This window comes from Martelella sp. NC20 (assembly GCF_013459645.1).
Lineage (GTDB): Bacteria > Pseudomonadota > Alphaproteobacteria > Rhizobiales > Rhizobiaceae > Martelella.
The window spans coordinates 4,409,507-4,467,177 of sequence record NZ_CP054861.1 but is presented as its reverse complement, the minus strand read 5'-3'; the positions used below and the strand labels follow the sequence as shown (position 1 = coordinate 4,467,177).

The window sequence follows — 57,671 nt, the reverse complement described above, 5'->3', positions numbered from 1 at the left end:
CACCATGATTTTCAAGGACAGGAAGCAAAGATGCGAATCCACTTAAATTCCAAGTTGAACAAACCGGCGTCTCGCAGGCGGCTCTAACCATATCGCCCGGCTTGTCGGGCCAATCTATTCAAGGACTTCGTCATATGGAACAGCTTGGGTTGGAAGCTACGCACGCCGATGTCGGCCTTCTGGCGCTTTTCTGGCAGGCCGGATTCGTCGTCAAGCTCGTGATGCTGGGACTGATCGCCGCTTCGGTGTGGACCTGGGCGATCGTGATCGAAAAGATCATCGCCTACAACAAGGAACGCCGCGCCTATAATCAGTTCGAGGATGCGTTCTGGTCGGGCACCTCGCTTGAGAAGCTTTACAGCAATCTTTCGGATCGCAAGACCAGCGGCATGGCCGCCGTGTTCGTCTCGGCGATGCGCGAGTGGAAGAAATCGTTCGAGCGCGGCGCGCGCGCGCCGATGGGCCTGCAGATGCGCGTCGAAAAGGCGATGGATGTCGCCATCCAGCGCGAGGCCGAAAAGCTTGAAGCCCGGCTCGGCTTTCTGGCCAGCGTCGGTTCCGCCGCGCCCTTCATCGGCCTTTTCGGCACTGTGATCGGTATCATGACCTCGTTCCAGGCGATCGCCGGATCGAAATCGACCAACCTCGCCGTGGTTGCCCCCGGTATCGCCGAAGCTTTGCTTGCCACCGCCATCGGCCTGGTCGCGGCCATTCCGGCCGTCATTGCCTACAACAAGTTCTCCGCCGATTCCGGAAAGCTTGAAGGCCGCATGGAAGGCTTTGCCGACGAGTTCTCATCCATCCTGTCGCGTCAGATCGACGAGAAGCTGCAGTCGCGTCCGGCTGCCGAATAGCGAGGGGAGAACCTACGATATGGCTATGTCCATAGGATCAGGCGGCAAGGCCGGCGGCCGTGGCCGCAGGCGCAACAAACGCCGTCCCGTCAGCGAAATCAACGTCACGCCTCTGGTCGACGTCATGCTGGTGCTTTTGATCATCTTCATGGTCGCGGCGCCGATGATGACGGTCGGCGTGCCGATCGACCTGCCGGAAACCCAGGCCCAGGCGATGAATTCGGATACCCAGCCGATCACCATCTCGGTCAATCCCGACGGCCAGATTTTCCTTCAGGAAACCGAGATCGGCCTCGATGAGGTCGTGCCCAAGCTGGAGGCGATCGCCACCACCGGCTACAACGAGCGCATCTATGTGCGCGGCGACGCCAATGCCGATTACGGCACGGTCATGAAGGTGATGGCCCGGATATCTTCCGCCGGGTTCAAGAATATCGGACTTGTAACGCTGCAGGAACAGGATGGTTGATCTCAACCCATGAAGCGCAGCCTTGCCATTTCATTTCTGTTGCACTGTCTGGTCATCGGCTGGGCAGTGCTTGTGCTTGGCGCGCCTTCATCGCTTGAAGTGGCCGATGTCGATGCGCTTCCGGTGACGCTGATCCCGGTCGAGGACATTACCCAGGTGCAGGAAGGCGACGAGACGGCGGAAATCGCCGATATTGCCGCCCCGGTTCCGACGCGGCGGCCGCAGGAGGTTGCCGAGGCGCAGAATGTCGGCGACAACAAGATCGACCTCGATACCGATACCAACGCGACGCCGGACGATATCGCGCAGGAGCAGGCAGCCCTGCCGACGCCCGCCGCCGAACCGACTCCGGAACCCGCGCCGGTGGAAGAGCCTGCGTCCGAACCGCCGCCGCCCGCGCCCGAACCCGCCCCTGTTCCCGAGCCCACGCCAGCGCCGGAACCCACGCCGGAACCAGCACCGGCTCCTGAACCGGCACCGGCGCCAACGCCCGAGCCGACGCCTGCCTCTGAGCCGACGCCCGCGCCGGAGGCGAGCCAGCCCGCCGCCGAGACGCCGCCTGAACCGGAGCTTGCCTTTCCCGAGCAGGCGCCGCTGCCGACCAGGCGCCCGCCGGAGCCTGTGCTGCGCGAGACCCGCACCGCCGAGGCGCCGAAGACCGACAACCAGACAACGGCCTCGACCACGGCGGAGGACGACGATTTCGACGTCGATCAGATCGCAGCCCTTCTCAACCGCACGGAGGCCACCGGCGGCGGCGCAAGGCGTTCCGAGACCCCGGCTGCTGCCGGCGCGCAGCGCACCACCGGCGGTTCGACGCTCAGCCAGAGCGAGCTCGATGCGCTGCGCGGGCAGATCCAGCGCAACTGGTCGATCCTCGCGGGCCTTGACGGCGCCGACGATGTACGCATACGCATCCAGATGAAACTCGATCCATCCGGGGCGATCGTGGGAACGCCGGAAGTCACGGCCACCGGCGGCAGCGAGAGCGCGCGGCGGATCCTCGCCGGCGGCGCGCGGCGCGCGGTGCTGAAGGCGTCGCCGTTCAGCGGGCTCCCGCGGGAAAAATATGACGCCTGGGGAGAGGTCATCGTGAATTTCGACCCGAGCCAGATGCTTTAACTCTTCTTTCGGTGCCGCCTGAGGGCGATCCCCCGGCGAACCGGAGCAATCAACGCTGAAAGGCCAGTCCTGTCATGCTTAAAAATTGTCTCGTCTTCCTTTCCGTCGCCTGGACCGGCATCGCGGTTCTGTTCGTGACGCCCGCCAACGCCCTGGTCGAAATCGACATCTCCAGCGGCAATGTGCAGCCGCTGCCGATCGCGATCACCAACTTCATCTCCGATGATGGCCTCGGCGCGGACATTTCCGGCGTCATCGCTGCCGATCTGAAGCGCTCGGGACTGTTCAAGCCGATCGACAGCTCCGCCTTCATCGAGCAGATCAGCAGTCCCGACCAGACGCCGCGTTTCGAGGACTGGCAGTTGATCAGCGCCGAGGCGCTGGTGGTCGGCCGCGTCACCCGCGAGCCGGATGGCAGGCTGCGTTCGGAATTCCGGCTTTGGGATACCTATGCCGGCCAGCAGATCGTCGGCCAGCAGTTCTTTACCCAGCCCGACAACTGGCGTCGCGTTGCCCATATCATCGCCGATTCGATCTATCAGGCGCTCACCGGCGAGCAGGGCTATTTCGACAGCCGCATCGTTTTCGTCTCCGAAAGCGGCCCGAAGACCGACCGCAAGCGCCGGCTGGCGATCATGGACCAGGACGGCTTCAACGTCCGCATGCTGACGGACGGGCAATATATGGTTCTGACCCCCCGGTTCTCGCCGAACCGGCAGGAAGTGACCTACATGTCCTACGAGAACGATCAGCCGCGCGTCTATCTCCTCCAGCTCGAGACCGGCCAGCGCGAGGTCGTCGGCAACTTCCCCGGCATGACATTCGCGCCGCGCTTCTCCCCGGACGGCCAGCGCATCATCATGAGCCTCCAGCAGGACGGCAACGCCAATATCTATACGATGGACCTGCGCACCCGCTCGACCACGCGGCTGACGAGCACCGGCGCGATCGACACCTCGCCCTCCTATTCCCCGGATGCCAGCCGGATCGTGTTCGAAAGCGACCGGGGCGGGCGTCAGCAGCTCTATGTGATGAATGCCGACGGCTCCAACCAGCAGCGGATTTCCTTCGGTGACGGCGCCTATTCGACGCCGGTCTGGTCGCCGCGCGGGGATCTGATCGCGTTTACGAAGCAGTCCGGCGGCAAGTTCTCGATCGGGGTGATGAAGCCCGACGGGAGCGGCGAACGAATCCTGACCACCGGCTTTCACAATGAGGGGCCGACCTGGGCGCCGAACGGCCGCGTATTGATGTTCTTCCGCCAGAATGCCGGCGAGGGCGGTCCGCACCTTTATTCGATCGACCTGACGGGTTACAATGAACAGCGTGTCCAGACGCCGGATTTCGCATCGGACCCGGCATGGTCACCGCTGCTGGAATAAGGCGGAAAATGGCTTTGGCGGGGAGCGCGCGGCCTGGCCTTTGACGTTTGCTTAACCATTTTCGTTGAGGGGGCGTTAACAGCGATTTGCTAGCAGTCTGCAGCAAGGTCGGCGGTATGCGCACCGCCCATAGAATTGAGTTGTTTTTCCGCGTTATCGACCGGACATCCGGTCGATGTTTTGAACGCTTCTTAAGGAGAGCGGTAATGAGCCGAGCCACATTTGGGGTTGAAGGCAATTCGAGCAAATTCAGGGTCAGCCCTGCCATTGTCGCGCTTTGCACGGTGCTGGCGCTGGCCGGCTGCGCCAAGGACAACAAGAACAATCTGCCGGGCAGCGGCATGGGGGGTTCGGCCGGCGCGAGCTCGGGCATTGCTTCCCCGGGCAGCGTCCAGGACTTCGACCTCAATGTCGGCGACACCGTCTATTTCGAAACCGATTCGGCATCGATCACGCCGATCGCGGCCCAGACGCTCGACAAACAGGCCCAGTGGCTGCAGCGCTACCAGAATTACGCGATCCGTATCGACGGCCACGCCGACGAGCGCGGCACCCGCGAGTACAACCTCGCGCTCGGCGCCCGCCGCGCCACGGCCACCAAGAACTACCTCGTTTCGCGCGGCATCCCGGCCAACCGCCTGTCAACGATTTCCTACGGCAAGGAACGCCCGGTTGCCGTGTGCGACAACATTTCCTGCTGGTCGCAAAACCGCCGCACCGTCACGGTGCTGACGGGCGCGGGAAGCTGATCGACCCGCGGAAAGACACTGAAACCGGCTTTCGAGCCGGTTTTTTTATGTCCGCAGTGCAACAAATCGCGTTTTGATCTAAATATGGCCAGAAACACAGTGTGCGAAGGTTTTGGCACTTAGAGCGCCGTGCGTCCTTTTGGACGCACAAAGGACGCTCTAACTTACTGAATCTGCGCATCGTGCTGTCCGAAAATCGATTCCGATTTTCGAGCTGATGCGCTAGGCTAAACGGTTGGGACATGAGATGATGAAAAAAGCGATGATTTGCCTTCTGGCCGGCTCCGCGATGCTGGGGGCAGGGACGGGCGCAAATGCGGCCGGCTTTCCGGCGTTCGGCCAAGGGCCCGCCTGGAACACACAGGTGGTTCAGGTTCAGGCCAGCGATCCGTCCGTCAGGATCATGCAGCTCGAGGAGCAGGTTCGCAACCTGACCGGTCAGGTCGAGGACCTCGGCTTCCAGATGCTGCAGATGGAGGAGAAGATCCGCAAGATGCAGGAGGACCTGGAGTTCCGTCTGCAGGATCTCGAAAGCGGCATGGCGACCCCGCCTTCCGGTGGTTCTGGAAACGCCGACAGCGTCGGCAATGATGCGACGGCCTCGATGAATGGGCCGCCGCCAAATCCGGAACCCTCGGCGACCGCCGATGTGCCGGCCGACCTGCCCGAGGCGGCCGAAGGGGGCGGCGCCGACGCCGACTTCTACAAGCTCGCTTACGATCTGGTTCTTTCCGGCGATTACCAGCAGGCGGAAGAAGCTTTCGGAGAGTTCGTGCTGAGCTATCCCGACAGTCCGCTTGTGCCCGATGCCAGCTTCTGGCTCGGCGAATCGATGCTGGCGCAGCAGAAATACAACGAAGCCGCCAAGACCTTTCTGAGTGCCTACAAGGCGTATGGCGATTCCGCCAAGGCGCCCGAAATGCTCCTGAAGCTCGGCCAATCGCTCGCCGGTATGGACAACAAGGACGCCGCCTGCGCGACCTTCGCCGAAGTGCCGACGCGCTATCCGAATGCTGCTCAGGCCGTGCTTGCCAAGGCCCAGGCCGAAACCAGGGCCAATGGATGCTGACGCCGCCGTCAGCCAGAACACAGACAATTTCCGGGTACGAGACCGTTCTCGATGCCGCATCCGCCTTCGTGAAGCGGCTTAAAGCGGGCTGTCATGTAATGGCGGCGGTCTCCGGCGGCAGCGATTCGCTTGGTCTGCTGGCGGCGCTCGCCGAGGCCGCCGAGCAATGCGCCCGCCGCGATATTATGATTTCGGCCGCCACGGTCGACCACGGCTTGCGCGTAGAATCGGCCGATGAGGCGGCCACGGTCGCGCGCTTCTGCGTCGATCGCGGGATTGCGCATCAAACGCTTGCCTGGCGCGGCGAAAAGCCGGCGACGGGGCTGATGGCGGCAGCGCGGGACGCCCGCTACCGTTTGCTCGCCGACCACGCCGCCCGGATCGGCGCGGATGTGATCGCCGTTGCCCACACGCTGGACGATCAGGCCGAGACGCTTGAAATGCGCAAGGCCCGCAACCCCGATCCGCCTGTTTCCGGCATGGCGGCGGAAACGCTGGTGATGGGCCGCGTCTGGGTGGCGCGGCCGTTTCTGTCCGTTTCCCGCCAGTCGATTCGTGATCTTCTTGTTGCGCGCGGCATCGTCTGGTTCGACGATCCCTCCAATGCAAACCCGCGTTACGAACGGGTCCGCGTGCGCCGGTCCCTTGGCGGCGCGGTCTCGGCGCTTGGCGCGGAGGCGGTGATGGCGGGTCATATGCGGGCGCGCCTGTCCGAAGCCGCTGCCGCCATTCTGGCTTCCTCGGTGCGCATCCATGGCGCGGCGGTGGCGGAAATCGATCTGGAGCCGCTTGCTCGAAACCCGGACGCCGCCCGCTATCTGCTGAATGTGCTGGCGGCTGTCATCGGCGGCGAGACCCACGGGCCGGGAAAAGCGGCGCTTGCCGATATCCTCAATCTGGCCGAGGCCCGGCATGGCGCGCGAATGACGGCGGGGCGGTGCCTGTTCGAGCGCCAGCGCGAGCGTCTGTTGATACTGCGCGAGCAGCGCGGTCTCCGCCACCTCGAAATTTCCGCGCAAACGGCGGCTGTCTGGGACGGGCGGTGGCGGATCGAAAACCGCTCCGACGCGATGCTGGTCATCGGCCCGGCCGGAACTGATGCCGGGCCCGTGCAGACCTTTGCCGCGCTTCCTCCCCGCCTGTCGAAGCTCGCGCGCGCAACTGCGCCTTGCGTGAGGCAGGGAGCGTTGCCGGAAAGTGTCGGGATCAGCCGTATCCTGTCGCCTTATCAGCGCTATCTGCCCGGCTTCGATCTGGCGCTGGCCAACCGGCTGGCGGCCGCTTTCGGCATTTCGCCATTTCCCGCGCCTGCATATTTCAGCGGTTAATATTAAACTTGGGATGCGCTTGTCTTGGCAAGACGTGACGCCGACCCTATGTTAGGCGTAACTCAGCGGCACCACCGTGCCGATTATACGATTTCGGGGATTTTGATGAACCCAAACTTACGCAATATTGCGCTGTGGGCCATAATCGCGTTGCTGCTGGTCGCGCTGTTCAGCATGTTCCAGTCGACGCCGTCGCATAATGGCGCGACCCAGGTGGCCTATTCGCAATTCGTCAGCGATGTCGATTCCGGCAAGGTCAAGGATGTGACCATTACCGGCAACACCATTACCGGCACCTATTCCGGCGGCGCTGGATCGGCATTCCATACCTATGCTCCGGTCATCGACGAATCCCTGCTGACCAAGCTGGAAAACGCCAATGTGAAAGTGGATGCCAAGCCCGTGAGCGATGGCTCCGGCGGTATCCTGAGCTATGTCGGCACGCTGTTGCCGATGCTGCTGATCCTTGGCGTGTGGCTGTTCTTCATGCGCCAGATGCAGGGCGGCTCGCGCGGGGCGATGGGTTTCGGCAAGTCCAAGGCCAAGCTTCTGACCGAGGCCAATGGCCGCGTCACCTTTGATGACGTTGCCGGCGTCGACGAGGCCAAGCAGGACCTCGAGGAAATCGTCGAATTCCTGCGCGATCCGCAGAAGTTCCAGCGCCTCGGCGGCCGTATTCCGCGCGGCGTGCTGCTGGTCGGCCCTCCGGGCACCGGTAAAACGCTGCTGGCGCGCTCCGTTGCCGGCGAGGCCAATGTGCCGTTCTTCACGATTTCGGGCTCCGACTTCGTGGAAATGTTCGTCGGCGTCGGCGCATCCCGTGTGCGCGACATGTTCGAACAGGCCAAGAAGAACGCCCCATGCATCATCTTCATCGATGAAATCGATGCGGTCGGCCGCCATCGCGGCGCCGGTCTCGGCGGCGGCAATGACGAGCGCGAGCAGACGCTGAACCAGTTGCTGGTCGAGATGGACGGCTTCGAGGCAAACGAGGGCGTTATCCTGATCGCGGCCACCAACCGCCCCGACGTTCTCGATCCCGCGCTTCTGCGTCCCGGCCGTTTCGACCGTCAGGTCGTGGTGCCGAATCCGGATATCGTCGGCCGCGAGCGCATCCTGAAGGTGCATGCACGCAACACGCCGCTTGCCCCGAATGTCGATCTCAAGATCGTCGCCCGCGGCACGCCCGGCTTTTCGGGCGCGGACCTGATGAACCTCGTCAACGAGGCGGCGCTGATGGCGGCAAGGCGCAACAAGCGTCTGGTCACCATGGCCGAATTCGAGGACGCCAAGGACAAGATTATGATGGGCGCCGAGCGGCGCTCCACCGCGATGACCGAGGCGGAGAAGAAGCTGACGGCCTATCACGAGGCCGGCCATGCGATCGTCGCCATGAAGGTGCCCGTCGCCGACCCGGTCCACAAGGCCACGATCATCCCGCGCGGCCGTGCGCTCGGCATGGTCATGCAGCTTCCCGAGGGCGACCGCTACTCGATGAGCTACAAGTGGATGATCTCGCGCCTCGCCATCATGATGGGCGGCCGCGTCGCCGAGGAACTGACCTTCGGCAAGGAGAACATCACCTCCGGCGCCTCCTCCGATATCGAGCAGGCCACCAAGCTTGCCCGGGCGATGGTGACGCAATGGGGCTTTTCCGATGAACTCGGACATGTCTCCTATGGCGAAAACCAGCAGGAAGTCTTCCTCGGTCATTCGGTATCCCAGAGCAAGAACGTCTCCGAGGCGACCGCCCAGAAGATCGACAGCGAAGTCCGCCGTCTGATCGACGAGGCCTATGTCGAGGCGACGCGGATACTGACCGAGAACCGGGAGGGTTTCATTCAGCTTGCCGAAGGCCTGCTTGAATACGAGACGCTGTCCGGCGACGAGATCAAGGCGATCCTGAGGGGCGAAAAGCCCGCGCGCGATCTCGGCGACGACACGCCCCCCTCGCGCGGTTCCGCGGTGCCCTCCATGGGCCCGAAGAAAGACGCGCCCGCGCCGGCCGACGGCAAGGGCGACGGGTTCGAACCGCAGACCAACTGATCAGAAAACCGCCGGCTTCGACCGGCGGTTTTTTTGTGGGCTAACGGCGGTGGCGGCCAGGTGCCCGGTTGTTTGAAAACCTTGGCGCCTCCTTGTGAACGCAGCCACGGTAACGCCATGTTAGCGGTGTTGACGTTATTTTAAGTGCCCTGAGGGCGATAATCTGCGAAGAAACCCTCGACTGGATTTTTTAACTTTGGGCGACGCGGCGCGCGCGGCGCTGAAGAGGATTGCCATGACACGTAAATATTTCGGTACCGATGGTATTCGCGGTCAGTCGAATGTTTTTCCGATGACGCCGGATCTGGCGATGCGCGTGGGGATCGCGGTCGGCACGATCTTTCGGCGCGGCGACCACACCCACCGGGTGGTGATCGGCAAGGATACCCGGCTTTCCGGCTATATGCTGGAAAATGCGCTGGTGGCGGGCTTTACGGCCGCCGGCCTCAACGTCTATCTGCTCGGCCCGATCCCGACGCCTGCCGTCGCCATGCTGACGCGGTCGCTGCGCGCCGATGTCGGCGTGATGATCTCGGCCTCGCACAATCCCTTCGCCGATAACGGCATCAAGCTTTTCGGCCCCGACGGCTACAAGATGTCCGACGAGATCGAGGCGCGGATCGAAGCGCTGCTCGATCGCGACAATTTTCACGCCCAGCTTGCCCGCTCCAACGAGATCGGCCGCGCGAGCCGCGTCGACGGCGACATTTATCGCTATATCGAATTCGTCAAGCGCACCCTGCCGCGCGATGTCACGCTTCACGGCCTGAGGGTCGTGGTCGATTGCGCCAATGGCGCCGCCTACAAGGCCGCGCCGACGGCGCTGTGGGAACTCGGCGCCGATGTGGTCGCGATCGGCACGGAGCCGGACGGCCTCAACATCAACAAGGAATGCGGTTCCACCTATCCCAGGACCCTGCAGGAAAAGGTGCATGAGGTGCGCGCCGATATCGGCATCGCGCTCGATGGCGATGCCGACCGCGTCATCATCGTCGATGAGCAGGGCAGCGTCATCGATGGCGACCAGCTCATGGCCGTGATCGCCGGCAATTTGGTCGAGGACAAGGAATTGAAGGGCGGCGGCGTTGTCGCGACGGTGATGTCCAATCTCGGCCTCGAGCGACACCTGAACGGGATGAACCTGGATCTGGTGCGCACCAAGGTCGGCGACCGCTACGTCGTCGAGCATATGCGCAAGAACGGCTATAATGTCGGTGGCGAGCAGTCCGGCCATATCGTTTTGTCCGATTTCGGCACGACCGGCGACGGGCTGGTGGCCGCGTTGCAGGTGCTGGCCGCCGTCAAACGCGCGGGCAAGCCCGTCAGCGAAGTCTGCCGCAAGTTCGAGCCTGTGCCGCAGCTTCTGCGCAACGTCCGCATTTCAGCCGGCGCGGCACCCCTGGAAGACGGCAATGTCAAGAAGGCGGTCGCCGATGCCGAGGCCGAACTGAAGGGCCGGGGCCGCCTGGTGATCCGCCCCTCGGGCACCGAACCGCTGATCCGCGTGATGGCCGAAGGCGACGATCCGGCCCAGGTCGAACGCGTGGTCTCCGGTCTCATCGATGTCATCGCGAGTGTGCGCACTGCGGCCTGAGGCGGCTGCGCGGCAGTTTTGGTTGAACGTCGAAGCCCATAATCTCTCCCCTTGAGGGAGAGATGCCCCGACAGGGGCAGAGAGGGGTGAACCCTTTCCCTGAGCACGGCGTTTGCGGCTTGTGCCCATACCCCTCTCTGTCGCTTTCGCGACATCTCCCCCTCAAGGGGGGAGATTGACGACTGAGATGCCGTGGATGTCATCCCGGCACTAGGTCGTCTGGAAGTCGGCAAGGTCTGCCGAAAACCCCATTTTCTTGCATCCGTGCAGTCATAATTATTTCGCTTGCCAAGCGACCCCACCTCAAATATATCCGACGGCGGGACACCTCTCCCCAACGAGAGGCCACTATCTGAAAGGGTAGACGATGACTGACATGACCAAGCCGGACCTCCGTCCGGTCAATCCCCGCTTTTCTTCCGGCCCCTGTGCGAAGCGTCCTGGCTGGACGCCCGAAGCGCTCAATGATGCGCCGCTTGGCCGTTCCCACCGCGCTAAAATCGGCAAGGCGAAGCTCAAGGAAGCGATCGACCTTACCCGCGAGATCCTCGGCGTTCCCGGCGATTACCGCATCGCCATCGTGCCGGCGTCCGATACCGGCGCCGTCGAGATGGCGCTGTGGTCGCTGCTTGGCGAACGCGGCGTCGACATGCTCGCCTGGGAAAGCTTCGGTTCGGGCTGGGTGACCGATGTCATCAAGCAGCTCAAGCTGAAGGATGCGCGCAAGATCGAAGCGCCCTACGGCCGGCTCCCCGACCTTTCCACGGTGAATTTCGACAATGACGTAGTGTTCACCTGGAACGGCACCACCTCCGGTGTCAGGGTTCCGAATGCCGATTTCATTCCCTATGACCGCAAGGGCTTGACGATCTGCGACGCGACCTCTGCCGTGTTTGCGCAGGACCTCGATTTCAACAAGCTCGATGTCGTCACCTACTCATGGCAAAAGGTGCTGGGCGGAGAGGGCGGCCATGGCGTCCTGATCCTCAGCCCGCGCGCGGTCGAGCGGCTGGAAAGCTACACGCCGGCATGGCCGTTGCCGAAGATTTTCCGCATGACCAAGGGCGGCAAGCTGATCGAGGGCATTTTCGTCGGCGAAACCATCAACACGCCGTCCATGCTCTGCGTCGAGGACTATCTCGATGCGCTGAAATGGGCAAAGCAGGTCGGCGGGCTTGAGGGCCTGATGACGCGGGCCGATGCCAATGCCAGGGTGATCTTCGATTTCGTCGAGAACAATGACTGGATCGAGAACCTCGCCGAGGTGGCCGAGACGCGCTCCAACACCTCCGTCTGCCTCAAGATCGTCGATCCGGCCGTTCTGGCGCTTGATGACGCCGGGCAGGCTGCCTTTGCCAAGGCGATCGTGTCCGCGCTCGACAAGGAAGACGTCGCCTATGACATCGGCGCCTATCGCGATGCGCCGTCGGGCCTTCGCATCTGGGCGGGGTCCACGGTCGAGACCGCCGATATGGAAGCGCTGATGGTCTGGCTCGACTGGGCCTTCCAGGCGGAAAGAGCCAAGCTCGCGGCCTAGGCGAGGCGAGGGCTCGCGCCACCCTTTGGGTGAAGGCGCGGGCCGATCATTCCCGACTTAAATTCTTTTTGAAGGAGGCCATCATGGCACCTCGCGTACTCGTATCCGACGCGCTGTCGGAAGCTGCCGTGCAGATTTTCAAGGATCGCGGCATTGACGTCGATTTCCAGCCGAAGCTCGGCAAGGACAAGGAAAAGCTGCTCGAGATCATCGGCCAGTATGATGGCCTCGCGATCCGCTCGGCCACCAAGGCGACCGAAAAGCTGATCGAGGCGGCGACCAATCTGAAGGTCATCGGCCGCGCCGGCATCGGCGTCGACAATGTCGATATCCCGGCCGCCTCGCGCCGCGGCATCATCGTCATGAACACGCCTTTCGGCAACTCGATCACCACCGCCGAACATGCAATTTCCCTGATGCTGGCGGTTGCCCGCCAGATCCCCGCCGCCGACGCCTCGACCCAGGCCGGCAAATGGGAGAAGTCGAAATTCATGGGCGTCGAGATCACCGGCAAGACGCTCGGCGTCATCGGCGCCGGCAATATCGGCTCGATCGTCTGCAACCGCGCGCTCGGCCTGAAGATGAACGTCATCGCCTACGACCCCTTCCTGTCGCAGGACAAGGCCGAGAAGATGGGCGTCACCAAGGTCGAACTCGACGAGCTTCTGGCCAAGGCCGACTTCATCACCCTGCACGTTCCGATGACCGACAAGACCCGCGGCATCCTGAACGCCGAGGCGCTGGCCAAGACCAAAAAGGGCGTACGCATCATCAACTGCGCCCGTGGCGGTCTTGTCGATGAGGCGGCGCTCGCAGAAGCGATCAAGTCCGGTCATGTCGCCGGTGCAGGATTCGACGTGTTCGAGACCGAGCCCGCGACCGACAGCCCGCTGTTCGGCCTCGACAATGTCGTCTGCACCCCGCATCTCGGCGCTTCGACGTCGGAAGCGCAGGAAAATGTGGCGCTTCAGGTTGCCGACCAGATGTCGGACTACCTGCTGAAGGGCGCTGTCACCAACGCCATCAACATGCCCTCGATCTCGGCCGACGAAGCGCCGCGCCTGAAGCCTGTGATCAAGCTTGCCGAAGTGCTCGGCGGTTTTGCCGGCCAGGTGACCGAGAGCCCGATCAAGGAAGTCGAAGTGCTTTATGACGGCGTCTTCGCCGACATGAACACCACGGCGCTGACCAGCGCGCTGCTGGCCGGCCTGCTGCGCCCGGTCGTGGCCGACGTCAACATGGTATCGGCGCCGATCATGGTGAAGGACAAGGGCATCATCCTGCAGGAAGCCCGGCGCGACAAGTCGGGCGTTTACGATGGGTATATCAAGCTGACGATCACCACCGAGAAGCAGACCCGTTCTGTCGCCGGCACGGTGTTTTCCGATGGCAAGCCGCGCTTCATCCAGATCAAGGGCATCAACATGGATGCCGATGTCGGCCGCCACATGATCTACATCGCCAATACCGACGTGCCCGGCATGATCGGTTTCATGGGCTCGACGCTCGGCGATGCCGGCGTCAATATCGCCAACTTCCAGCTCGGTCGCGACAATCAGGGCGGCGATGCGATCGCGCTGCTTTACGTTGACGAGGAGCCGAAGCAGGAGGTTCTCGACAAGCTGCTGGCCCATCCGGCGATCAAGCAGGCAAAGCCGCTGGAATTCGCCGTCGAATAAGGCGGTTTCCGCGACAAGACAGCCCGGCCTCCCGAAACGGGCGCCGGGCTCGGTTTGTTGACAAACCGCGTAATATCAACGGTCATTGAAAATGACCGTTGATATTCCGTTTGCGAATTCCCAAGTCACCAGGACAATTGGGAAATTCGCAATTCCTTCAAGGCGGGGATGCGTCAGCATCTTCGCGCCTTGGTATAGGCGGTCACGGAGCCGCATCCCTTTCCGTCGTCACCCCGGACTTGATCCGGGGTCCAGCAAGTGCCGGGTCCTTGCGCGCAAAGCTCTTGTCTGAAATCACCACAAGCGGCCCTGGATGCCGGCTCACGGCCGGCATGACGGAGTGGCTTGGGAGGGACTTTTCTGCCTGCTGACCGCTCCGACCCCTCCGGCGGTTGCGTCCGGAGCGAAAGCGCGCCAAATTCGGTGGAGGATAATGCCGGGAGGATGAAGAATTGACCGATCAAGCAGCACTTGGCGCGGCCTTGGAAAAACTCGCCGATGCCGGCTTCACCAAGGGGCCCGCATGGGAGGCGGTCCATGACCTGTGCCAGCACCACGAGGGCGAAAGCCTGTTCGATGCCGCCCATGCGCTCTGCCACCGGATCGAGGGCGATGACGGCAACGCCGGTTACTGGTACCGGCGGTCTGGCAGGCCGGTTGCGACGGGGCGCTTTGCGGAGGAGTGCGCGGCGCTGCGGGCGGAGATTTCCCGGGCCTGACCGGCCCGGTCACACCTTGAACAGGCGCCGGCCGGCACCAGCGCCGGCTGTGCCGCAAACAGACGCGGGACGGCGCCTTTTAACAAGGCGCCGTCCTGTTTCTGTTGCTATCAGTTGTGGGCGCGTTCGACCGGCGGCGGGCTCCAGGTGCCGCTGAGGACGGAGAGTTCCGGCCAGTAGATCCGCATCGTCAGGCTGAAATGGCCGCTCTCCGGCGCGGGCAGCCAGTTGGCTTGCCTGTCCTTGCCGGGCGATTCCCGCTGGATGTAGATGTCGATCGATCCGTCAGCGTTCTCCTTGAGCGCGCTGTTGCTGCCGAGCGAGTAGCGGTCGATCGGGTTCTTGGCGAAGAACTGGTCCTGATTGTAGAGCGTCACCGACCAGAACGCGCGGGCCGGCGGGGCCGCGCCCTTGTCGAAATGCAGAACATAGTCCTTGGAGCTGTCGAATGGATTGCCGTCGGCATCCACGAATGCGCTCGGATAGACGGCGTCGACCGGCTTGTTGGCGGCAAGCCCGCCAAAGGCGACGCCGGCGCGATGCATGTAGTCGGAACCGTAGCTTCCGATCCCCGTCAGGTTGATCCTCCAGCCGTTGACGAGTTCGCCGGACCGCACCCAGGTCTTCTGGATGAACGGCAGCACCTTCGCGGGAGCCTCGGCAATGGCGTCCTGCACCGCCTTGGGCTGTGCCGTCGGGTCGTAGCTGTTTCCGGGCACCAGCCCGATCCGGCCCATCAGGTCGACGGCGGAATCGTCGTTGGAATGGGGCGGATTTTTCTTCATCAGTTCGGCGAAGCGCTGGAAGAATGCCGGGCCATCGAGTTTTTCGATCTGGCCGACAGGCGAACTCATGTCGCGCGCCGCATCGACAGCGCCCTTCGGCGGAACGTAGTCCGTGCCCCAGGCGCTGAGGGGAACGGCCTTCAGTCCGGCCTGAAAGGCATGGACCGCGTCGTAATCGGCCGATCCCCGGGTTTCGACGCGCCCGACCACCCATCCCTCGGCCGTCGGGCTTTCGTAGCCCCTGACGCCGTCCGGCAGCTTGCCCTGCCAGCCGGGGCCGACGATGGCGAAGGTGTAGGCGTCATCGCCGGTGGTGCGGCTCCCCGGCGAGGCATAGACGTCGCTCCATTCGTCCATCATCTGGAACAGGTAGAAGCGTCCGTTTGAGGCCGGAACCGAGACGATCAGCGGCTCCTTCGAGACATCATAGGTGAGCGAGGAATAGAGCGTGTCGGCGTTGGGACGGACGACGGTGTCGAACGAGGCATCGGGAAAGGCCGCCAGATTGGCGAACTGGTTGACCGGGGCGGCAACCCCCGCCGGCTCGGCGACATTGGTCGAGACTGCAGCGCTGATGTCCATCAGTACCATCGGATAGGCCATGACATAGATGGAATAGACGATGGCCTTTGCCTGCTCGTCGTTCAGCGTCGCCTCGACCTGGGTTTTTGCGAAAACCGGGCTGTTGAGCACCGGCGAAAAGGCCACCGCGAGGCTGAGCGCGGCAACCGCAACAGGTTTCATTCTCATGTAAAATCCCTCGCTTGTGATAGTGATAGATTTAAACCTTAGATTGAAGGTCTTTTTGTGACAAGTCATCGTTTGGGAGGCGCGGCAGGTTGACGCAGGTCCTGTAGGATCGTGCCGGGGTTCCCGAATAGCCTTCGGGGCGCGGCAACTTCATTGCGAAGCGCCGCGCCCCGTTGCTACCGGTTGTCCGCCTGACTGCGAACCAGTTCCAGGCCCCTTGCGGTGATCTGGTAGGGGCGGCCGCCCCGAGAACGGATCGCCCGCTTGGCCTTCAGCTTGCGGAACAATGTCAGGTCGAGGCCGGAATAGCGCCAGCCGTCGCGGGTGTAGCAGTCTACCCGCTCGATCTTCCGGTTTTCGGTTTTGATGAGTTCGATCCTGCCGCCCTGGGCGAGCAGGTGAAGAATGCGCTGTTCATCGCGCGAGATGTCCATGGTCGTCAATTCCGGATGGGCGCCATCAATACCTGGGTATAGGGCGCGTGAAAACGGTTCCCGCCGGCATTCGCCTCGCGGGGCTCATCGTTTTCGGCCGCTGCGCGCATCTTGCCCGAAGGGGCAGGACGGGCAGGGCCCTTACCGGGATTCCTGACGGTTGGACATACACACTCCGTGTTGACCGGAGCGACATAGTTCCGATGCCGTCCCGGGTCAAGGTTTTGAAGGGCGTCCGGACACCCAATCGCTTGCGTCTTCTGCCCATTTGCTCTACCTCACCAACGATATCCCGTGAATGAACGATGAGCTGACCATGACCATTGTCGATACCCGCACGCCCGATCCCAAACGCCTTATCCCCGGCGCCACCGGCGATTGGGAAGTCATCATCGGCCTTGAGGTGCATGCGCAGGTCACCAGCAATGCGAAACTGTTCTCCGGTTCGTCCACCACCTTCGGCAAGGCGCCCAACGCCAACGTCTCGCTGGTCGATGCCGCCATGCCCGGCATGCTGCCGGTGATCAACGAGGAATGCGTCAAGCAGGCCGTGCGCACCGGTCTCGGCCTGAAGGCGAAGATCAACAAGCGCTCGATCTTCGACCGCAAGAATTATTTCTATCCCGATCTGCCGCAGGGCTACCAGATCTCGCAGTTCAAGGACCCGATCGTCGGCGAGGGCACGATCACGATCTCGCTCGGTCCCGACCGCGAAGGCAATTTCGAGGATATCGAGATCGGAATCGAGCGGCTGCATCTGGAGCAGGACGCCGGCAAGCTGATGCATGACCAGCATCCCTCGTTTTCCTTCGTCGACCTCAACCGTTCCGGCGTTGCGCTGATGGAGATCGTCTCCAAGCCCGACATGCGCTCGGCCGACGAGGCCAAGGCCTATGTTACCAAGCTCAGGACCATCGTTCGCTATCTCGGCACCTGCGACGGCAACATGGACGAGGGCTCGATGCGCGCCGACGTCAATGTCTCTGTGAGGAAGCCCGGCGGCGAGTTCGGCACGCGCTGCGAGATCAAGAACGTCAACTCGATCCGTTTCGTCGGCCAGGCGATCGACAGCGAGGCCCGCCGCCAGATCGACATTCTGGAGGACGGCGGCAAGATCGATCAGGAGACCCGCCTGTTCGATCCGGTCAAGGGCGAGACCCGCTCGATGCGCTCGAAGGAAGACGCGCATGACTACCGCTATTTCCCCGATCCGGACCTCTTGCCGCTCGAATTCGACGACGCCTTCATCGCGGAGCTGGCCAAGGACCTGCCGGAACTGCCGGACGACAAGAAGGCCCGTTTTGTCGAAAAGCTCGGCCTGTCGGTCTACGACGCCTCGGTTCTGGTCTCCGACAAGGCGGTTTCCGACTATTATGAAAAGCTGGCCGAAGGCCGCGACGCCAAGGCGGCGGCCAATTGGGTGATCAACGACCTGCTCGGCGCGCTCAACAAGGCGAGCAAGGGCATTGACGAGACCCCGGTCTCGCCCGACCAGCTCGGCGCCATTCTCGACCTGCTGAAGGACGGCGTGATCTCCGGCAAGATTGCCAAGGACCTGTTCGAGATCGTCTGGAACGAGGGCGGCGACCCGAAGGCGATCGTCGAGGAGCGCGGCATGAAGCAGGTGACGGATACCGGCGCGATCGAGAAGATCGTCGACGAGATCATCGCCGCCAATCCGGAGCAGGTCGAAAAGGTCAAGGCCAAGCCCTCGCTTGCCGGCTGGTTCGTCGGTCAGGTGATGAAGGCTTCGGGCGGAAAGGCCAACCCGCAGGCCGTCCAGGCGCTGGTCAAGGAAAAGCTGGGCGTCACGGAGTAGCGGCATGTTCTTTGTCCGCACGGCGATGGAAGCGGATATTCCGGCGGTTTCCGAATTGCTGGATGTGACCTGGCATGCCGCCTACGACGCCATTCTGGGCGCGGAAAAGGTGAGCGCGATGGTGGCAAGCTGGCATTCGCCCGCCGCCATCAAGGCGCGACTTGCAAGGCCGGGCGGCGAGTTTCTGGTGGCCGATGACGGCCATCGCATCGGCGGAATGGCCTATGGCATCCTGTCGAAGACACACGTGGACACCATCAACCTCCACCAGCTCTACGTCCATCCGGATTGTCGGCGCCAGGGGATCGGTCGCGACCTGTTCGCGGAAATCGAGACCTGTTTCCCGAACGCAAAACGGTTGGTGCTGGAGGTCGTGGTCGGCAATGCCGAGGCAATCGCCTTCTACCGCGCCCACGGGCTGGTTGAAGCCGGTGAGACACAGAATTGCGGTACGTCCGGTTCCGGCATTCCGGCTGTGATCATGGAGAAGGAACTCCTCCATGTCTGATCCGGAAGACCTCCTCATCCGCGAGGCGCGGCTCGATGACCTTCCGGTGCTGATCTCGATCTTCGCCGCGGACACGCTTGGCGGCCATGGCGATACCAATGACGCCGATGCCTATGACGACTACCGCGATGCGTTCGAGGCCATCAAGGCGTCGGCCAGCAACACGCTCTACGTCGCGGAGCTCGATGACATGATCGTCGGCACCTTCCAGACGACCTATATCCGCACGCTGACGGGCAGGGGCGGGGCCACGCTGACGATCGAGGCGGTGCAGACCCATCCCGAATGGCGCGGTCGGGGCATCGGCCGGAAGATGATCGAGACGGCGATCGATGAGGCCAGGATCGAGGGTTGCCGGCTGGTGCAGCTGATGTCGAACGCGTCGCGCAAAGACGCTCATCGCTTCTACGAGCGGCTCGGCTTCCGCCAGTCGCATCTCGGCTTCAAAATGAAGCTTCACGGCGTCTGAGACGTCTCGTCGCTCTGGACAAGAGCGGCATGACGCGCCATACACGAGGGTAATGCAAAAGGCCGCTTGCGGCCGGGACGAAGGAAAGAAAATGGCTGGCTTTCTGACCAAGATGTTCACCTGGTGGAACGGATCGACCATCGGAACGGATCTGTTCACGCGCCGCTTCGGCAAGAAGGTGGGCGAGGATCAGTTCGGCAACATCTATTATGAAGGCGGAGTGTCCACCTATGGCCTGCCGCGCCGTTGGGTGATCTACAAGGGCTATGCCGATGCCTCCTCCATTCCGCCCGGCTGGCATGGCTGGATGCATCACCGCACCGACACGCCGCCGCCCCGGCAGGCCTACAAGGCGCATGAGTGGGAAAAGCCGCATAATCCCAACCTCACGGGTACCGCGCTCGCCTATCGCCCCCGTGGCTCGCTCGCCGTCGAAGGCAAGCGTAACGAGGTGACCGGCGACTACGATGCCTGGACGCCGGGCGGCTGATTGCGTTTCTGCCGCATTTGAACGGTATCGAGTCGTTCGCGGCGACGAATGGGAGATCCGAGGGTCTAGTGACCGGGCTTCCCCATTCTCCGCGTCACCCTCGGGCTTGACCCGAGGGTCCAGGCGGCGTTCTCCGTGTGGCCTGGATACTCGGGTCAAGCCCGAGTATGACACGAGAGGAGAGGCGGGAGGTTCTGACCCCGTTTTCTGCATGAGAGGGATCAATGATGCGTCAATCGGGTTTTGGAAAAACGGCCGCGACACTCGGCTTCGTCGCGGCGGCACTGGCTTCCGCCACACCCGCTCTTGCCGCCCGTGTGGAAAATCCCGTGGCCGTTTTCGGCGGCATCGACAAGATCACCGGCCGCACCTACACATTCGATGCCTATGTCGGCGAGACCGTTCAGTTCGGCCGCCTGCAGGTCACGCCGCGGGTCTGCTATTCGCGCGATGATACCGAGGAGCAGCGCATCGATGCCTTTGTGCAGGTCGACAAGGTTTCGCTGCAGAACGACGTCAGCCGTATCTTCTCGGGCTGGATGTTCGCCGATTCGCCGGCGCTGAACGCCGTGGAAGATCCGATCTATGACGTCTGGCTGACCGATTGCGTGGCGAGCGCGGAAGTGCCTTCTCCCTGAGAAGATTACGGAAACGGCTGATCCGGCCACACCAGCGCGGCGTTCAGCAGCGTCATATACCTGTCCTTCGGAATATCGATCGCGCCCATCGTCTTCAGATGATCGGTGGTGAACTGCGTGTCGAGAAGCTGGAACCGGTTGGCCCGCAACCGCTCGACCAGATGCACCAGGCAGATCTTCGAGGCGCTGGGCCGGCGCGAAAACATGCTCTCGCCGAAAAACGCCGCCTTCAGCGATACGCCGTAAAGCCCGCCGACAAGCTCGCCATCCTCGTAGGCCTCCACCGAATGGGCATGGCCCATGCGGTGCAGCGCGTTGTAGAGCGAGCGGATTTCGGCGTTGATCCAGGTCTGCGGGCGATCCGGCGCGGGCGTGGCACAGGCGTCCATGACGCCGGCGAAATCATGGTTGAAGCGGATTTCGTAGGGAGACCTGCGCAATAGCTTGCGCAGGCTGTGGGACACGTGCAGGCCATCCAGCGGGATAATGCCGCGGATTTCCGGCTCGACCCAGAACAGCTCCGTATCCTCGGCCGATTCGGACATGGGGAAGAGGCCGATGCTGTATGCATTCAAAAGCAGTTCCGGTGTTATGCCGCTGCCTTTTGCGCTGCCTCTTTCCATGACCTACTTCGGTTTGTTTTCCAGATAGTTTTCCAGCCAGTGGATATCGTAATCGCCATTGGCGATATCCTGGTTGGCGATCAGATCCTGAAAAAGCGGCAGCGTCGTATCGATCCCGTCAACGACGAATTCGTCGAGCGCCCGCTTCAGCCGCATCATGCATTCCACCCGGGTGCGTCCATGCACGATCAGCTTGCCGATCAGGCTGTCGTAATAGGGCGGGATCTTGTAGCCCTGATAGACGCCCGAATCGATGCGCACGCCAAGCCCGCCCGGAGCGTGAAAATGCGTGATCGTGCCCGGCGAGGGCCGGAAGGTCGCGGAATTTTCGGCATTGATGCGGCATTCGATCGCGTGACCGGAAAAGGTGATGTCCTTCTGCGACACGGAGAGGCCGGCGCCGGCGGCGACGCGGATCTGCTCGTGAACGAGGTCGATGCCGGTGATTGCCTCGGTGATCGGATGCTCGACCTGCAGGCGGGTATTCATCTCGATGAAGTAGAACTCGCCGTTTTCGTAGAGGAATTCGACCGTGCCGGCGCCGCGATACTTCATCGTGCGCATGGCGTCGGCGCAGATTTCGCCGATCTTCATGCGCTGTTCGACGTTGAGCGCGGGCGAATTCGCCTCTTCCCAGACCTTCTGGTGGCGGCGCTGCAGCGAGCAGTCGCGTTCGCCGAGATGGACGGCATCGCCCTCGCCATCGCCGAAAACCTGCACCTCGATATGGCGCGGCTTGTCGAGATATTTTTCCATGTAGACGGAATCATTGCCGAAGGCGGCCGCAGCCTCGCCGCGCGCGGTGCGGTAGGCCTCGATCAGGTCGTCCTTGGAACGCGCCAGCTTCATGCCGCGTCCGCCGCCGCCGGCGGTTGCCTTGATCAGCACCGGATAGCCGATCTCTTCGGCCGTGCGGAAAGCCTCGTCATCGGTGTCGACCGATCCGGCGGAGCCCGGAACGACCGGAATGCCGAGATTTTCCGCCGTGGTCTTCGCGGTGATCTTGTCGCCCATCATGCGGATATGTTCGCTGGTGGGGCCGATGAAGGTGATGCCGTGAGCCTCGAGGATCTCGGCGAACTTGGCGTTCTCCGAAAGGAAGCCATAGCCCGGATGCACGGCGTCCGCGCCGGTGATCTCGCAGGCGGCGACGATCTGGTGGATGTTGAGATAGCTTTCGCGCGAGGACGGCGGGCCGATGCAGACGCTTTCGTCTGCAAGGCGCACATGCATGGCGTCGGCGTCGGCGGTGGAATGCACGGCGACGGTCGCGATGCCGAGTTCCTTGCAGGCACGTTGCACACGAAGCGCGATTTCGCCTCTATTGGCGATAAGGATCTTGGAAAACATGAGCTCTGCCATCCGTTATTCGATGACGACGAGGGCTTCGTCGTACTCGACCGGTTGGGCGTCATCGACGAGGATTTCCACGATCTTGCCGCTCTTGGGCGCGGGGATCTGGTTCATCGTCTTCATTGCCTCGATGATCAGCAGCGTCTGGCCTTCCTTGACGTTGGCGCCGACTTCGATGAAGGGGCGGGCGCCGGGTGCGGGCGCGAGATAGACCGTGCCGACCATCGGCGCCTTGATCGCATTGTCATGCTTTGGCGCTGCGACGACAACCGGTTCGGCGGCGACGGCGGAAGCGGGCGCTGCCGGAGCGGCGGACGGGGCAGGGGCATAGTGCATCATCTGCTGCGGGGCGGCCATCACCTCACGCGCGACCCGGATGCGCAATCCGTCCTGCTCGACCTCGATTTCCGTCAGTTCGGTATCGTTGAGTATCACCGCCAGTTCACGCACGAGCTTCGCGTCAACAGCCTTCTTCTGTTCTGCCATGGGATGTGTTCCTTTGTTCTTTTTATTCCGTGAGGGTCTTGAGAGCGCGTAGCGCCAGAAGGTAGCTGTCCTGTCCGAAGCCAAAGACAACCCCCTTCACCGCTGGCGATATCATGCTCTTGTGGCGAAACGCCTCACGGGCATGGATGTTGGAGATATGGAGTTCCACGACGGGCACGGCAATGGCGCGGATCGCGTCGTGAAGCGCAATGGATGTGTGCCCGTAGGCGCCGGGATTGATGGCGACGCCGGATGCCTTCTCGTTGGCCTCGTGAAGCCAGTCGACAAGCACGCCCTCATGATTGGTCTGGCGGAAGTCCACTGCAAGACCGAGTTCTTCGCCAAGTTTGCGGCATTCAGCCTCAATCGCTCCAAGGGTCATATCACCGTAGATGCCGGGCTCGCGCTGGCCGAGCAGATTGAGATTGGGTCCGTTGAGGACGAAGATCGCGCGGGTCATATGTCAATTCCGTTTCAGCCTTCTCCTATAGACGTTCAAGCCTTACAGGAAAAGCCCCAAGACACACCGTTGACGGGATGTGGTTAAGCGTGTTCAGCCAGAAATATTCAAGAGCATACGCCCTTGCCGCAGGCGCGGATATTATCGATGGTTTCCTGAATGCGGTCGGCGCCGACCGCGCCGGGCAGCATGACGTCGCCGACGATATAGGACGGGGTGCCGGATACGCCAAGGGCTCCCGCAAGGCCGAAATGCTCCTGAAGGGCTTCTTCCGCCGGATAGTCCGCGATGGCCTTGTCGATCGCCAGATCGTCGACGCCGAGCGATGCCGCCACGGCGCGGGCGGTGGCTTCGGTCGCCCGCGAACCTGAGCCCATCAGCGCGCGGTGGAAGTCCTCGTATTTGTCGGGGGCGGCCTTGAAGAAGGCGTAGGAGATGCGCTGCGCGGCTTCGGATTCCGGACCGAGGACGGGAATTTCCTTCAGCACGAAGCGGACATCGTCATTATTGGCGATGATATCATCCATGTCGGAAAGCGCGCGGCGACAATAGCCGCAATTGTAATCGAAGAACTCGACGACGGTGATATCGCCGTCCGGATTGCCCATGACGCCGTCATAGGCGGGCAGATAGAGCTTGTCCTGATTTTGGGCGATCACCTCGGAGGCCTGGGCCTGCTGTTCATCGACCTGTTTTTGCTGAAGCGCCACCTGCACGTCGAGCAGAACTTCCGGGTTGTTGACGAGATAGGCGTGGACGCGCTGGTCGAAATCAGCCGGCGCCGGCGCCGATGCCGTTTCGGCAGGCTGGGGCGGCGCGAAATGGTAGATCGCAGCCGTCGTGGCAGCCGCGGATGCGATCGCCGTCGCAAAAATAGCGGTCACCGCCAGTGTCAGTCCCTTTGAAGACATGTTCTCCCCTTCCGGCATCGTGGTTTCGCCCGGCCCGGCCGGTTGGCGAAACAGTCTTGTGTGGCGCGAACCCCGTGCAGCTTGAGCCCGCATGGCTTTAGGAACCAATTGTGCGCAAATGGCGGCGTTGTCCATAGTCGAGGGATCAATTCTCCGGCGGTGTCGATCAAAATCCCGTTTTTTGCGCTGCGGGATTGCGGGGGCGAGGTTATTGGTGCATCCCGAACCCAGGTGATCTCACAAAGGAAACGGCATGCCGTCGAAGCGCAGCGACATCGATTCATTCCTGGCCATGGATATTCTGGCGGAGGCGAACCGGTTGAAGAAGGCCGGCCGGCCGGTGATTTCCATGGCGGTCGGCCAGCCCTCGCATCCGGCCCCCGACACAGCGCTCGTGGCGGCGCGCGCGGCGCTGGAGCATGGCCATCTCGGCTATACCGACGCCTTCGGCCGCGAGAGCCTGCGGGTGGCGATCGCAGAGGATTATCGCGCGCGCATGGGCATCAATATCGATCCGGCGCGGATCGCCGTCACCACCGGCTCGTCCGCCGGTTTCAACCTTGCATTCCTGGCATTGTTCGATGCGGGCGATGCAGTCGCGATCGCCAGGCCCGGCTATCCCGCCTATCGCAACATCCTGAAGGCGCTCGATCTCAAGGTCGTCGAGGTGGACGCCAATGCCGAGCACGACTTCACGCTGACGCCCGAGGCGCTGGCGGCGGCGGAGAAGCTCCACGGCGTCTCGCTTGCCGGCGTGCTGCTTGCAAGCCCGGCGAACCCGACCGGAACGGTCACCGGCCGGGCGGCGCTGAAGCGGCTGGCCGACTGGTGCCATAGCCGGGGCGTCGCCTTCATTTCCGACGAGATCTATCACGGGCTGGTGTTTTCGGGCGAGGAGGCGAGCGCGCTGTCGTTCACCGACGAGGCGGTGGTGATCAACTCCTTCTCGAAATATTATTGCATGACCGGTTGGCGGATCGGCTGGATGGTGCTGCCTCAAAAGCTGGTGCGGGTGTTCGAGCAACTGACGCAGAACATCTACATCTGCGCACCCGATCTTTCCCAGATTGCCGCCGAGGCGGCCCTTTCGGCGCGTCGGCAGCTCGATGGATACCGCGATATCTACCGCGCCAATCGCGATTTTCTGAACAAGGCGCTGCCAGCGATCGGCCTTCCTGTCGCCTCGCCGATGGACGGCGCGTTTTACGCCTATGTCGACGTCTCGCGCTACACCAATGACAGTCTCGCCTTCGCCCGGAAAATTCTGCACGAGGCCAATGTCGCCGTCACCCCCGGCGTCGATTTCGACCCGGAAAGCGGCGGGCGGTATCTGCGGCTTTCCTATGCGGGAACCGAGGCCGAGATCATCGAGGCCGCCGAACGGATCGGCAACTGGCTTCCGGCGAGATAGATGCAACGCCGAGCCTCGTTCGTCTTGTGAGCATGGCTACTGGCACAGGGAATCGCACGCGCTCCCAATACTCTCTCCCGCTTGCGGGAGAGATGTCGCGACAGCGACAGTGAGGGTGAAGCAACATGTCAGACTCGTGAGGGCGTCCGCGTGGATAGGATCGCCCCTCACTGTCGCTCTCGCGACATCTCTCCCCTCCGGGGCGAGAAGATTGGGGTCTTTGCGGAAAGATCCTGAAAAGGCGTAAACGTCCAAAGCATGAAAAGGCCGCCGTTTTCGCAAACGGCGGCCTTTTTATGCGTCAGGTCAATCTTCTCAGAAGAAGCCGCGGCGCTGCCACCAGCCGCGCTTCGGCTTGGCATCGTCGTCGTCATTCTCCGCCTTGGTGCCATCGGAGGTGACGACGGGGGCGGAATGGGTGACGTTGGAGGCGCGGTTGGCGCGCTTCGGCGCCTCTTCCGCGACCGGTGCAACTGTCTCTTCCACGGCCGGTGCCGCCGCCGCTTCGTCGTCGAGATCCGCGACCGCTTCGACAGTCGCCTCTTCCTCGGCTTCGCCTTCGGCGACCGGCTCGGAAGGGGATTGCTCGACGGCTTCCGTGGCCGTTTCCGCGCTTGCCTGCTCGGCCGGCGCTTCGCTGTCCGCGCGTTTGGTCCGACGGCGACGGCGCGGCTTGCGGCCTTCGATTTCGGCCATCGCCTCGTCCTCGGTGTTATCGGACGGCTGATCGTCTGGCTTCTGCTCGGCCTCGGCAACCGGCGCATCATCCGATGCGCTATCGGAGGCTACGGTTTCAGAAGGAGCGTCCTGAGCGACCGGGGCGCTGTTATCCGCTTCGGCATCAGACTGGTTCTCAGCCGTGCTCGCGGGATTGACATCGTTTTCGTCCGCCGTCTGCTGCCCGTTTTCCTCGGCGCGATTGCGACGGCCGCCACGCTTGCCGCGACGACGTTTACGGCGCGGCTTGTCGGAGCCCTGGTCGCCATCGTCGCTGTCGCCATCCGATGACTGGTCGTCATCGTCGGCCGCCTGCGCGGTCTGTTCGTTGTCGCCCTCATCGTTCTGCTGGCCATTCCGCCCACCACGGCGGCGGCGGCGCTTGCGGCGCGAGCGGCCATTATCGTCTTCGGCGCTTGCCTCGGGCTTGGCGTCGTTTTCGGGCTCGTCAGCCTCATCGATCTCATCGACCTCTTCGATGATGTCCTCTTCGGGCTCATCGGGGAAGTCGAGCAGGGTCTCGATCTTGACGGGGCTTTCAACAGGCTCGCCGCGGTCGATCTCGAAATGGCTGGTCGTGAGCGCGGAGTCGGCCTTGACGATGATCTCGACGCCGAAGCGGGCTTCGTAGTCCACAATCGTGTTGCGCTTCTGGTTGAGCAGGTAGAGCGCGATCTCGGGCGTGGTCCGCACCGTGATGTTGTGCGTGGTATTTTTCAGCAGGTATTCCTCGACCCCGCGCAGCACGTGGAGCGCGACCGAAGACTGTGAAAGCACGTGGCCGGTGCCGCCGCAATGGCTGCAGACCTGGGTCGTGGATTCCAGCACCGAGGCGCGGATGCGCTGGCGCGACATTTCCAGAAGGCCGAAATGCGAAATCCGCCCGACCTGGATCCGGGCCCGGTCGTGCTTCAGGCAATCTTTCAATTTCTTTTCGACGGAGCGGTTATTGCGCTTTTCCTCCATGTCGATGAAGTCGATCACGACGAGGCCGGCAAGGTCGCGCAGGCGAAGCTGGCGCGCCACTTCCTCCGCGGCCTCCAGATTGGTCTGGAGCGCGGTGTCCTCGATCGAATGCTCGCGGGTGGAGCGGCCCGAGTTGACGTCGACGGCGACCAGCGCCTCGGTCTGGTTGATGATCAGGTAGCCGCCGGATTTCAGCGTCACCTGCGGCTGCAGCATGCGGTCGAGCTGGGCTTCGATGCCGGAGCGCGAAAAGATCGGATGCACGTCGCGATAGCGCTGCACCACCTTGGCGTGGCTCGGCATCAGCATCTTCATGAAGTCCTTGGCTTCACGATAGCCGTCCTCGCCGGAAACGATGACTTCGCTGATATCCTTGTTGTAGAGATCGCGGATCGAGCGCTTGATCAGGCTGCCTTCCTCGTAGACCAGGCAGGGGGCCGTCGATGTCAGCGTCTTGGTGCGGACATTTTCCCAAAGCCGCATCAGGTATTCGAAGTCGCGCTTGACCTCGGCCTTGGTGCGGTTGGCGCCGGCGGTGCGCAGGATAACGCCCATGCCCTGCGGCACTTCGAGATCCTTGGCGACATCCTTCAGGCGCTTGCGGTCGGCCGGATTGGTGATCTTGCGGGAAATGCCGCCGCCGCGCGCGGTGTTCGGCATCAGCACCGAATAACGGCCGGCGAGCGACAGGTAGGTGGTGAGCGCCGCGCCCTTGTTGCCGCGTTCTTCCTTGGCCACCTGCACCAGAAGAATCTGGCGGCGCTTGATCACTTCCTGGATGCGGTACTGCTTGCGGGCCCTGCGATGGTTGTATTCGGGCACTTCCTCCATCGCGTCCTCGGCCCCGACCGATTCGACGCTGTCGTCGTCATCGTCGAGGTCTTCGGAAACCGTGTCGGCGTCGATCTCGGCCGCCATGTGCGTCGGACCCTTGCCGTCATCGGAGGCATTGTCGCCAGAGGCGCTGTCATCGGCGGCACTGTCGCCGGAAGCATCGGTATTCGCGGCCTCGGCCGCCGGGGTTTCGGCGCCTGCGGCGTCCTCGCTTGCCGTCGCCTCTTTCTTGGCGGCGGGCTTGCGGCGCCGGCGGGGCTTCGGCTTCGCGGGCGCCTCTTCTTCCGTCGCGGCTGCGGCGTCAACCTCTGCCGCTACGGCTTCCACCGGATCGGCCTTTTGATTGGCTTCGCTTGCTGTATCGGCGGTCTCTTCCGCCTTTTCCTCGGATTTGGCATCGCCGGACCGGGCGCTGTCAGACTTGGCATCGTCAGACTTGGCAGTGCCGGATTTGGCGCTGCCGGACTTCGCGCGACCGCGGCGGGTGCGCGGCTTCGGCTTGCCTTCACCCTCGGATGCCGCCTTTTCGGAGGCGTCCGCCGGCTGCGACAGCGCGGTGTCGGCGTCAGTGTCATCGCCATAGTCTTCGCTGGCGACTTCTCTCAGCAGCGCTTCGCGATCGGCGAGCGGGATCTGGTAGTAATCGGGGTGAATTTCGGAAAAGGCCAGGAAGCCGTGGCGGTTACCGCCATAGTCGACAAAGGCGGCCTGGAGAGAGGGCTCCACCCGCGTGACCTTTGCAAGGTAAATATTGCCGCGCAGCTGTTTCTTGTGCTGCGATTCGAAATCGAACTCCTCTATACGATTTCCGCGAACGACGACGACGCGTGTCTCTTCTTCGTGAGACGCGTCGATAAGCATTTTATCTGCCATTTAAGATGAGCTCCTCGGCGCGCGCGGCTGGCGGCTTCGGAACGGGTCGATGCCCTTGTCCGGAGAAGACCGCCAGCAGATACGCCGGATGAAATAGCGTCCGACCGTTGCAACGAAACGCGGGCGGCTGCTTCTCGAATCAGTCCGGCGCCCTCGAAGGGGGCGCGGGCCGATGGAAGAATTTGACGCTTCGTTCTCATATGTAGCCAGTCGAAACAAACATTGCCTAACCCCGATTTCGGGGCGATGAATTCGCTTCCGGGAAAGCCCGGGAAGCATTGACCCTTATGCCGCAACGCTGTTGTGAGTAGCGTATGCCGGCCAAGATATACTGTCCGGTGAGTGGAACGACGGCGGACGCTCAATCGCTTGATGTGGCGCCAATCTTGGTGAGACCGGCTGCCCTTGCGCGCAATTGTCCCGTCATAAATGTCCACCTGAACCACATTAGTATGTATTCGGACATGCAATAGCAAGAAAAATCCAATCCACGGTAATATTTGAGAAATTTCCGAATCGGTCTTATTACGACGTAAAGTTGTGGCGGTGGCGGGCGTTCTGGCGTTTCGGTCACGTTTTCGCCATGCGTTTGGCCTCTAACGGGGCGCCGTGAAGGTCAAGACATGTACGGAGCCGGATGAGAGGTGGCATGAGGGGACGGCTGCAGAGCTTTTTCGTCGGAAACGGCGCGACCTGGGTTCATCGGGCGCTGGTTGTCGCGCTCGCGTTGTTGGGCGCGCTTTTCTCGATCGGGCCGGCGGTCGCGAGCGACGATGCCTCCGCCGCGCCGCTGATCGCCTATAACGCTTTGCTTGTCGGCGATGATGCGCGCGCCCGTCTGGTGGTGGATTTCGATCGGAAGCCCGAATTCAGCTATCATTACCTGAAGGACCCGGCGCGGCTGGTGATCACGCTGCCGGCCACCGCTTTCGGCTTTTCCGGCGATGCGGTCGAAGCGCGCGGGCTGATCAGCGATATCCGCTACGGCGCGACCGGTCCCGGCCAGTCGCGGATCGTGCTTTCGGCCCGCGAACCGATCCAGATGACGCTCGCGGAGGTGCGCGACGAGGGCAGCGCCGGCTTCCGCCTGGTCATCGATCTCGCGATTGCTGACAGCGCAGTCTTCGAAAAGCTTCTCGCCGGCCAGCAGGAAACGCCTGCCGCCGCCTTTGCCCGGCAGGACGCGACGGCTGCGGATGAGGACGACAGTTTCGTGGTTGCCATCGACGCCGGTCACGGCGGTATCGATACCGGCGCGATCGGCGAGGACACCCGGACGCTGGAAAAGGACATTACCCTCGATTTTGCCCGCGCCTTTGCCGGTAAGCTTCAGGCGGTGCCCGGTTACGACTCCTATCTGACCCGCGATGCGGATATCTATCTGTCGCTCTCCAAGCGCGTCGAGCTTGCCCGTCAGCATGGCGCGGATCTGTTCATTTCGCTGCATGCCGATTCGCTCAGTCAGACGGATATTTCCGGCGCCACCGTCTATACCCTCTCCGACCGCGCTTCCGACCGGCTGGCGGCGGCGCTGGCCAAGCGCGAGAACCTCTCCAACGAGATCATGGGGATCGAGGCCTCGGTCGAGCCGGAGGAGGTGACCGACATCCTGCTGGATCTGACGCGGCGTGAAACCCAGAGTTTTTCGATCTCGCTCGCAGACCAGGTGGTCGCCTCGTTCGAAGGCCGGATCAGCCTGATCAACAATCCTCACCGTTACGCCGGCTTCATGGTCCTGAGGGCGCCCGACATTCCGTCCATTCTGCTCGAGATCGGATTCCTGTCGAACCCGGAGGATGAAAAACGCATGCTCGATCCGGTCTGGCGCGACAGGCTCGTCGACAGGCTGGTCGATGCGGTGACGCGCTATCGCAGCCCGATGATTTCGGGCATGCCGTAGGGCTTTCGAACGATAATGAACGAATGATCAAAGCTCTCGTCGCAAAAAGCGCACATTCGTTGTAAAAAGGATGCCTGGGTATTTTAATTTGGGCCAGCGGGCGATATCTGCGATAAGTCGACGGCGGAGAAGGGCAAATCGGTGCGAACTGCATCGCAAATGCCCGGCGGAAACCTTCAGCGCAGCCGCGGCTGCGATCAGGGCGCCGCGATCAGACAAGGTATGAAAAACACGTGACTGTGATCAAGTTCATCGGTTATCTCTTCGGCCTCGCTTGCGCCCTTTTCCTCGTCGTTGCCGTTGGTATCGGCGTCTATCTCGGGAATGTCGCGAAGGACCTGCCGGATTACGAAGTGCTTGCGCAGTACACTCCGCCGGTGACCACCCGCGTCTATGCCGGCAATGGCGAACTGATGGCCGAATATGCCCATGAGCGCCGCCTGTTCCTGCCGATCGACGCCATCCCGATGCGGGTGCGCGGCGCCTTCCTTTCGGCGGAAGACAAGAACTTCTATACCCATCCCGGCATCGACGTCAGCGGTCTGGCGCGCGCGGTTGTCACCAACCTCAAGAATGTAGGCACCGGTCGCCGTCCCGTCGGCGCCTCGACCATTACCCAGCAGGTCGCCAAGAACTTCCTTCTGACCTCGGACCAGACCTATGAGCGCAAGGTCAAGGAAGCGATCCTGTCGTTCCGCATCGAGCAGGCCTATTCCAAGGATACGATCCTGGAGCTCTACCTGAACGAGGTCTATTACGGTCGCAACGCCTTCGGCATCGCCGATGCCGCGCTGACCTATTTCGACAAGCCGGTTTCGGACCTGACGGTCGCCGAAAGCGCCTATCTCGCCGCGGTCCTGAAGGGGCCGGCCAATTACGATCCCTATCGCCACCCCGAAGCGGCGATCGAGCGTCGCAACTGGGTGATCAGCCGTATGGAGGAAAACGGCTACATCACCGCAGCGGAGGCCGATCTGGCGCGGGCCGAACCGCTCGGCGTCGTTTCGGGCTACCAGAACCAGCCGGTCGTCGGCGACGAATATTTCGCCGAGGCCGTGCGCCGCGAGCTGAAGGACGAGTATGGCGAGGAGATGCTTTACGAAGGCGGCCTGTCGGTGCGCACCTCGCTCGACCCGCAGATGCAGCTTTATGCCCAGGCCGCCCTGCGCGAAGGTCTGATCCGCTATGACGAGGCCGCCGGCTATCGCGGGCCGATCGACCAGATATCGACCGCCGAGGACTGGGGGCCGACGCTTGCCAAGATGAGCCCGCTCTGGGACGTCCGCGACTGGCGGATCGCGGTGGTGCTCAGCGTCGGCGCTGAGGGCGCGAAGATCGGTCTGCGTCCCGCGCTCGATGCCGCCGGCCGGGTCGACGATGTGCGCGAGACCGGTTTCATTCCAACCGAGGATATGAAATGGGCCTATCGTTTCCTCGAAAAGGGCAAGAAGAACGCCACAAGTCCCGAAGGCGTGCTGACGCCGGGCGACGTCGTCTATGTCCAGGCGACGGGCGAGGGGGCTAATTATCGCCTTCGCCAGGTGCCGAAGGTGCAGGGCGGTCTGGTTGCCATGGACCCCGACACGGGGCGCGTGCTCGCCATGGTCGGCGGCTTCGCCTTCTCGCAGAGCCAGTTCAACCGCGCCACCCAGGCGATGCGCCAGCCGGGCTCCTCGTTCAAGCCGTTCGTCTATGCCGCGGCGCTTGACAATGGCTATACGCCGGCTTCCGTGGTCATGGATGCGCCGGTGGAATTCGTATCGGGCGGCGAATTGTGGAAGCCGCAGAACTATTCGGGCGACTTCTCCGGTCCGCAGACGCTTCGCACCGGCATCGAGAAATCCAAGAACCTGATGACGGTCCGCCTTGCCAACGATCTCGGCATGGAGACGGTCGCCGATTACGCCGAGCGTTTCGGCATCTACGACCATATGGACCCGGTGCTTGCGATGTCGCTCGGCTCCGGCGAGACCACGGTGATGCGGCTGGTTTCGGCCTATGCGGTGATCGCCAATGGCGGCAAACAGGTCAATCCGACGCTGATCGACCGGATCCAGGACCGTTACGGCAAGACCATCTTCAAGCACGAGGAACGCGTGTGCGAAAACTGTGACTCGCCGGTCTGGAACGGTCAGGCCGAGCCGATCCTGATCGACGCCCGCCAGCAGGTGCTGGACCCGATGACCTCCTACCAGATCACCTCGATGATGGAAGGCGTGGTGCAGCGCGGGACGGCGGCAGGCGCGGTCAAGCTCGACCGCCCGGTCGCCGGCAAGACCGGCACCACCAATGACGAGAAGGATGCCTGGTTCGTCGGCTTCACGCCCAATCTCGTGGCCGGCCTCTATATCGGTTTCGATCAGCCCGCAACGCTCGGCCGCCATGGCACCGGCAGCGGGCTTGCAGCCCCGATATTCAACGACTTCATGACCGACGCTCTGAAGGCGCTGCCGACGGAAAACTTCATCGAGCCGGAAGGCATGACCAATATCGCGGTCAACCGCTCCACCGGCATGCGTGCCTCCGGTTCCGGCCCCAATGTCATCATGGAGGCCTTCAAGCCCGGGTCCGGCCCGGCTGAAGCCTTCGACGTGATCGACATGAGCAGCTACAAGTCGCCGGAGCAGATCCTGCGCGAATCCCCGCAGGCGCAAAAGGCGATCTCCAGCGGTTCCAGCGGGCTCTATTGAGAGGGCGGCGGGGTTTACATCCGTCCCCCGCCCGCTTATTCACCGGCTTCGGACGGTTTTTCAAGAACGACAGAGAGTATCATGCGCGCGGAAATCGAAGGCATTGTCGACGATATCAAGCAGGGTGTTGGCCTGCTGAGGAGGCATCTTTGACTGGGATCAGGCAATCAAACGGCTGGATTGGCTGAACAACAAGGCTGAAGATCCCAACATCTGGAATGACGCCGCCGAGGCGCAGAAACTGATGCGCGAGCGCCAGCTTCTCGAAGACGGCGTTTCGGCTGTGCGCCAGGTGGAAAACGAGCTTTCCGACAATATCGAACTGATCGAGCTCGGCGAGGAAGAGGGCGACGAAGACGTCGTGCGCGATGCCGAGGAAGGCCTTCGCAGGATGCTTGCCGATGTCGAGCGCCGCCAGGTGGAGGCCATGCTGTCCGGCGAGGCCGATTCCAACGACAGCTATCTCGAAGTCCATTCGGGCGCCGGCGGGACCGAAAGCCAGGACTGGGCCAACATGCTTCTGCGCATGTATACCCGCTGGGCCGAGCGCCAGGGCTACAAGGTCGAGGTGCTGGAAGTCCATGACGGGGAAGAGGCCGGCATCAAGTCGGCGACCATCCACGTCAAGGGCCACAACGCCTATGGTTGGCTGAAGACGGAATCCGGCGTGCACCGGCTGGTGCGGATCTCGCCCTATGACAGCAATGCGCGCCGTCACACCTCGTTCTCCTCCGTCTGGGTCTATCCCGTGGTCGATGATTCGATCGAGATCGACATCAACGAGAGCGATTGCCGGATCGATACCTATCGGTCCTCCGGCGCCGGCGGGCAGCACGTCAACACCACGGACTCGGCGGTGCGCATCACCCATATCCCGAGCGGCATCGTGGTGCAGTGCCAGCAGGAGCGCTCCCAGCACAAGAACCGGGCGAAGGCCTGGGACATGCTGCGCGCGCGCCTCTACGAGGCCGAACTGCAGAAGCGCGAGGATGCGGCCAATCAGGAAGCGGCCTCCAAGAGCGATATCGGCTGGGGCCACCAGATCCGCTCCTACGTGCTGCAGCCCTACCAACTCGTCAAGGATCTGCGCACCGGCGTGGAAAGCACGGCCCCGTCCGATGTTCTGGACGGCGCGCTGACCCCGTTCATGGAAGCTGCGCTCGCCCATCGCATCGAGGGCAAGAGTGAGGGCGTCGAGGATATCGACTGACCGGACCGGGTTCAGTCTCAGCCGGTTTCTGCCTGTCGGCAATGCGGATGCCTCTCAGCCACCGATCTCCCCCCTTGAGGGGGAGATGTCGCGAAAGCGACAGAGAGGGGTATGGGCGGAGCCGCTTTCTCCGAATTCGCAGAGAGGTTTCACCCCTCTCTGCCCCTGTCGGGGCATCTCTCCCTCAAAGGGAGAGATTGATTGCGGAGAGATTCGCCGAGCCAGCGAGATCTGAGAGTGCTCTGTGGACTTGGTCAATAAATTGAAGCCGCACCGGTCGCCCGATGCGGCTTTTTCATTCGTCTCAGATCGCCAGAATGGCCTACCGGATAGCGTTCAGCAGCGAAGGGGTTGGCCAGCCATCGGCGGGTACGCCGAGCTGAAGCTGGACGCTGCGGACCGCGTCGCGGGTTCCGGCACCCAGGATGCCGTCGATCTTGCCGACATTGAAGCCCTTGGAGGCCAGCTTCTGCTGGAGCTGCTTCATCTGGCCGTCCGAAAGGCCCTGCTCGGGATTGCCCTTGTCATACGCCGGTGCGCCCTCGAACCGGGTCGCGAAATAGGCGACCGAGGTGGTGTAGATGAAGGACTGGTTCCACTCCAGATAGACATTGAAGTTGGGGTAGGCGAGGAAGGACGGGCCGAAGCGGCCCTGTGGCATCAGCAGGGCGGCCGGCAGGTTTGAGAAGCGGGTATTGCCGTCGCGCGGCTGAACGCCGAGCTGGAACCACTGGCCGGCGGTCAATCCGCCGCCGAAGCCGGTCTTGTCCCAGGGCAGGCTCTGCGGCAGCTTCACTTCCTGAATCCAGGGCTCGCCCGGGCGCCAGCCGAGGCTGCGGATGAAGTTGGCGGCGGTCAGAAGCGCGTCCGGGGAGCTCTTCTTGACGCGGACATGGCCATCGCCGTCGCCATCCACTCCGAAGCGAATGATATCTTCCGGCAGCATCTGCACCTGTCCGAGTTCGCCGGCCCACGCGCCGGTCTCCGTAGCCGGATCGAAATCGCCGTGCTGGGTCATCTCGATCAGCGCGATCAGTTGCGGGCGGAAGATTTCCGGGCGGCGGCAGTCGTAGGAAAGCGTTACCAGCGCATCACGGGTGTTGAAGTCGCCCTGCACTGCGCCGAAATCCGTCTCCATCGCCCAGAATGCGGTGAGAACGCCGGCAGGCACGCCGAATTCGCGCCGGGCGCGATCGAAGGTGCTGGCATATTGCTGGATCTTCTTCTTTCCGGTCTGCAGGCGCGCGGAACTTCCGGTGCGCTGCGAAAACTCGAGGAAAGTCTGCTTGAAGACACCCTGCGCGCGGTCGCGGCTCAAAACGGTCTTGTTGACGGAGGCGCCCGACAGCACGGCATCGGCTGCCTGCGGCGAAAGTCCGCGCTGAACGGCTTCGGCCTTGACCCCGCTCAGGAAGTTGCCGAAATCACCGCCGCATTGCTGGGCGGCAACGGGGCCAGCGAAAAGTGATGTCAGGCCGGCGGCCACGACAACCGCTCGGATCGATTTTGAAAGCATGGGTGTCTCCTCAGAAACTTTCGGCCCGCGCGGGACCCCTCAAATCGTTTCGTACGCTAAACTAGACCACCTAAGCTTTCATTAAAAAACCGGAATTCGTTCCTGCGTCTGCAGGACCGCGTGCCAGGCATAACCACGACCTATCGGTTCAAACCGAAGTCTCGCGCCCGCGCTTCCGGCTTCAAGCACGGCCAGCATATCCGCGCGCGGGTTGACGTGAAATCGAGACAGCCAGGTTACGAGTGCCGCCCGAAACCAGGCCGGTAAGCCCTCCTGCTGGCCGAAATCGACGATATGCAGCGAGCCGCCGGGATTGAGCGCGCCGATCGAAAGCCTCAGCGCCTGCTGCCAGTCGGGGATCATCGACAGGGCATAGGAGATGACGATGCGGTCGAAGCCGCTCTGGCCGAAAGTGGCCGGCGTGAAGTCGCATGCGTCGGCGACAAGCAGACGCGGCGGGCTTGCGGCATTCCTGAATTTGGCGCGGGCGGAGACCAGCATCTGTTCCGATATATCGAGACCGTAAAGATCCGCCGAGGGGTAGCGCCGGGCGATCTGAACGAGATTGCGGCCGGTTCCGCAGGCGATTTCCAGCACCTTGTCGCCAGCGCCGCAATCCAGTCCGGCGATCAGCCGATCGCGACCGAAGAGGTAATATTTCCGGGTGAGGTCGTAGAAATGCCGCTGGTAGCGGTACATCGCGTCCATGGTCGCGGCATGGTCGCGCGCCTCAGCCATTCCGGGCTTTCTCGTAGATGTGAAATCCGCCGTAGATCGCCGAGCGATCGAGCAGTCCGAGTTCCCGGGAGGTCTCTTCCAGATATGTCCATTGCGCGGCCGTTTCCTGCCCAAGCCGGCCGGCGATGATGCTGTTCTCGCCGGCGGTGCGGAAAATCACCCGTGCGCCGGGGCGCGCGGTCCGGGTGATTTCGTCCCACAACGCATTGATCTGAACGTCGTTCATCCAGTCCTGCGCGTCTAGGAGAACATAGCGATCCACGCTTTCGGCGGGCTTGCCTGCAAGCAGTTCGGTGAAGTTTGCATGGTGGATCTTTGCGCGGGCGGCGTTGGCGCGGATCGGCTCGAATGCCGCTTCCTGCAAATAGGTCGGCATCGGGCCATCGTCCGGATAGCGGCGGGCGAAGGCCTGCCAGGCGAAATAGTTCTCGCTGAGCGGGAACTGACAGGCGAGCTTCTCGAGCCTGTGCCGCAAGACAGGGGCAAGCGTGCCATTCTCGCTCGATTTCGCCAGTTCCTCATATTGCCGGGGCGGAATGCCGAGACCGAAGAGCGATGATTTTCGCGCGGTGGTCCAGCGTATCAGCGGCTTGTCGAACAGTGGCGCGATCCGTTCATCGAAGAACCGGCGCTGTTCGCGCATCGACCTGGCCTCCATCAGTTCGGTGATATCGACGCCGTGAAGGCGGGCGACGATATGACCGGCGCCGATGAAATGGCCAAGCAGGCCGGTCCGGTAGATATTGCGTTCGAACACCGAAATGCGCTTGCGGCCGAGACTGTCGCGGCTTGCCCAGTAGCGCCGGGTTTGTTCATCCAGATGCGGTGCTATGTGGGTCTCGTAGTCACGCGCGCTGCCTTTCTCACCATTGCCGAACAGGCGCAGGACGCCGGCGTGGTCGGGCAAATGGAGAAAGGCCGCAAGCTTCAGCCGGTTGAGCGCGATATGGTGGGTGTTGAGATCGACCACGTCGATATGCTCGGGCGCGCGGGTGAGGTAGGCGAGCACATTGCAGCCGCCGGAACCGATCGTGACCACCCGATGGCCTGGGCCGAGCTCCATCGCGGCGATATCGATGTCGGGGTCTTCCCATATCTGCGGATAGACGAGGCCGGAAAACAGCAGGCCGAAAAACCGCTCCGAGATGCCCTCCCGGGTAAACGCCTTGTGTTGCAGCAGCGCTGATTTAATCCGGCCGGATTTATCTCTGCCGTAGTCGATTGCACTCATCGCCATTCGCCCTCTGTCGCGCGCAGGCACTTTGGCGCCTGCCGCCTCATCGCAGCGCTATCGTCGTTCTGCTACGCTTTGATGACGATGACGGACCAATCCACAGCCAACCGCTTCAGGCGGCGTCCTTGCTGAAGCGTGCGGAGACCCGCGGCAGGCCGGAACGCAGCAGGCGGGCGATACGCTCGCGCCGCGCCGCGTCCTTTCGCCTGTTGAGCCTGGCAAGGACGGGCCGCGCGAAGGCGGCGTAAAGCAGGAGGGCCGAGAGGCTGGCCGCGACATGGGCGGCCGCAAGCGTCTTCGCCGTTTCGAATGTGGCGGTCGAGGGGCCGATGAACAGCACCAGCATGGCGGCGGCAAGCGCCGTTTCCCGGAAGACGCCGTCGCGGATGCGCATGCCATGCCAGATGCTCAGGAACGGGCGCGGTTTTTCCAGATTGTCATTGTCGGCGCCGGGGAAGGGGCGTTTCAGGCCGGAAAAGCCCTTCAGGATCGCGATCACGATCACCAGAGAGGCGACAATCCGGGCAAGCGCCAGTCCGCTCGGCATCACCCGGACGAACGCCATTGCCGCAACAAGGCCGACACAGAAGAACACGGCGCGGGCCAGCACAATACCGAGGCCGACCGCCGGCAAGGCCCTAAGTCCGCGCTGGTATTGCCTGTCGGCGAAGTCCAGCATTCGGCCCGAAGGCAGAGAGAAGAGCAGGAAAGCGAGCGCGGCGTATGTCGCCGCGATACCGATATTCAAAAGCGTTCCTCCATCCGCACCAGTTATAAAAAACCTCGCGGCGGAAAAGGTCAATCGGCGGGACTGATTTCCTGGCCGATTTCCTCCATTGCGGAGATGAACCACGGTGTTTCGATGTCGAAGCTGCCGCCGCCCTTGATCCGGTCGAATTCGATGGTGCGCAATTGCCCGCTGCGCTCGACATCGTGGCCGGTGACGCCCGACACGCCGTCCAGCGCGCTTTCCACGGCAAGGTCGACCATCGAATGGATCAGCCGCAGATCGTCGTTGTTTGCCGGGGCCGAGCGGGCGTAATAGCCGGATTTCTGCACCATGGCGCGCTCGGCGCCGAGAAGCGCGGCGAACTGTTTGGCGAACCAGTCGCCGACATTGATGGTATCAAGCTTGACGTGACCGAACGCATCGCGGGTGACCGACGCGCCGGACGCCTCGCGCTCGGCAACGATGGCGTCAAGGCAGGCTCCTTCGGAGACGAACAGCGAAATGGTGCCGTTGCGGTCCATTACCTGCCTGAGGCGGGCTGCTTCCTTTTCGAGGTCGAAGGCGGTTTCCGGCAGGTAGACGCCGTCGATCATCTTCATGGCCCGGTTCATCAGCATGCCGTCAACGAATTCCGCCGATTTGATCCGGTCGAGATAGGCCCGCGCGGTCGCCGCCGTCAGCCAGCCGCAGCTTCGGCCCATGACCTCGTGGATGATCAGGGTGCGCGGCGCCGCACTCTGCTCGTTGGAGATGTTGTCGAAGAAGGCCGCGCCATACTCGGCCGCGGTCCAGGCGCCGAGCGTCTGGCGGATCGGCTTGACGTCGTTGTCCACCGTCTTCGGCAGGCCGACCACGGTGAGATCGTAACCATTGGTCTTGAGATAGGCGGCGAGATCGGCCGCGGTGGTATTGGTGTCGTCGCCGCCGATCGTGTGGAGAATGGTGATGTTGTCCTTGGTCAACTGCTCGGCGGCAACCTGCAGCGGATCGGCTCCCGGCGGCACCAGGCCGCGTCTTTCGCAATCCTTGCGGTTGGTGAGCTTCACCCGGCTGTTGCCGATCGGCGAACCGCCGAATTTGTGCAGGAGGTGGGCCTGCTGGCGGATATTGGGCGTGATCGCCATGCTGTCGCCGGTCAGAAGGCCTGCATAGCCCGAACGATAGGCGATGATCTGGGTATCAGGCGCGATGTCCGAATAGCGCTCGATCAGCCCGCCGACGGCGGAGGAGAGACAGGGGGCAAGTCCCCCGGCGGTGAGCATGGCGACTTTGTGCTGGGACATCGGACCTCTTTCCTGGAGCATTTCGCAGTCAGGTGGCATCACCTGACGTCCGCGAAAATGCGTCAAAACAAATAGCTGGAGTATTTCCGGTGATCCCGTTTTCACCGGAATTACTCTGGCTTCGGCGTTCGCGACATGGATGCGTCAGCCGCGCCGGGGTGTAAAGGCCGTTGCGAAATAAAATCGTTTTGACGGCACCACATTCTTTGGGCTCGCCGAAAGCGCATGGTCGGGCATCGCGATGACTGGTTTCAGCCCAGAACCCGCGCCTGCGCCAGGGGCTGCTGCACCAGCGGCGGGAAGTCGTCGGGTGTGATGGTTTCCTTTTCGAGCAGCATGCGCGCGCCGTCGTCGAGGTCCTTGCGGCGCTGGTTGAGAACCTCTTTCGCCCGCTCGTAAGCCTCGTCGATCAGCTTGCGGATCGCGAGATCGACCTCGCGGGCGGTGACGTCGGAATAGTCCTTCGCTGTGCCCATGCCGGGGGCCTCGGGCATATATTGCGCGTGCTTCTGTTCCAGCGCCGCCTGGCCGATATCCGGGTCCATGCCGAAGCTCATCACATATTGCCGGGCGATATCGGTGACGCGGGCGAGATCGTCGGAGGCGCCGGTGGAGATTTCGCCATAGACGATATCTTCCGCCGCCCGGCCGGCGAGCAACATCACCATCCGGTCGCGCAATTCGCCGGCTGTGATCAGGAACCGGTCCTCGGTCGGGCGCTGCATGGTGTAGCCGAGCGCGCCGATCGAGCGCGGGATGATCGAGATCTTGTGCACCGGATCGGTCTTGGGAAGCGCCGCTGCTGTCAGCGCATGGCCCATTTCATGGAAGGCGACGCGCTCGCGCTCGTCGGGGTTCAGCAGGCGGCCGCGCCGTTCGGAGCCCGCGACCGTGCGTTCAACGGCCTGGGTAAAATCCTCCATCGTCACCTTGTCGCCGCCGCGCCGTGTGGCGAAGATTGCGGCCTCGTTGACGAGATTGGCGAGATCCGCGCCGGTAAAGCCCGGCGTCAGCGCCGCCACCTGGCCTGCCTCGACATCCTCGGCAAGCTGGATCTTCTTCATGTGGACGGCGAGGATCGCAGTGCGCCCCCCGCGGTCCGGGCGGTCCATCACCACCTGCCGGTCGAAGCGGCCGGCGCGCGTCAGCGCCGGGTCGAGCACTTCCGGCCGGTTGGTGGCCGCCAGAATGACGATGCCGGCGGAAGGGTCGAAGCCGTCGAGTTCGACCAGAAGCTGGTTCAGCGTCTGCTCCTTCTCGTCATTACCGCCCATGCCGAAGGAATTGCGGGCGCGCCCCAGTGCATCCAGTTCATCGATGAAGATGATGCAGGGCGCCATTTCGCGGGCCTGCTGGAACAGGTCGCGCACGCGCGCCGCACCCACGCCAACGAACATCTCGACGAATTCCGAGCCGGAGATAGAAAAGAAGGTGACGCCGGCTTCGCCCGCGACCGCCCTGGCGATCAGCGTCTTGCCGGTGCCGGGCGGGCCGACCAGCAGCAGGCCCTTGGGAATGCGCGCGCCGAGCCGGCCGTATTTCTCCCGTTCGGTGAGGAAGGAGACGACCTCCTTGAGCTCGGTCTTGGCCTCGTCTGCGCCGGCCACGTCGTCGAAGGTCACGCCGGTGTTGCGCTCGACATAGATCTTCGCCTTGGACTTGCCGATATTCATCATGCCGCCGAAGCCCATGCCCTGCTTTTCGGCGAACTTGCGGAAGAACCACGCCCAGATCGCGAAGAAGATCACGACCGGCAGCACCCAGGAGAGGATCTTGGTCAAAAGCGTGTTATCGGGAACGCCGGTGACGTCGACCTTGTACTTGTCGAAATCGACCGCCAGTTCCTGCGGAACGCGATAGGTGACGAAATATTTCTTGCCGTCGACCGGGTCCTTGAACTGGCCCTCTATGGTATTCTCGGCGATCGCCACCGACTGGACCTGTCCCTTTTCGACATAGTTGATCATGTCGGAATAGCTGATCCGGGCGACGTCCCGCGCCGTAAACCAGAGCTGGAACCCGATCAAAATCAGGAAGGCCACCAGAAAATAGCCAAGGTTGAATGTATGCTTGCGTTCCATGGCGCGAAGTCCCCCGGTGATGCGTTCCTCTCATGTCTATAGTCGCCGGCTTGCGCGGCAGGCAATCGGAAAAGGCCGGCGGAACGCCGAAGCGTGCAAGGGAGAGGCGAAAATGTCGCAGCGGAATCACGGAAAAATCAGATTGAACCACTCGGTTCGACTTGCATGCGACGCCGTTTTTGTCCAATCTTGCGAATCTTGAGAAGGCGGGTCGCTCCGCCGGGAGCCTGTTGAATGTCATTCTGGGAAAAACTGGTCCATTTCGTCAGCCAGTCCACCGGCAACGTCCTTTCGGGCGTGGTCGAGGCTGTGCGCACGCTGTTCGAGGGGGACCCCGAAACCCGCCGCCAGGTGGCGTTTTCCGTTTCGCTGATCGCGCTCTCGGCGAAGATGGCGAAGGCCGACGGCTTCGTGACCATGGAAGAGGTCACCGCCTTCCACGAGATTTTCGAGATTCCCGAGGAGGAGCGCGTCAACGTCGCGCGGCTCTATAATCTCGCCCGTCAGGATATTGCCGGCTACGATGCCTATGCGCGCAAACTCAAGGGGTTGTGCTCGGATGGCGAGGAGGGCTGCCCGCTTCTGGAAGAGGTGGTCGACGGCCTGTTCCACATCGCCAAGGCCGATGGCAGCATCCACGACAAGGAACTCGATTTCCTGGCCCATGTCGCCGAGATTTTCGGCATCAGCGAGGCGCGCTTCAACGCCATCTGCGCGCGTCACATGGATATGGGCGACCGCGATCCCTATGGCGTGCTCGGCGTCTCCCGCAAGGATGATTTCAAGACCATTCGCAGCCGCTACCGCGCGCTGGTGGCTGAAAACCATCCCGACCGGCTGATCGCGCGCGGCGTTCCGAAGGAATTCCACGCCGCCGCGAATGACCGTATGGCGCGCATCAATGCGGCCTATGAAGCGATTGAACGCGAATTGCGGGCGGCCTGATTTGAGCACTGTTTCCGCCCGTTTCCGGCTGCTTCTGTCCGCTGCCTTTATCCCCGCCGCGCCCGTGCTTGCGGCCGATGGCGGCCTTGCCACAGCGCGCGCAATGGTCATCGCCGCCCATCCCGGGCAGTGTGAGAGCGATCTTGCCGAGCGCTTTGACGGGCTCGAGGATCAGGCGTTCGACGTGTCCTGGCCCGAGACCCGCTACGACGACACGGTGGAGCAGGCGAAGGGGCGGCTTTACCAGATCACCTGCGGGCTCGGCGCCTATAATGTCGCCGTGGCCTATGTCTTCGCCCGCGAGGACGGCTTTCCCGAAGAGGGCGAAATCGTATCCTTCGCGACGCCCGCCTTTTCCCTCGACTATGAGCCCGGCGACGAGACCGATACGAAACTGGTCCACGACCCGGAGGTCACCGGCTTTACGGCCGGCACGATCCTGGTCAATCCGGAATTCGATCCCGAAACCAACACGATCTCCACCTTCGAGAAATGGCGCGGGCTTGGAGATGCCTATTCCGCCGGACGCTGGACGCTCGAGAACGGCAGTTTCGTGCTGAAGCACTATGTCATCGATCCGATCTACGAGGCCAATCTCGAAGGCTCCCCCGAGGCATTGATCGATACCCAGTACACGCTCTATGACGTCGCGCCCTGAGGGGCTTCGTCGCGCGCAGGTCCTTGCGCGTAAGGGGCTTTTTCGTGAGGCCTCGCGCGTGGCCCTGGGCCCCGGCTCAAGGCCGGGGTGACGGCGGCGGACGTTGACATGGTGCGTAAACTCTCGCCGGCCCCTGAGCTTACCTCCCCATCTTTCCCTTGCATTGAAAGCCTCGCTCGGAGAAGCTTTGCCAAACTTCCAGAGGGCGGGGCATGACGCGACATTTCAGGACAATCATTATCGGTCGCGGCCTGATGGGCGCGGCCGCCGCGCGCCATCTGGCGGGCATGGAAGAGGGCGTTGCCGTCATCGGCCCGGATGAGCCGGTCGAGAAAGCCGCCCACACCGGCGTTTTCGCCAGCCATTACGATGAGGGGCGGATCACCCGCACGATCGATCGCGATCCGGTATGGGCGCGGCTCGCCAACCGTTCGATTGCGCGCTACCGCGAGATCGAGCGCGACAGCGGCATCGATTTCTTCGGCGAGGCCGGCGCGCTGATTGTCGGGCCCGGCCGGTCGCGCGGACGCTATGTCGAAACGATCATGGATGCCGCCGGAAAATGCGGCGCCATGGCCGAACTTGTCGATGAGGCGGGGCTTCAGGAAAAGTTTCCCTACTTCGCCTTCGCGCCCAAAACGGAGGGCGTTTATGAGCCGCGCCGGGCGGGTTACATCTCGCCGCGCCGGCTCGTGGCCGCGCAATCGCTTCTCGCGGACAAGGCGGGCGCGGAGGTGATCGCCGCGACGGCGGTCGATGTGAGCGACGGCGGAGCGAGCGTCAGCGTCACGACCGATGCCGGCGAGACGCTGAGGGCCGACAAGGTGCTCGTGGCGGCAGGCGGCTTCACCATCAATGACAAGCTTCTGCCGGCAAAGATCGATCTTACCGTCTTTGCCCGCACCATTGCCTATTTCGAGGTGGATGAGGACGAGGCAAGGTCGCTTTCGGCCAGGCCGAGCTTGATCTACAAGGCGGAATTCGATCAGGACGGCATCTATCTGCTGCCGCCGATCCGCTATCCCGATGGCCGCTGGTATATCAAGATCGGCGGCGATCCGGACGATGTGCCGCTGGCGAGCGAGGCCGATATCCGCGCCTGGTTCCGCGCCAAAGGCCATGGCGCCACGCGCGAGCATCTGACCCGGATCATCTGCGACCTGATGCCCGGTCTCAAAGTGCTGCAATCGGAAACCGGCACCTGCGTCACCAGCTATTCGCCGTCGGGCTATCCGATGATCGGCTTTTCGCCATCGCCGAGGATCGCGGTGCTGACGGCCGGCTGCGGGACGGCGGCCAAGAGCTCGGACGAGATCGGCCGGCTCGGCGCTGTGCTGATGGCCGAGGGATCGCTTGCGGGCGAGGACTACCCTGTCGATTTCGCGCCGTCGTTTTCGTAATCCCTTTCCTTCCCGCCCGAAACGCACTAGGAAGGCCCGACCAGTTGGCCGGGCGGCCGCGCTTTGCCAATGCCGAAAGGCGGCAGGGTGAGGAAAGTCCGGGCTCCACGGAAACACGGTGCCGGAGAAAGTCCGGCGGGGGCGACCCTAGAGACAGTGCCACAGAAAGCAAACCGCCCCGCCTTTTGGCAGGGTAAGGGTGAAAGGGTGGGGTAAGAGCCCACCGCGCCGGCGGCAACGCAGGGCGGCACGGTAAACCTCACCGGGAGCAAAACCGAATAGGGATGACGCGGCGCTTGTCGCCAGCCTGTTTCCAGGCCGGTCATCCGGGTGGGTTGCGAGAGGCAGCGCGCAAGTGCTGTCCCAGATGAATGGCCGCCACGTTTTGCGGGTAACCGCGAAGCCATACAGAACCCGGCTTACAGGCCAACTGGTTTCTTCCTTTTTTGCATTGAAAATCGGGCGTTTGAGCGCGCCCGTTCGCATGTCCTGGCGAAAGCTTTCGTTAAGGGCCGGCTGATAGAATCAGCCTTTCCGGATGCCCTGTCGACACGGTTAATAACGGCTTGTCCCATTGACGCCCAAATCTGCCCATGTTATCCCATCAGGCATAAGTTCGCTGCCCGGCGCGGATGCGGCTTTCGGGCGGCGCGACAGCTTTAAGTGTTTGCAATTCATGCTGAGTTCGCCCGCTGGGCGGGTTGGTTTTCCTGGGTCTTCTTTTGGGTTGGCGGTCCGGCAAGGGCTGCCGAAGACGTCGGTAGTAACGCGTAATGAACCGGTTTCTGTCCAACGCGACCAAGAAGGTCGATGCCAAGGGAAGGGTGTCGGTGCCTGCGGTATTCCGCACGGTGCTGGCGGAGCGGAATATCGCGGAGCTTTACTGCTTCCAGGATTTCGTCTTTCCCGCGATCAGCATCGGCGGTCCCGATCTTCTCGACCGGTTCGAGCGGCAGATCGATCAGGAAGACCCGTTCTCGGCGGAAGCAAACAGCATGTCGCTGCTGATCCATGGCGGCGGCGTGTTCGCGAAACTCGATGCCGAGGGGCGGTTGATGGTCACGGACTTCATCCGCGATTTCACGGGCATCGATACGGAGGTCACATTTGTGGGGCGTGCGGACCACTTCCAGCTTTGGGAGCCGCAGGCTTTTCAGGAAGCGCAGGCGCAAGCGCGCAAGGCCCGTCTCGGCGGGCGAGCGGGCGCCTGATGAAACGGGGAAGCGGAATGACGGGGAACACTGGCACGGCGGATGCCAATGGCGGACCGGTTCGTCACATTCCGGTGATGCTTGCCGAGGTGTTGGCTGCGTTGCAGCCGGCGCCCGGCAAGGTTATTCTCGACGGCACGTTCGGGGCGGGCGGCTATGCCGGCGCGCTGCTCGATGCCGGCGCAGAGGTCATCGGTCTCGACCGCGATCCGAATGCGATTGCCGCAGCCGGCGACCTTCTCGCCCGCTATCCTCGCCTGTCCCTGCATCATGCCCGCTTTTCCACGCTCGACCGCTATGCCCCCGAGACTGGCCTCGACGGCGTGGTTCTCGATATCGGCGTTTCCTCGATGCAGATCGATGAGGCCGAGCGCGGCTTCTCCTTTCAGAAAAACGGTCCGCTCGACATGCGGATGTCGGGCGAGGGCGTCAGCGCCGCCGATGTCGTCAACCGCGCCAAGGTCGGCGACCTGACGCGGATTTTCGGCATTCTCGGCGAGGAAAAAAACGCCGGCCGCATTGCCCGCGCGATCGAGAGGAAACGCGCCGAGGAGCCGTTCTCGACCACGCGCGACCTTGCCGGCCTGATCGAGATCGTGACGCCGCGCCGGGCCAAGGACAAGATTCATCCTGCGACCCGCGTGTTCCAGGCGCTCCGCGTCTACGTCAATGATGAACTCGGCGAACTCGCGGGCGCTTTGCTTTCAGCCGAACGGTCCCTCAAGGCCGGCGGTGTGCTGGCGGTGGTCACCTTCCATTCGCTCGAAGACCGGATCGTCAAGCATTTCATTGCGGCGCGTCTCGGCAAGGCGGGCGGCTCGCGCCACCTGCCGGAAGTCGAACCGGCGCCCGCTCTTTTCGATCAGCCGGGCAAGGCCATGATTTCGGCCAGCGATGCCGAGGCCGCGGAAAATCCGCGGGCGCGCTCGGCCAAGCTCAGGGCCGCGATCCGCACGTCCGCGCCGGCTCCAGCGACCGGGCTCGATGCCTTCGGTCTTCCGTCTCTTGCCGATATTTCCCGCCTTGGAGGCGCCTGATGTTTCGTCCGCTGGATCTCATCCTGATACTGGTCATGGTCGCGACCGCGACGGTCACCTACACGATCAAATACAGCGTCGAGTCGACGTATGACGATGTCCGCGCGCTCGAAGACCAGATCGCGCTGGAGCAGAACAATCTCGATCTCCTGAAGGCGGACGAGGCGCTGTTGACGCAGCCCGCCCGGATGGCGCGGCTTTCCGAGTTCTTCTCCGCCGAGCTTGATCTGCATCCGGCCGACCCGGAGCAGATCGCAACCCTTGCCCAACTCCCGCCCATTGCAACCGAACCCGTCGGGGAGGAACTGCCGCCGCTGATGGCCGGCAATGCCCCCGACGGCACGGATATCGTCATAACCGGATCGGTGACCCCATGATCAAGCTTCCCGGGATACTCAAACGCAAGCCCAGGGCGCGCCGCGTTGCGGAGCCCAAACCCGATCAGGCCCAGCCCGATGTGTTTCAGGGAACGGCCAAGAAACGGGTCAATCTGGCGCGCAGCCGCGTCGGTTTCGTCACCTTCGCCTTTGTCGCCGTCTATGCCGTCATCGGCGGCCGTCTGGTGCATTATTCGCTGGCCAAGGAAGATGGCACCGTTGCCCGCGCGGCCATGCCGCTGACGCTGGCGCGCCGCCCGGATATCGTCGACCGGAACGGAGCGCTCCTTGCGACCGATGTCCGGATGATGTCGCTTTATGCCGATCCCTCGATGATCACCAGCGCCGACGATGTTCTCGACGCGCTGCTGCCGATCTTTCCCGATCTCGATGCCAAACGCGCCTACCGGTTGTTGAATTCCAAGGGCGAGTTCGTCTGGCTGAAGCGCCAGATCACGCCCAAGCAGCAGAGCCAGGTGCTGGCCGCCGGCGTGCCCGGCGTCGGCTTCCGTCCCGAAGTGCATCGCTTCTATCCCGGCGGCCCGCAGGCGGCCCATCTTCTGGGCCTCGTCGATATCGACAATCACGGCTTGTCCGGCATCGAGCGCTACATGGACAAGACCGACGGCATTTCCGGCCTGATGGGGCTTGGTCTTTCCGGGGCGATGGACCTGAAGCCGTTCGAGACCTCGATCGATCTGCGCGTCCAGAGCATCCTGCGCGATGTTCTGGTGGAGGGCGTCAACAAGTTTCACGCCATCGGCGCCACCGGCACGGTGATCAACGTCAATACCGGCGAGATCGTCGCCCTTGCATCGGTGCCCGATTTCGACCCGAACAATCCGCCGCCGGCGAACGATCCGCGTATGCTGAACGATGCGATCACCGGCGTTTACGAAATGGGGTCGACGTTCAAGACCTTCACGCTGGCGATGGGGCTCGAATCCGGCAAGTTCACGATGGACAGCGTGGTGGATGCCAAAACGCCGTTGATCTTCGGCCGCTCGCGCATCCGGGACGACCATGCCCAGAACCGGATGCTGACCTATCCGGAAGTCTTTACCTATTCCTCCAATATCGCCGCCTCGCGCATCGCTGCCGCAGTCGGCCCGGATTACCAGCGCACTTTCCTTGAAAACATGGGCCTGCTCGACAGGATGGACACCGAGATCGGCGGCGCGGGAACGCCGCAACGGCCGCAGAAATGGGGCGGCGTGTTCTCCGCGACCGTAGCCTTCGGCCAGGGGGTCACGACGACGTCGCTGCAGACGGCCGCTGCCGCGGCGGCACTCGTCAATGGCGGCAAGCTGCTGACCCCGACCTTCCTGCCGCGCAGTCGGGCGGAAGCCGACCAGATCGCCAGGCACGTGGTCTCGAAGGAAACCAGCGACAAGATGCGTTATCTCCTCCGGCTGAACGGCACGGACGGTTCGGGCAGGAACGGCCAGGTTCCGGGCTATCGCGTTGGCGCCAAGACCGGCACATCCGAAAAGATTATCGATGGGAAATATTCGAAAGATCGCAATTTCAACGCTTTTCTTGCCGCATTTCCGATGGACGATCCGCAATATGTCGTCCTGGTGACGATTGACGATGCCAAGAAGGTTGAGGGGGTTCCCGGCCGCACCGCAGCCTGGAACGCCGGGCCGATGAATGGCGAGATCATTCGCCGGGCCGCTCCCATCCTCGGCGTCGATCCCGATTTCGGCGCGGAAGGGGCCGCGCTCCTCGCCGCCTATTGATGCCATGCCATCCGGCCCGGCCGGGTGCAGAAGAGAGACTGACACGATGAAACTGAGCGCTCTCGCCGGAACGGCTTTTCCCGAACTGAATGCCGCGCTCGCCGGCAGCAGCGGTGCGCTCGACATCGCCTTCCTCACCGCTGACAGCCGCAAGGCCGGACCCGGTGCGTTGTTCGTGGCGATTGCCGGCAGCAAGGCCGATGGCGCGGGCTTCATTGATGATGCCGCAGCGCGCGGCGCGGTCGCGGCAATCAGCGCCTCGCCGCACAATGCGGCGCGCATACCGGTGCTAACCGTGGATAATCCGCGCGCCTTTCTCGCGATCGCCGCTGCCCGCTTCTATGGCGCGCAACCCGGCACGATGGTGGCCGTGACCGGCACGGCCGGCAAGACCTCCGTTGCCTCGTTCACCCGACAGATCTGGGCCCATGCGGGCCTTTCGGCCGCCATGATCGGCACCACCGGCGTGACGGCACCCGGCCGCAGCGAATACGGGTCGCTGACCACGCCCGATCCGGTGGCACTCCACGCGCTGCTGGCCGAGCTTGCCCGCGACGGCGTCACCCATGGCGCGATGGAAGCCTCCAGCCACGGGCTCGATCAGTACCGGCTGGATGGCGTGAGGCTTGCGGCTGGAGCATTCACCAATCTCGGTCGCGACCACATGGATTATCACCCGACCGTGGAGCATTATTTCGGTGCCAAGATGCAGCTGTTCGAGCGGGTTCTCCCGCCGGGTTCTCCCGCGATCATCAACGCCGATGACGAATGGTCCGACCGTGCGGCGGAGGCGGCCAGGGGAGCGGGCCAGCGCGTCCTCACCGTTGGCCGGAAGGGCGATTTTCTGGCGCTGAAGCGCGTCGAACAGAAGCGCGACAGCCAGTTTGCCGAAATCCTGCATGACGGCACGATTTACGAGGTGCGGCTGCCGCTTGCGGGCGAGTTCCAGATTTCGAATGCGCTGGTCGCAGCCGGTCTCGCGATCGCCACCGGCGTCGATGCCCGGACCGCGCTTTTGGCGCTTGAAAAGGTGGAAGGCGCTGCCGGCCGTCTTCAGCTTGCCGGCAAGGCCGCCAATGGCGCGCTCGCCTATATCGATTATGCCCACAAGCCCGATGCGCTGGAAAAGGTGCTCACCGCCGTGCGGCCGTTCACCACGGGCCGGGTCATCGTGGTGTTCGGCTGCGGCGGTGACCGCGACAAGGGCAAGCGCCCGATCATGGGCGAGATCGCGACCCGGCTCGCCGATATCGTGATCGTCACCGACGACAATCCGCGCTCCGAGGTTCCCGCCGAAATCCGCTCGGAAATCCTGGCGGCGGCGCCGGGCGCCATCGAGATAGGCGACCGGGCCGAGGCGATCGCCCACGCCGTCGGCCTGTTGAAGACGGGCGATACACTGATCGTAGCGGGCAAGGGGCATGAGGAAGGGCAGACGGCGGGCGGCGTTACCCGGCCTTTCTCCGACCTTGCCGAAGTCAAGAAGGCATTGGAGGGCCACGCATCGTGAGTTTGCTTTGGACATCAGCCGAAATGGTCGAGGCCATGGACGGGCGTCCCGTGGGCGAACTGCCGGAAGGGGTCACGGGTATTTCGATCGACAGCCGCACGATTGCGCCGGGAGAGGCGTTTTTCGCGATCGCCGGCGATCGGGTCGACGGCCACAAATTCGCAGGCCTTGCCGCCAAGAACGGCGCCACGCTGCTGGTGGTGGCCGAGGGCAAGCTGCCGGCGCTGGGGCGGCTCACCTGCGGCATGATCGTCGTCGACGACGTGCTGGAAGCGATGGGCCGGCTGGCGATGGCCGCAAGGGCGCGCACGGATGCCCGCATCATCGCCGTCACCGGTTCCGTCGGCAAGACCAGCACCAAGGAAATGCTCGCCGCCGGGCTGAAGGCCTCCGGCAAGGTCCATGCCGCTGTCGCCTCGTTCAACAATCACTGGGGCGTGCCGCTGACGCTCGCGCGCATGCCGGCCGATACCGAATTCGGCGTGTTCGAGATCGGCATGAACCATTCCGGCGAAATCCGGCCGCTGACGAAAATGGTGCGCCCGCATGTGGTGGTGATCACCACCGTCGCCCCGGTCCATATCGGCAACTTCTCGGGCATCAAGGAAATCATCGCCGCCAAGGCCGAGATCTTCGAAGGGCTGGAAGCAGACGGCGTGGCGATCCTCAACCGCGACATCGACGCCTTCGACAGTTTGGCGCGGGTCGCCCGGCGTCATGGCGCCCGGATCGTCTCCTTCGGCGAACACGCCAAGGCCGGCTACCGGCTGCTCGAATACCGTACCGTCAGCGACAGGCGCAACGAACGTGGCCATGTTCTCGCAGCCCTTGGCACGGACGAGCCGATCGCCTTCAACCTGGGCCTGCCGGGCCAGCATATGGCCGAGAACGCGCTCGCGGCCCTTGCCGCGATCACCGCGGCGGGCGGCGATGCCCATGCCGCGCTCGGCGCGCTCGAAACCGTCGAGCAGATGAAGGGCAGGGGGCGGCGCCAGCGCCTGAGGGCGCCCGATGGCGTCTTTACGTTGATCGATGAAAGCTATAATGCCAACCCGGCCTCGATGCGGGCGGCGCTCGAGCTTCTGGGGTCCGGCAACGAAGCCGGCAGGAAGATCGCGGTTCTCGGCGATATGCTCGAACTCGGCGACTACGCCCGCGAGGCGCATGAAGCGCTGGCCGGTCCGCTGGTCGCGGCCGGCGTGACCCATGTCTGGCTTGCGGGTGATGAGATGCAGGCGCTGCGCGAGGCGCTGCCGGAGAGCATTGTTGTGGAATATCGCGACAACGCCGAGGAATTGGCTGAATTCGCCGCCGGCGCTGTCGCGGCCGGCGATACGATAATGCTAAAGTCGTCAAACGGAATGGGATTCGGCGCGATTGTCGCAAGACTTGCCGAGGCCTATCCGGCGGAAGGGTAAACCGGGCGTAAACAATTTCGTGGCATACCGGGTTTCAACATGCTGCGAACAACAATAAATGACCGCGCCCGCCGTGGCCCGAAAGGGAATGATGGCGCGCGCTCTGCCTTCGCTGGAAAGGGGCGTTCATGCTGATTTGGCTCGTGGAGTTGTCGGACAGGTTTCAGTTTTTCAATCTGTTCCGCTACATCACATTTCGCTCCGGCGCGGCCGTTTTTACCTCGGCACTGATCGTCTTCCTGTTCGGGCCGCGCATTATTGCCGCACTCAGGCTGCGGCAGGGCAAGGGACAGCCGATCCGTGCCGACGGGCCGCAAACCCATTTCAAGAAGGCCGGTACGCCGACCATGGGCGGGCTGATGATCCTGGCCGGCATCGTCGGGGCCTCGCTGTTGTGGGCCGACCTTTCCAACGCCTATGTGGTGGCCACCCTGCTGGTGACGCTCGGTTTCGGCGCGATCGGCTTTTATGATGACTATCTCAAGGTCACCAAGCAGTCCGACAAGGGGTTTTCGGGCCGCAGGCGTCTGTTCTTCGAATTCATCATCGCCGGCGTCGCGGTGGCCTTCATGATGTATGCGGCCAATCTCGCCAGCATTGACGGGGCAACGCTCGGCTCGGCGCTGACCTTTCCGTTCTTCAAGGATTTCGTGATCGATCTCGGCTGGTTCTTCATTCCGTTCGGCGCGTTCGTGATCGTCGCCGCCGGCAATTCCGTCAACCTGACGGACGGGCTCGACGGTCTTGCCACCGTGCCGGTGATGATCGCCGCCGGCTCCTTCGCGCTGATCGCCTATGTCGTCGGCAACTCCGTTTTCGCCTCCTACCTGCAGATCAACTACGTGCCGGGCACCGGCGAACTGGTCGTGCTGCTGTCCGCCGTGATCGGTGCCTGCATGGGTTTCCTGTGGTTCAATGCCCCGCCCGCCGCCATCTTCATGGGCGATACCGGTTCGCTGGCGCTGGGCGGCCTGATCGGCTCGGTCGCGGTCGCCACCAAGCACGAGATCGTGATGGCGATCATCTGCGGCCTGTTCGTTCTGGAAGCGCTTTCGGTGATCATCCAGGTCGCGGTCTACAAGCGCACCAAGCGCCGCGTCTTCCTGATGGCGCCGATCCATCACCATTTCGAAAAGCTCGGCTGGACCGAAAGCCAGGTGGTGATCCGCTTCTGGATCATCTCCTTCGGCCTCGCGCTGCTCGGCCTTGCAACGCTGAAACTCAGGTAGGTCGATGTGATCGCGGTCTCGCAATTTTCCGGCAAAAAGGTTGCGCTTTTCGGGCTTGGAGGTTCGGGCATGGCAACCGCGCTGGCGCTCGTTGCCGGCGGGGCGCAGGTGACCGCCTTCGACGACAATGCCGAGACCTGCCGCCTTGCCGCCGACAAGGGCATCCCGATCGCCGATCTGCGCCATATGGACTGGAGCGGCTTCGCTGCGCTGGTCCTGGCTCCCGGCGTGCCGCTGACCCATCCGAAACCGCACTGGGTCGTGGAGCAGGCCAAGGCTGCGGACACCGAGATCATCGGGGATATCGAGCTTTTGGCGCGCGAACGCCGCACGGTGTGCCCCGAGGCGATGCTGATCGCGATCACCGGCACCAACGGCAAATCCACCACCACGGCGCTGATCGGCCATATCCTGAAGGCAGCCGGGCGCAACGTCGAGGTCGGCGGCAATATCGGCCGCGCCGTCCTCGATCTCGCGCCGCTTGCACCCGGCCGCATCTATGTTGTCGAGTGCTCGTCCTACCAGATCGATCTTGCGCCCACGCTCGACGCCGATGTCGGCCTGCTGCTGAACCTGACGCCGGACCATCTCGACCGCCATGGCGACATGACGCGCTATGCCGCGATCAAGGAGCGGCTGGTGGCCGGCGCGAAGCTTGCGGTTGTCGGCGCGGATGATGCCTGTTGCGTGGCGATCGGCGAGCGGCTGGCAGCGGCCGGTCACGATGTCGTCCCGATCTCCGGCGATCGCGGTCATATCAGCCGGGGCCTCGCCTTCGATGGCGGGGCGATCGTCTCGGTCGAGGATGGCGCGGTGGTTGCCGATCTTTCCGATCACCCGGTGCTGCGCGGCGCCCATAACGGCCAGAACGCCGCGGCGGCCATCGCGGCCTGCCGCGCGGCCGGGCTCACCGACGCCGAAATCCGCGACGGCCTTGCTACCTTCCCGGGCCTTGCCCACCGCATGCAGCCGGTGGCGCGGCGCGGCGCTGTGATCTTCGTCAATGATTCCAAGGCCACCAATGCCGAGGCATCGGCCCCGGCGCTGAAGAGCTTCAGCGATATTTATTGGATCGCCGGCGGACGCGCCAAGGAAGGCGGCATCGCCGCCCTTGCGCCGTATTTTCCGAAGATCGCCCGCGCCTATCTCATCGGCGAGGCGGCGGATGCTTTCGCGGCCACGCTTGCGGGTGCTGCCGACGCGGTGATCTGCGGCACGCTGGAAAACGCCGTCCGTCAGGCGGCGGACGATGCGGCGAAGAGCGACGCCGTAACGCCGGTGGTGCTGTTGTCGCCCGCCTGCGCCAGCTTCGACCAATACCGAAATTTCGAGAAGCGCGGCGATGCCTTCGTCGGCGCGGTGATGGCGCTTGACGGCGTCGAGCCGTTTACAGCAACCGGCAGGGAGGCCTGAGCCATGGTCAGTCGCGTTCAGAGGGGGCCAATCGCAGACTGGTTCTGGACCATCGACCGATGGCTGCTGGCGGCCTTCATCGTGCTGATGGGCATCGGCTTCATGCTGTCATTCGCGGCCTCGCCCGCCGTCGCCGAGCGCCTCGGCTATGACAGCTTCCACTTCGTCACCCGCCACGCGATCTTCCTGATCCCGTCGCTTGCGGTGATGATCTCGCTTTCCTTCTGCTCGCCGCGCATGATCCGCCGTCTCGCCGTGATCATTCTGGTCGGCTCGCTCCTGATGATGGTCGCGGCTCTGTTCGTCGGCACCTCCAACAATGGTTCGCGCCGCTGGATCGTGCTTGCCGGCTTTTCGGTGCAGCCCTCGGAATTCCTGAAACCGGCCTTCGCGGTGGTCTGCGCCTGGCTGTTTGCCGAGCATCAGCGCTATCCGGAAATTCCGGGCAATCTGTTTGCCGGCATGCTGTTCATCGTTTCCGCGGTGCTGTTGATCGCGCAGCCGGACTTCGGCCAGACCGTGCTTCTGGGCATCGTCTGGGGCGGCATTTTCTTCATGGCCGGGATGTCGTGGATCTGGATCGCGGGCCTTGGCGGCGCCGGGGTCGGGGGCATTCTGGCGGCCTATGCCTGGCTGCCGCACGTCACCTCGCGTATCGACCGGTTCCTGACCGGGGAGGGCGACAACCTCCAGGTGGAGCTCGCCGCCAAGGCGATCCAGCAGGGCGGCCTGTTCGGCCTGGGGCCGGGCGAGGGCATCGTCAAGCGACGCTTGCCGGACAGCCATACCGACTTCGTGTTCTCGGTCGCGGCGGAGGAATTCGGCATTCTGTTCTGCCTGTTCATCGTCGGCATCTTCGCCTTCATCGTTCTGCGCGGCCTGAGCCATGCCTATCGCGAACGCGATGATTTCGCCCGCTTCGCCGTCGCCGGGCTGGTGCTGCAGTTCGGCATGCAGTCGGTGATCAATATCGGCGTCGCGCTGCAACTGATGCCGGCCAAGGGAATGACCCTGCCGCTGATTTCGGCGGGCGGCTCCTCGATGATCGCAACCTGTATCGGCGCGGGCTTCGTGCTGGCGCTGACCCGTCACCGCCCGGAAAAACGCGCACGCCAGGATCATTTCTTCGAGCCGGGCCGACCGCGCGGCGTGCCGGCGGAGTAGACCATGGACAGCAAACTGTTTTTCCTGGCGGCCGGAGGCACCGGCGGACATCTGTTTCCCGCCGAGGCGCTGGCGCATGAACTCATCGCCCGCGGTCACAAGGTGCATCTCGTCACCGACAGTCGGGCGGAGCGCTTTGCCGGAACGTTTCCGGCGGAGCAGATCCATGTCGTGCCGTCTGCGACGATCGGCTCGAAGAACCCGGTGGCAATCATCCGCGCCGGCTACAAGCTGTTCAAAGGATCGCGCGTGGCCCGGTCGCTGTTTGGAAAATACCACCCTGCCGCTGTGATCGGTTTTGGCGGCTATCCGACCGTTCCGCCGCTCTATGCCGCCGCGAGCGTCGGTATTCCAACGATGCTGCATGAGCAGAACGCAGTGATGGGCCGGGCCAACAAGATGCTCGCTCCCCGCGTCAACGCAATCGCCGGCGGGTTTCTGACGCGTGACGGCGAGCCGCTGGCGGCAAAGATCTTCGAAACCGGAAACCCGGTGCGCCCCGCCGTTCTGAAGGCCGCCGAAACGGCCTACCCGGAACGGACGCCCGATGCGGCGTTCAACCTGCTGGTTTTCGGCGGCAGCCAGGGCGCGCATTTCTTTGCCGAGGCCGTTCCGGATGCGCTGGGTGCCCTGCCCGAAGAGCTTCGCCGATGCGTGAACGTCACCCAGCAGGCGCGTCCGGAAGATGTCGAGGCGGTGACCGCTCGCTTCGCCGAACTTGGCGTACCTGCGGACATCTCACCGTTCTTCGGCAACATGGCCGAGCGGATTGCAGCCGCCCATCTCGTGGTCTGCCGCTCCGGGGCATCCACCGTATCGGAACTTTCGGTGATCGGCCGGCCGGCGATCTATGTGCCTTATCCGCATGCGCTGGACCATGATCAGGCTGCAAACGCGGCGCTGGTTTCGAAAAATGGCGGGGCCGAGGTCGTGCGCCAGTCGGAACTGACGACGGAGCGTTTCGCCGCGATCCTGAAGGACGCGATCGAGAACCCTGAGAAACTTGAAATCGCCGCCAGCGCCGCGCGCGCCGCCGGCCGCCCGGACGCCACGCAGAAACTCGCCGACATGGCCGAGGCGCTGGCTTCCGGCAAGACCATTGAAGGAATT

General features: G+C 63.1%; 48 protein-coding genes and 1 other RNA gene (1 of these 49 cut by a window edge). 35 read left to right on the top strand and 14 right to left on the bottom strand.

Going from position 1 to position 57,671, the window contains the following annotated elements; genetic code table 11:
• Positions 1–134: 134 nt before the first annotated feature.
• The 12 genes from tolQ (at position 135) to HQ843_RS21245 (ending at position 14,548) form a co-directional block, all read left to right on the top strand.
• Complete coding sequence (gene tolQ / locus HQ843_RS21300; RefSeq protein WP_180901312.1) at positions 135–854, top strand: protein TolQ; 720 nt, start codon at positions 135–137, stop codon at positions 852–854.
• Between the two features lie 19 nt (positions 855–873).
• Positions 874–1,323 (top strand): protein TolR, encoded by a 450-nt coding sequence (tolR, locus tag HQ843_RS21295; RefSeq protein ID WP_180901313.1) that lies wholly within the window; start codon positions 874–876, stop codon positions 1,321–1,323.
• Positions 1,324–1,332: 9 nt separating this feature from the next.
• Entirely contained in the window at positions 1,333–2,445 is a 1,113-nt protein-coding gene (locus HQ843_RS21290) for a hypothetical protein (protein ID WP_180901314.1), read from the top strand.
• 74 nt (positions 2,446–2,519) lie between these two features.
• Positions 2,520–3,827, top strand: a complete 1,308-nt coding sequence (tolB, locus tag HQ843_RS21285; protein ID WP_180903302.1) for a Tol-Pal system beta propeller repeat protein TolB — start codon at positions 2,520–2,522, stop codon at positions 3,825–3,827.
• A gap of 206 nt (positions 3,828–4,033) precedes the next feature.
• Positions 4,034–4,576, top strand: coding sequence for a peptidoglycan-associated lipoprotein Pal (pal, locus tag HQ843_RS21280; protein ID WP_180901315.1), 543 nt, complete (start codon positions 4,034–4,036; stop codon positions 4,574–4,576).
• A gap of 247 nt (positions 4,577–4,823) precedes the next feature.
• Positions 4,824–5,645, top strand: a complete 822-nt coding sequence (ybgF, locus tag HQ843_RS21275) for a tol-pal system protein YbgF (RefSeq protein WP_246710185.1) — start codon at positions 4,824–4,826, stop codon at positions 5,643–5,645.
• Complete coding sequence (gene tilS, locus HQ843_RS21270; RefSeq protein ID WP_180901317.1) at positions 5,639–6,973, top strand: tRNA lysidine(34) synthetase TilS; 1,335 nt, start codon at positions 5,639–5,641, stop codon at positions 6,971–6,973. Before ybgF ends, tilS begins: the two co-directional genes overlap by 7 nt.
• Before the next feature lie 105 nt (positions 6,974–7,078).
• Positions 7,079–9,019, top strand: a complete 1,941-nt coding sequence (gene ftsH, locus HQ843_RS21265) for an ATP-dependent zinc metalloprotease FtsH (protein WP_180901318.1) — start codon at positions 7,079–7,081, stop codon at positions 9,017–9,019.
• A gap of 235 nt (positions 9,020–9,254) precedes the next feature.
• Positions 9,255–10,613 (top strand): phosphoglucosamine mutase, encoded by a 1,359-nt coding sequence (glmM, locus tag HQ843_RS21260; RefSeq protein WP_180901319.1) that lies wholly within the window; start codon positions 9,255–9,257, stop codon positions 10,611–10,613.
• Between the two features lie 367 nt (positions 10,614–10,980).
• Entirely contained in the window at positions 10,981–12,150 is a 1,170-nt protein-coding gene (locus tag HQ843_RS21255; protein ID WP_180901320.1) for a phosphoserine transaminase, read from the top strand.
• Positions 12,151–12,233: 83 nt separating this feature from the next.
• Positions 12,234–13,829: a phosphoglycerate dehydrogenase gene (gene serA, locus HQ843_RS21250; RefSeq protein ID WP_180901321.1), complete on the top strand. Its 1,596-nt coding sequence runs from the start codon at positions 12,234–12,236 to the stop codon at positions 13,827–13,829.
• A gap of 452 nt (positions 13,830–14,281) precedes the next feature.
• Positions 14,282–14,548: a hypothetical protein gene (locus HQ843_RS21245; protein WP_180901322.1), complete on the top strand. Its 267-nt coding sequence runs from the start codon at positions 14,282–14,284 to the stop codon at positions 14,546–14,548.
• 110 nt (positions 14,549–14,658) lie between these two features.
• Here the strand turns inward: HQ843_RS21245 and HQ843_RS21240 are convergent, their stop codons facing one another.
• Both HQ843_RS21240 and HQ843_RS21235 read right to left on the bottom strand, forming a co-directional pair.
• Positions 14,659–16,083: a DUF1254 domain-containing protein gene (locus HQ843_RS21240; protein ID WP_180901323.1), complete on the bottom strand. Its 1,425-nt coding sequence runs from the start codon at positions 16,081–16,083 to the stop codon at positions 14,659–14,661.
• A 176-nt stretch (positions 16,084–16,259) separates the two neighbouring features.
• A complete protein-coding gene (locus HQ843_RS21235) occupies positions 16,260–16,517 on the bottom strand; it encodes a YjhX family toxin (protein WP_180901324.1) in 258 nt (85 codons plus the stop codon).
• Between the two features lie 316 nt (positions 16,518–16,833).
• Between HQ843_RS21235 and gatB the strand changes: the two genes are divergently transcribed.
• The 5 genes from gatB (at position 16,834) to HQ843_RS21210 (ending at position 20,441) form a co-directional block, all read left to right on the top strand.
• Positions 16,834–18,336: an Asp-tRNA(Asn)/Glu-tRNA(Gln) amidotransferase subunit GatB gene (gatB, locus tag HQ843_RS21230; protein WP_180902085.1), complete on the top strand. Its 1,503-nt coding sequence runs from the start codon at positions 16,834–16,836 to the stop codon at positions 18,334–18,336.
• A gap of 4 nt (positions 18,337–18,340) precedes the next feature.
• Entirely contained in the window at positions 18,341–18,844 is a 504-nt protein-coding gene (locus HQ843_RS21225) for a GNAT family N-acetyltransferase (protein WP_180901325.1), read from the top strand.
• A complete protein-coding gene (locus HQ843_RS21220) occupies positions 18,837–19,313 on the top strand; it encodes a GNAT family N-acetyltransferase (RefSeq protein ID WP_180901326.1) in 477 nt (158 codons plus the stop codon). Before HQ843_RS21225 ends, HQ843_RS21220 begins: the two co-directional genes overlap by 8 nt.
• A gap of 91 nt (positions 19,314–19,404) precedes the next feature.
• Positions 19,405–19,803, top strand: coding sequence for an NADH:ubiquinone oxidoreductase subunit NDUFA12 (locus HQ843_RS21215; RefSeq protein WP_180901327.1), 399 nt, complete (start codon positions 19,405–19,407; stop codon positions 19,801–19,803).
• A gap of 227 nt (positions 19,804–20,030) precedes the next feature.
• Positions 20,031–20,441 carry a DUF2155 domain-containing protein gene (locus HQ843_RS21210; protein WP_180902086.1) on the top strand — a complete coding sequence of 137 codons (411 nt, stop codon included), beginning with the start codon at positions 20,031–20,033 and terminating at the stop codon, positions 20,439–20,441.
• A gap of 5 nt (positions 20,442–20,446) precedes the next feature.
• Here the strand turns inward: HQ843_RS21210 and aat are convergent, their stop codons facing one another.
• The 5 genes from aat to HQ843_RS21185 all read right to left on the bottom strand — a co-directional run bounded on the left by aat (position 20,447) and on the right by HQ843_RS21185 (position 24,274).
• Positions 20,447–21,064: a leucyl/phenylalanyl-tRNA--protein transferase gene (gene aat, locus HQ843_RS21205; protein ID WP_180901328.1), complete on the bottom strand. Its 618-nt coding sequence runs from the start codon at positions 21,062–21,064 to the stop codon at positions 20,447–20,449.
• Positions 21,065–21,067: 3 nt separating this feature from the next.
• Complete coding sequence (accC, locus tag HQ843_RS21200) at positions 21,068–22,414, bottom strand: acetyl-CoA carboxylase biotin carboxylase subunit (protein ID WP_180901329.1); 1,347 nt, start codon at positions 22,412–22,414, stop codon at positions 21,068–21,070.
• A 15-nt stretch (positions 22,415–22,429) separates the two neighbouring features.
• Complete coding sequence (gene accB, locus HQ843_RS21195) at positions 22,430–22,903, bottom strand: acetyl-CoA carboxylase biotin carboxyl carrier protein (RefSeq protein ID WP_180901330.1); 474 nt, start codon at positions 22,901–22,903, stop codon at positions 22,430–22,432.
• 22 nt (positions 22,904–22,925) lie between these two features.
• Positions 22,926–23,363, bottom strand: coding sequence for a type II 3-dehydroquinate dehydratase (aroQ, locus tag HQ843_RS21190; RefSeq protein ID WP_180901331.1), 438 nt, complete (start codon positions 23,361–23,363; stop codon positions 22,926–22,928).
• A 107-nt stretch (positions 23,364–23,470) separates the two neighbouring features.
• Positions 23,471–24,274 (bottom strand): DsbA family protein, encoded by an 804-nt coding sequence (locus HQ843_RS21185; RefSeq protein WP_180901332.1) that lies wholly within the window; start codon positions 24,272–24,274, stop codon positions 23,471–23,473.
• Positions 24,275–24,527: 253 nt separating this feature from the next.
• On the opposite strand from HQ843_RS21185, the gene HQ843_RS21180 reads away from it, so the two are divergent.
• Positions 24,528–25,685 carry a pyridoxal phosphate-dependent aminotransferase gene (locus tag HQ843_RS21180; RefSeq protein WP_180901333.1) on the top strand — a complete coding sequence of 386 codons (1,158 nt, stop codon included), beginning with the start codon at positions 24,528–24,530 and terminating at the stop codon, positions 25,683–25,685.
• 315 nt (positions 25,686–26,000) lie between these two features.
• On the opposite strand, the gene HQ843_RS21175 is transcribed toward HQ843_RS21180, so the two are convergent.
• On the bottom strand, positions 26,001–29,075 hold the full coding sequence (locus HQ843_RS21175; RefSeq protein ID WP_180901334.1) for an Rne/Rng family ribonuclease: 3,075 nt from the start codon (positions 29,073–29,075) through the stop codon (positions 26,001–26,003).
• A gap of 649 nt (positions 29,076–29,724) precedes the next feature.
• On the opposite strand from HQ843_RS21175, the gene HQ843_RS21170 reads away from it, so the two are divergent.
• The 3 genes from HQ843_RS21170 (at position 29,725) to prfB (ending at position 34,875) form a co-directional block, all read left to right on the top strand.
• Positions 29,725–30,975: an N-acetylmuramoyl-L-alanine amidase gene (locus HQ843_RS21170; RefSeq protein WP_180901335.1), complete on the top strand. Its 1,251-nt coding sequence runs from the start codon at positions 29,725–29,727 to the stop codon at positions 30,973–30,975.
• 239 nt (positions 30,976–31,214) lie between these two features.
• On the top strand, positions 31,215–33,665 hold the full coding sequence (locus HQ843_RS21165) for a penicillin-binding protein 1A (RefSeq protein WP_180902087.1): 2,451 nt from the start codon (positions 31,215–31,217) through the stop codon (positions 33,663–33,665).
• Between the two features lie 81 nt (positions 33,666–33,746).
• A protein-coding gene (prfB, locus tag HQ843_RS21160; protein ID WP_180901336.1) for a peptide chain release factor 2 occupies positions 33,747–34,875 on the top strand; the annotation gives its coding sequence in 2 pieces (ribosomal slippage) (positions 33,747–33,815 and positions 33,817–34,875; 1,128 coding nt in all).
• A 322-nt stretch (positions 34,876–35,197) separates the two neighbouring features.
• Here the strand turns inward: prfB and HQ843_RS21155 are convergent.
• The 6 genes from HQ843_RS21155 to ftsH (HQ843_RS21130) form a co-directional block, all read right to left on the bottom strand.
• The gene (locus tag HQ843_RS21155) at positions 35,198–36,391 is read right to left on the bottom strand and encodes a lytic murein transglycosylase (RefSeq protein WP_180901337.1); all 1,194 of its coding nucleotides are present in this window, start codon (positions 36,389–36,391) and stop codon (positions 35,198–35,200) included.
• A gap of 81 nt (positions 36,392–36,472) precedes the next feature.
• On the bottom strand, positions 36,473–37,129 hold the full coding sequence (locus tag HQ843_RS21150) for a class I SAM-dependent methyltransferase (protein ID WP_180901338.1): 657 nt from the start codon (positions 37,127–37,129) through the stop codon (positions 36,473–36,475).
• A complete protein-coding gene (locus tag HQ843_RS21145) occupies positions 37,122–38,366 on the bottom strand; it encodes a DUF3419 family protein (protein ID WP_371822124.1) in 1,245 nt (414 codons plus the stop codon). The genes HQ843_RS21150 and HQ843_RS21145 overlap by 8 nt, the downstream gene beginning before the upstream one ends.
• 109 nt (positions 38,367–38,475) lie before the next feature.
• Entirely contained in the window at positions 38,476–39,111 is a 636-nt protein-coding gene (locus HQ843_RS21140; RefSeq protein ID WP_180901339.1) for a hypothetical protein, read from the bottom strand.
• Positions 39,112–39,161: 50 nt separating this feature from the next.
• Positions 39,162–40,376, bottom strand: a complete 1,215-nt coding sequence (locus tag HQ843_RS21135; protein ID WP_180901340.1) for a pyrophosphate--fructose-6-phosphate 1-phosphotransferase — start codon at positions 40,374–40,376, stop codon at positions 39,162–39,164.
• Between the two features lie 251 nt (positions 40,377–40,627).
• A complete protein-coding gene (ftsH, locus tag HQ843_RS21130; protein ID WP_180903300.1) occupies positions 40,628–42,457 on the bottom strand; it encodes an ATP-dependent zinc metalloprotease FtsH in 1,830 nt (609 codons plus the stop codon).
• 234 nt (positions 42,458–42,691) lie between these two features.
• Here ftsH (HQ843_RS21130) and HQ843_RS21125 point away from each other — a divergent pair, with 234 nt between their 5' ends.
• From HQ843_RS21125 to murG, 14 genes are all read left to right on the top strand, one after another.
• A complete protein-coding gene (locus tag HQ843_RS21125) occupies positions 42,692–43,402 on the top strand; it encodes a J domain-containing protein (protein ID WP_180901341.1) in 711 nt (236 codons plus the stop codon).
• Between the two features lies 1 nt (position 43,403).
• The gene (locus tag HQ843_RS21120; protein ID WP_180901342.1) at positions 43,404–44,060 is read left to right on the top strand and encodes a DUF1176 domain-containing protein; all 657 of its coding nucleotides are present in this window, start codon (positions 43,404–43,406) and stop codon (positions 44,058–44,060) included.
• A gap of 212 nt (positions 44,061–44,272) precedes the next feature.
• On the top strand, positions 44,273–45,460 hold the full coding sequence (locus HQ843_RS21115) for an NAD(P)/FAD-dependent oxidoreductase (RefSeq protein WP_180901343.1): 1,188 nt from the start codon (positions 44,273–44,275) through the stop codon (positions 45,458–45,460).
• Between the two features lie 40 nt (positions 45,461–45,500).
• Positions 45,501–45,898, top strand: an RNA gene (gene rnpB / locus HQ843_RS21110) — RNase P RNA component class A.
• Between the two features lie 335 nt (positions 45,899–46,233).
• Positions 46,234–46,671: a division/cell wall cluster transcriptional repressor MraZ gene (mraZ, locus tag HQ843_RS21105; RefSeq protein ID WP_180901344.1), complete on the top strand. Its 438-nt coding sequence runs from the start codon at positions 46,234–46,236 to the stop codon at positions 46,669–46,671.
• 17 nt (positions 46,672–46,688) lie between these two features.
• Positions 46,689–47,708: a 16S rRNA (cytosine(1402)-N(4))-methyltransferase RsmH gene (gene rsmH / locus HQ843_RS21100; RefSeq protein WP_180901345.1), complete on the top strand. Its 1,020-nt coding sequence runs from the start codon at positions 46,689–46,691 to the stop codon at positions 47,706–47,708.
• A complete protein-coding gene (gene ftsL / locus HQ843_RS21095) occupies positions 47,708–48,085 on the top strand; it encodes a cell division protein FtsL (RefSeq protein WP_180901346.1) in 378 nt (125 codons plus the stop codon). Before rsmH ends, ftsL begins: the two co-directional genes overlap by 1 nt.
• Positions 48,082–49,827 carry a peptidoglycan D,D-transpeptidase FtsI family protein gene (locus HQ843_RS21090; RefSeq protein WP_180901347.1) on the top strand — a complete coding sequence of 582 codons (1,746 nt, stop codon included), beginning with the start codon at positions 48,082–48,084 and terminating at the stop codon, positions 49,825–49,827. Before ftsL ends, HQ843_RS21090 begins: the two co-directional genes overlap by 4 nt.
• A gap of 46 nt (positions 49,828–49,873) precedes the next feature.
• Positions 49,874–51,337 carry a UDP-N-acetylmuramoyl-L-alanyl-D-glutamate--2,6-diaminopimelate ligase gene (locus HQ843_RS21085; protein ID WP_180901348.1) on the top strand — a complete coding sequence of 488 codons (1,464 nt, stop codon included), beginning with the start codon at positions 49,874–49,876 and terminating at the stop codon, positions 51,335–51,337.
• Positions 51,334–52,755, top strand: a complete 1,422-nt coding sequence (locus tag HQ843_RS21080; RefSeq protein WP_180901349.1) for a UDP-N-acetylmuramoyl-tripeptide--D-alanyl-D-alanine ligase — start codon at positions 51,334–51,336, stop codon at positions 52,753–52,755. Before HQ843_RS21085 ends, HQ843_RS21080 begins: the two co-directional genes overlap by 4 nt.
• Before the next feature lie 128 nt (positions 52,756–52,883).
• Positions 52,884–53,984 (top strand): phospho-N-acetylmuramoyl-pentapeptide-transferase, encoded by a 1,101-nt coding sequence (gene mraY, locus HQ843_RS21075; RefSeq protein WP_180901350.1) that lies wholly within the window; start codon positions 52,884–52,886, stop codon positions 53,982–53,984.
• A gap of 6 nt (positions 53,985–53,990) precedes the next feature.
• Positions 53,991–55,397 carry a UDP-N-acetylmuramoyl-L-alanine--D-glutamate ligase gene (gene murD, locus HQ843_RS21070; RefSeq protein WP_180901351.1) on the top strand — a complete coding sequence of 469 codons (1,407 nt, stop codon included), beginning with the start codon at positions 53,991–53,993 and terminating at the stop codon, positions 55,395–55,397.
• Positions 55,398–55,400: 3 nt separating this feature from the next.
• Positions 55,401–56,561 (top strand): putative lipid II flippase FtsW, encoded by a 1,161-nt coding sequence (gene ftsW, locus HQ843_RS21065; RefSeq protein WP_180901352.1) that lies wholly within the window; start codon positions 55,401–55,403, stop codon positions 56,559–56,561.
• Between the two features lie 3 nt (positions 56,562–56,564).
• A protein-coding gene (murG, locus tag HQ843_RS21060; RefSeq protein WP_180901353.1) for an undecaprenyldiphospho-muramoylpentapeptide beta-N-acetylglucosaminyltransferase crosses the window boundary here: on the top strand, positions 56,565–57,671 show its 5' portion. 6 nt of this gene lie beyond the right edge of the window; only the first 1,107 of its 1,113 coding nucleotides appear in the window; it begins with the start codon at positions 56,565–56,567; its stop codon lies off the right edge, out of view.

Bases quoted from the DNA above. Each gene is read 5' to 3' on its own strand.
- HQ843_RS21215 (WP_180901327.1), top strand. From the start codon at position 19,405: ATGGCTGGCTTTCTGACCAAGATGTTCACCTGGTGGAACGGATCGACC.
- HQ843_RS21240 (WP_180901323.1), bottom strand. From the start codon at position 16,083: ATGAGAATGAAACCTGTTGCGGTTGCCGCGCTCAGCCTCGCGGTGGCC.
- rsmH (WP_180901345.1), top strand. From the start codon at position 46,689: ATGACGGGGAACACTGGCACGGCGGATGCCAATGGCGGACCGGTTCGT.
- HQ843_RS21220 (WP_180901326.1), top strand. From the start codon at position 18,837: ATGTCTGATCCGGAAGACCTCCTCATCCGCGAGGCGCGGCTCGATGAC.
- accC (WP_180901329.1), bottom strand. From the start codon at position 22,414: ATGTTTTCCAAGATCCTTATCGCCAATAGAGGCGAAATCGCGCTTCGT.
- HQ843_RS21150 (WP_180901338.1), bottom strand. From the start codon at position 37,129: ATGGCTGAGGCGCGCGACCATGCCGCGACCATGGACGCGATGTACCGC.
- HQ843_RS21255 (WP_180901320.1), top strand. From the start codon at position 10,981: ATGACTGACATGACCAAGCCGGACCTCCGTCCGGTCAATCCCCGCTTT.
- HQ843_RS21175 (WP_180901334.1), bottom strand. From the start codon at position 29,075: ATGGCAGATAAAATGCTTATCGACGCGTCTCACGAAGAAGAGACACGC.
- HQ843_RS21085 (WP_180901348.1), top strand. From the start codon at position 49,874: ATGAAACTGAGCGCTCTCGCCGGAACGGCTTTTCCCGAACTGAATGCC.
- ftsH (WP_180901318.1), top strand. From the start codon at position 7,079: ATGAACCCAAACTTACGCAATATTGCGCTGTGGGCCATAATCGCGTTG.
- ybgF (WP_246710185.1), top strand. From the start codon at position 4,824: ATGATGAAAAAAGCGATGATTTGCCTTCTGGCCGGCTCCGCGATGCTG.
- pal (WP_180901315.1), top strand. From the start codon at position 4,034: ATGAGCCGAGCCACATTTGGGGTTGAAGGCAATTCGAGCAAATTCAGG.
- HQ843_RS21125 (WP_180901341.1), top strand. From the start codon at position 42,692: ATGTCATTCTGGGAAAAACTGGTCCATTTCGTCAGCCAGTCCACCGGC.
- HQ843_RS21135 (WP_180901340.1), bottom strand. From the start codon at position 40,376: ATGTCCCAGCACAAAGTCGCCATGCTCACCGCCGGGGGACTTGCCCCC.
- HQ843_RS21115 (WP_180901343.1), top strand. From the start codon at position 44,273: ATGACGCGACATTTCAGGACAATCATTATCGGTCGCGGCCTGATGGGC.
- HQ843_RS21145 (WP_371822124.1), bottom strand. From the start codon at position 38,366: ATGGCGATGAGTGCAATCGACTACGGCAGAGATAAATCCGGCCGGATT.
- HQ843_RS21290 (WP_180901314.1), top strand. From the start codon at position 1,333: ATGAAGCGCAGCCTTGCCATTTCATTTCTGTTGCACTGTCTGGTCATC.
- HQ843_RS21170 (WP_180901335.1), top strand. From the start codon at position 29,725: ATGAGGGGACGGCTGCAGAGCTTTTTCGTCGGAAACGGCGCGACCTGG.
- tolB (WP_180903302.1), top strand. From the start codon at position 2,520: ATGCTTAAAAATTGTCTCGTCTTCCTTTCCGTCGCCTGGACCGGCATC.
- gatB (WP_180902085.1), top strand. From the start codon at position 16,834: ATGACCATTGTCGATACCCGCACGCCCGATCCCAAACGCCTTATCCCC.
- serA (WP_180901321.1), top strand. From the start codon at position 12,234: ATGGCACCTCGCGTACTCGTATCCGACGCGCTGTCGGAAGCTGCCGTG.
- HQ843_RS21090 (WP_180901347.1), top strand. From the start codon at position 48,082: ATGATCAAGCTTCCCGGGATACTCAAACGCAAGCCCAGGGCGCGCCGC.
- HQ843_RS21180 (WP_180901333.1), top strand. From the start codon at position 24,528: ATGCCGTCGAAGCGCAGCGACATCGATTCATTCCTGGCCATGGATATT.
- aroQ (WP_180901331.1), bottom strand. From the start codon at position 23,363: ATGACCCGCGCGATCTTCGTCCTCAACGGACCCAATCTCAATCTGCTC.
- HQ843_RS21225 (WP_180901325.1), top strand. From the start codon at position 18,341: ATGTTCTTTGTCCGCACGGCGATGGAAGCGGATATTCCGGCGGTTTCC.
- accB (WP_180901330.1), bottom strand. From the start codon at position 22,903: ATGGCAGAACAGAAGAAGGCTGTTGACGCGAAGCTCGTGCGTGAACTG.
- glmM (WP_180901319.1), top strand. From the start codon at position 9,255: ATGACACGTAAATATTTCGGTACCGATGGTATTCGCGGTCAGTCGAAT.
- HQ843_RS21155 (WP_180901337.1), bottom strand. From the start codon at position 36,391: ATGCTTTCAAAATCGATCCGAGCGGTTGTCGTGGCCGCCGGCCTGACA.
- HQ843_RS21235 (WP_180901324.1), bottom strand. From the start codon at position 16,517: ATGGACATCTCGCGCGATGAACAGCGCATTCTTCACCTGCTCGCCCAG.
- tolR (WP_180901313.1), top strand. From the start codon at position 874: ATGGCTATGTCCATAGGATCAGGCGGCAAGGCCGGCGGCCGTGGCCGC.
- tolQ (WP_180901312.1), top strand. From the start codon at position 135: ATGGAACAGCTTGGGTTGGAAGCTACGCACGCCGATGTCGGCCTTCTG.
- HQ843_RS21210 (WP_180902086.1), top strand. From the start codon at position 20,031: ATGCGTCAATCGGGTTTTGGAAAAACGGCCGCGACACTCGGCTTCGTC.
- mraY (WP_180901350.1), top strand. From the start codon at position 52,884: ATGCTGATTTGGCTCGTGGAGTTGTCGGACAGGTTTCAGTTTTTCAAT.
- HQ843_RS21185 (WP_180901332.1), bottom strand. From the start codon at position 24,274: ATGTCTTCAAAGGGACTGACACTGGCGGTGACCGCTATTTTTGCGACG.
- mraZ (WP_180901344.1), top strand. From the start codon at position 46,234: ATGAACCGGTTTCTGTCCAACGCGACCAAGAAGGTCGATGCCAAGGGA.
- ftsH (WP_180903300.1), bottom strand. From the start codon at position 42,457: ATGGAACGCAAGCATACATTCAACCTTGGCTATTTTCTGGTGGCCTTC.
- aat (WP_180901328.1), bottom strand. From the start codon at position 21,064: ATGGAAAGAGGCAGCGCAAAAGGCAGCGGCATAACACCGGAACTGCTT.
- tilS (WP_180901317.1), top strand. From the start codon at position 5,639: ATGCTGACGCCGCCGTCAGCCAGAACACAGACAATTTCCGGGTACGAG.
- ftsW (WP_180901352.1), top strand. From the start codon at position 55,401: ATGGTCAGTCGCGTTCAGAGGGGGCCAATCGCAGACTGGTTCTGGACC.
- ftsL (WP_180901346.1), top strand. From the start codon at position 47,708: ATGTTTCGTCCGCTGGATCTCATCCTGATACTGGTCATGGTCGCGACC.